This window comes from Paenirhizobium naphthalenivorans (assembly GCF_007992095.1).
GTDB classification, from domain to species: domain Bacteria; phylum Pseudomonadota; class Alphaproteobacteria; order Rhizobiales; family Rhizobiaceae; genus Allorhizobium; species Allorhizobium naphthalenivorans.
In genome coordinates this window covers 114333-169927 of sequence record NZ_BJZP01000007.1, presented here as the reverse complement: position 1 = coordinate 169927, position 55595 = coordinate 114333, and the positions used below count along the sequence as shown (strand labels likewise).

Genomic DNA, 55595 nt, shown 5'->3' with positions numbered 1-55595 from the left:
GGGCACGCCGGTCAGGATACGGTGAGCCTTCAGAGTAATAAGTTCTGGATCGCCGGGGCCAAGACCGAGTCCGTACAGTTTTCCAGTCATGCGGTCTCTCCTTTCGTCACCGACCAGATCGTCACTGGCATCAACGACTTCCAGCCGCAATAGCGGCCGACAGGTGCCGCCCGGGCGACGGAGAGGCGGATCAATTCGCCACCGAAAGCGCCGCGCAGGTCGGCAAGGCGAGCCTCTCCTTCAATCGTCACGACATTGGCCACCAGTTGGCCGCCGGGTGCCAGAGCCTCCCAGCAAGCTTCGAACACGCCTTCATTGGTGATGCCGCCACCGATGAAGACGACGTCCGGCGGCTCGAGACCTTCCAGTCCTTCGGGCGCGACATCTTCAATGATCTCCAGATCGGGCACACCGAGCGCATCGGCGTTGGCGCGGATCATCGCGGCACGCTCAGCCTTGCTCTCGATGGCGATGGCGCGGGTTCCCATGCCCGCGCGCATCCATTCGATAGCGATCGAACCGCAGCCCGCGCCGACGTCCCAGAGCAGCGCATCGGGAAAGGGCGAAAGCTGCGACAGGGTCACGGCCCGAATCTCGCGTTTGGTCAATTGACCATCATGGCGGAAGGCTTCATCCGGCAGACCGGGCACAGGCGAAAACAGCGGAGATTCCGAAGCGCAGTCGATCGCCAGTGTGTTGAAGTCGGAAATCGGCGGCTCGTTTTCGAGAAACTGCTGTGCCGTCATCGCGGTAATCCGTTCGGCCTCGCCGCCCATGTGCTCGAGAACCGTCAGCACCGACGCCCCAAAGCCGCGCTTGACCAGGAGCGCGGCGGCGGCCGTTACGGTCGAGGCGTCCGAGGTCAGCGCCAGGATGCGGGCGCGCGGCAGGAGATGGCGGTTAAGGTGGGTGAGCGGGCGACCATGCAGCGAGATCTGCACGACAGACTGCAGCGGCCAGCTGAGCCGGGCCGCGGCGAGCGAAAAGGCCGAGGGCGACGGCAGGATCAGCATCTCCTCTGCCGCCACATAGCGCCGTAGCGTAGCGCCGATGCCGAAATGCATCGGATCGCCGGTGGCGAGAATGGTCACGGGTGTGCCGCGCAGCTTCAGTACTTCACCAAGCGTCTGGCGAAAGCCCGCGCTCCAGGTGAGGATGCGCTTCAGCCCCGGCAGATGGCCGCCCTCCAGAACCGTATCGAGCCGCTCGCCAAGCACGATGGTCTCGGCCTGCCAGAGCAACGCCTGTGCCTGCGGCGTCAGGCTGGCTAGACCGTTGTCGCCGATGCCGATGATGGTGAGCCAAGGCTCTTCCGCATCTCTCTCAGTCATTGGTGCCGAGCCCTCCGGCAAGTGCGTTGACGGCAGCCGATGCCATGGCCGAGCCGCCGCGCCGGCCACGAACCACGATGTAGGGCACGCCGCGACTGTTTTCGATCAGGGCCTCCTTGCTCTCCGCGGCGCCGACGAAACCGACGGGAAAGCCGAGGATCAGTGCTGGCTTCGGCGCGCCTGTGTCCATCCGCTCGAACAGCCGGAAGAGCGCTGTCGGCGCATTCCCGATCGCCACAACGGCGCCGGCGAGCCGGTCGTCCCAGAAATCGACCTGCGCAGCCGAGCGGGTGTTGCCGATCTCGGTGGCTTTGGGGCGCACACGCTCGTCGTTCAGCAGGCACAGGACATCGTTTGCCGCCGGCAACAAACGCCGGATGATGCCGTGGCGCACCATCTCCACATCGCAGAGCACGGGCGCGCCACCAGCCAGCGCCAGAGCCCCAACCTCGAAGGCGCCCGCGGAAAAGGCGATGTCATAAGCCAGATCTGTCATGCCGCAGGCGTGGATCAACCGGATCGCCAGTTTCTCCATGCCGCCGTCGAAACGCGACAGTTCCGCTTCACCGCGGATCGTCGCGAAGGATTGCCGATAGATCTCGGCCGGATCACGAATGTAGTCGACACCGCCCACGCTCATCACTTCTTCTGCATGGACTTCGGGCCGAGCGGATGGTCGGCATGCGGGTACGGGGCATGATGATGGTCATGCCCATGATCATGCGGATGGCCGTGACCGTGGTCATGCTCGTGATGATCGTGCGCGCCATGGCCATGGTCGTGGTGATGGCCACAGCCGCAGTTCGGACCATGCTCATGGAGATGCGGTTTGCCGCTCGACGGTGCGTTCATCACAGCCTCGAGTTCGGCGTCGGGTGCCGCGTTCATCAAGTGGCCATACTTGCCGCCGAGCGTGGTGGAGGCGCCGTAGTCGAAGGCCGGTTCAAGGTCGTGCGGCTCGGCATGGCTGTGGACCGGCGTCCAGGGTAGACCATGCTCCTTGCAGAATTCGGGATCGCGGCAAGACGCATCGCAATCACCCTTGCACGGACAGTTCTCCAACCCGCCACCGATGCCCTCGACGTGATGGTGATGGCTTTCCTGCGGCTGGCCGATGTCGGCCTCGAAGCCCAGCACCTGTTCGCGGTACTTGCACATCTGGCAGTTCATCACCGCCGCGCCGTCGATGATCTCCTTGACCCGGTCCTGGAAGGCGTCGAGAACCAGCGGATGGTCGTTGAGGTAGCTCGCCTTGACGAACTGGATCTCCGGATGGCGCGCCGCCACCTCGTCGGTGTAACTGTAGATGCGTTTGACCAGCACGCCGGTGAAGAGGAAATACGGGAAGACGATGATGCGCTTGTAGCCGAGCTTGGCGGCATGGGTCAGGCCCGGCTCGACCAACGGGAAGGTCACGCCGGAATAACAGGTCTCACCCCAACCGAAACCCATCCCTTCCCACAGCATGCGCATGACCTTGGAGGCGTTGGAATTGGCATCCGGGTCGGACGAACCGCGGCCTACGACCATCAGCAACGTATCGTGCTTGTCGACGAAACCGAGTGTTTCGTTAGCCTCGTCCACGGCTTGCTGGATCCGCTCGCCGGCGGCGCGGATCATCTTCAGATCGATACCCAGCTCGCGGCCATAGTTGATGACCATACCCGGGTTCTGCGCCTGATAGGTGTTGAGCACGGAGGGAATGTCATTCTTGGCGTGGCCGGCGGCAAAGAGCATGCCGGGCACGGCGAGCACCCGGGTGACCCCTTTGGCACGCAGCTTGTCGAGGCCGGACGAGATCACCGGATTGCAGAATTCGAGATAGCCGTATTCGACCGGCATGTCGGGGTTTCGGGCGCGCAATGCCTCGGCGATAATGGCGAATTCGCGGGCCGCGTTCTGATTGCGACTGCCGTGGCCGCAGACCATGATTCCAAGTTTTTCAGTCATATTCAACAAGGCCTCCCTGCTTCGTGTTCTTGCATGTACGAAGCGCCGGAACCGCTTGAGATCGGTTCGCTAGCCTTGGGGACAGCTCCGGAATTGGCCCCCGACTTGGGTCGGCCGCACCGGACTATTTCCAGCCTGTCGAACAGGCGCCGTCGCACATTGGAAAGAGCTTTACCGAAGGCGACACATGCGGTCAAATCCGTTTGCGCCGGATCATGTGGCGGATGCGGCGAAGATCGCAGGCGCTCGGCCTTCCGCTTGCCGGGAATGTTGCCCCGCGCGCCGACATGGTGCAAGAGTGCGCCTCTTTCCGCATCCGCCGCACGGGGTCATCGTGGTTGAACTCGCCTTCCAGAGCCTGCTTCTGCTGTTTCTTGCCGCCTTCATTGCCGGCTTCATCGATTCGATTGCCGGCGGCGGCGGCCTCGTAACCATTCCCGCCATGCTGATCGCCGGTATTCCGCCGCTCCAGACGCTCGGCACGAACAAGCTGCAGTCAATGTTTGGCGCGGCCTCGGCGACGATGGCCTATGCCCGTAAGGGCCATGTGGACCTAAAGAGCCAATTGCCGATGGCCGCGTTCGCCGGGCTCGGCGGCGCGCTGGGCGCCCTGCTCGCGACCGTGGTTCCGGGTGACGTGCTGCGCGCGCTCATGCCCTTTCTGCTGGTGGCCATCGCCCTCTACTTCGCCCTCAAGCCCAATCTGGCGGATGTCGACCGGCATCAACGGATGACGCCCCTCCTGTTCGGCCTGACCTTTGTGCCGCTGATCGGCTTCTACGACGGCGTGTTCGGCCCCGGCACCGGCTCGTTCTTCATGCTGGCTTTCGTCTCGCTCGCCGGTTTCGGCATGCTGAAGGCAACGGCCCACACCAAGTTGCTGAACCTCTCCTCCAACCTCGGTGCCTTCCTCGTCTTTCTGGCGAGCGGCGTCGTCTTGTGGAAGGTCGGCCTTATGATGGGTCTTGGCCAATTTCTCGGCGCGCAGGCCGGCTCGAAGCTCGCGATGAAGAACGGCGCCAAGCTGATCAAGCCGCTCTTGATCGTCACCTGCGTCGCGCTTGCCACCAAGCTGTTGATGGACCCGAGCAATCCGGTCAGAGTGTGGATGGGGTTCTAGAGCACGCCCATTGAACGCGGAATCGCTTTGAGGATTCCCCTAGCTGCCGGATTCTGATTCCATCGCCCCAACTGTTGATTCGGTCGGAGGCAATATGACCCGAGCTTTCAGTAATGATCTGCGTAGCCGCGTTCTGGCTGCGTCACGCGATGGCATGTCGGCGCGATCAGCGGCGGCCCGATTTGGGATTGGCATTTCAACGGCCATCGCCTGGATCGCCAGCGCGCGGGCGGGTCAGTTGACGCCTGGGAAGCAGGGCCGACGCGGGGGCTCACGCCTCGATGCTCACGAGGACTTCATCATCGGCATGATCGAAGAGGAAAAGGATATCACGCTCAACGAGATGGTTCTGCGATTGCGTGAGGACAGAGCCGTATCGATCGGCCGCAGCGCGCTTGACGTCTGGCTGCGAAAGCGCGGCTGGACTTTCAAAAAAAGACCGCACATGCACTGGAGCAGGAGCGTCCTGACCTCCTGAAACGTCGTCAGGACTGGTTCGACGGCCAACTCGATCTCGATCCGGCGAGGCTCGTCTTCATCGATGAAACCGGTCTGAGCACGAAGATGTCTCGGCTTCGCGGACGGGCCCCTTGCGGAGATCGATGCCGCTCACCGGTCCCGCACGGCCATTGGAAGACGACCACCTTCACCGGAGCGCTCAGGCTATCCGGCATGACCGCGCCCATGGTCCTCGACGGTGCGATGAACGGCTCCGCATTCCAGGCCTATGTCGAACAGGTTCTCATTCCAACCTTGGCACCGGACGACATCGTCATCATGGACAATCTGCCCGCACACAAGGCGGAGGGCGTGCGGCGCGCAATTGAAGGCGCGGGATGCCGGTTACTCTACCTTCCGCCCTACAGCCCAGACTTCAACCCCATAGAGAAGGCATTTGCAAAGCTCAAGGCCGTCTTGCGCGCCAAAGCTGAGCGAACGGTCGAGGGTTTATGGAACACGGTCGGCCAGATCGTCACGCTGTTCGAACCGCAAGAATGCGCCAACTACTTCAAATCCTGCGGATATGACCCCGAGTAAAACGGACGTGCTCTAGAACACCGCCACGATAATTGCCCCGACACCGATCATCGCGACACCGCCCCAGGCCGCGAGACTGAGCTTCTCGCCGAGGAAGAGCGCGGCGAATATCGCGACCAGGACAATCGACAGTTTGTCGATTGGTGCGACGCGCGAGGCTTCTCCGAGTTTCAGGGCGCGATAGTAGGCGATCCAGGACGCGCCGGTGGCAAGGCCCGACAGGGCCAGGAAGATCCAGGTCTTGGCCGAAATCGTCGAAGGCGATTGCCATTGTCCGGTCGCGGCGACGATCCCGATGAGCACGACGAGGATCACCCCGGTACGGATCAGCGTCGCCAGGTCCGAATTGACACCGGCTACGCCGACCTTGCCGAAGATCGCGGTCAAAGCGGCGAAAACCGCCGAGAGAAAGGCCCAGAACTGCCAGCCTTGTACCATCAGAATTCGACCCCAGTCTGCGCCTTGATGCCGGAACGGAAGGGATGCTTGATCAGCTCCATTTCTGTCACGAGATCAGCAATCTCGATCAGCTCTTCCTTGGCGTTGCGACCGGTCAAGACGACATGCGTCATTTCCGGCTTCTCGCTCTCAAGGAAAGCCACCACGTCGGCGATGTCGATATAATCATAACGAATGGCAATGTTGATCTCGTCGAGCAAAACCATGGAATTGCTCGCATCGCGGATCAGTTCCTTGGCCTTCTCCCAGGCGGCCTTGGCCATGGCGATGTCGCGGGCCTTGTCCTGGGTCTCCCAGGTAAAGCCCTCGCCCATGGTGTGGAATTCGCACAGATCGGAGAAATGCTTGAGGATCAGGTCGCGCTCACCGGTTGACATGGCGCCCTTGATGAACTGCACGACGGCGCATTTCTTGCCGTGGGCGATGTGGCGGAAGATCATACCGAAGGCGGCGGACGACTTGCCCTTGCCCTTGCCGGTGTGGACGATGATCAGTCCCTTCTCGCCAGTCTTGGTCGCCATGATCTTCTCACGGGCGGCCTTCTTCTTCGCCATTTTTTCAGAGTGGCGGGCAAGATCCTCGGGTGAAGCGCCGGAAAGCTCGTCGGTCATGGTGTCATCCTCCAATTGTCGTTTCAGGCATCACCGCGGGCGAGCCGAGAGAGATCGAACATCGCCGAATTGCTGCGCGGCGTCCACAGCCCACGGTCGATCGCCTCGATCAGCCGCTCGGACATTTCCTTGAGCGCTGCCGGGTTCTTCTCCGCGATGAAATCGCGCACCCGCTCGTCCATGACGAAGGCTTGGTAGATCGCCTCGAAATGATGGTCACGCACAGCACCGGTGGTTGCCGAGAAGGCGAACATATAGTCGACGGTGGCGGCAATCTCGAAGGCGCCCTTGTAGCCGTGGCGCATCACGCCCTCGATCCATTTGGGGTTGACGACACGAGCCCGCACGACGCGGCCAATCTCTTCCTCCAGCGTGCGGATCACCGGCTTTTCCGGGCGTGAATGGTCGTTGTGGTAGACCGTCGGGCGGGCGCCGGCGATATGTTCGATCGCCGCAGTCATACCGCCCTCGAACTGGTAGTAGTCGTCGCTGTCGAGTAGATCGTGCTCGCGATTGTCCTGGTTCTGAACCACCGCCTGCACGGTCCGCAACCGCTCCTCGAACAGGCCGCGCTCGGCCTTGCCGTCTTCACCGGCGCCGTAGGCATAGCCGCCCCAGACGAGATAGGCTTCGGCGAGATCACTGCGGCGCTCCCAGCCCTTCTCGTCGATCAGCGCCTGAAGCCCGGCGCCGTATGCACCGGGCTTGGAGCCGAAGACGCGATAACCGGCACGGCGGGCGGCGGTCTTGTCGTCCAGCCCCGCAGCCACGAACCGCGCGGTCTCGGCACGGACACGGGCGGCGATCGGATTGTCGGCTTCGTCCTCATCGAGTCCGGCCACGGCACCGACAGCCTTGTCGTAAAGCGCGATCTGCTCCGGAAAGGCGTCACGGAAGAAGCCGGAGATGCGCAGCGTCACGTCGACGCGAGGCCGACCAAGGATGGCTTGCGGGATGATCTCGTAGCCGGTGACACGGCGCGAGACCATATCCCACAGGGGTTTCACTCCGATCAGCGCCAGCGCCTGAGCGATGTCATCGCCGCCGGTGCGCATATTGGATGTACCCCAGGCGGTCAGGCCGAACGAGGTCGGCCATTCGCCATGGTCCTGCACGTAGCGGGCGATCAGCAGTTCGGCGGATTTCTTGCCCAGCTCATAGGCGGCCGGGGTCGGCACGGCGCGGCTGTCGACCGAGTAAAAATTGCGGCCGGTCGGCAGGACATCGGGCCGCCCACGTGTCGGCGCACCCGACGGTCCGGGCGGCACGAAACGACCGTCGAGACCGGTGAGCAGTCCTTCGATTTCGGACGGGCCGGATCTGACGATCGACGGTTTTAGTCGCGTCTCGATCTCATCGAGTACGACCCGGGTTTGAGGCCAGTCTTCAGGGCAGGATGTGGTGCCATCCACAAGCTGCGTGGCAAGGAGCTCGATCCGCTCGACCGTGTCGCCTTTGGTCCGCCAGGGGGCATCCGTGAGATCGGCAAGGATGGCGGGCTTTGGACCGGTCCACGGATCGGACATGACGCAATCGAGGGGGTCGAATACGTCGACCTTTAACGAGAGCTCCACCTCTGGCCTGCCTGCCATCTCCCCCACAAGGGGGGAGAATACCATTGGCTTGCCTTGGCCTTCCAACGCTGCGTCAGGCGCAGGTGGAAGTCCCTCCCCCTTGTGGGGAGAGGTTGCGGAGGGGTTTTCTTTTCCCAGAACATCGACGGCGATCGCCCTTTGCAGGCTCTGGTCGCCGCCCTCGCCCAGACCGCGTGGCACCCGGGCAAGCGCCACCGTCAGATCAGTCAGCAGCCGGCCTTCCGGTGCCAGCCCGAAGATGTGCAGCCCATCGCGGATCTGCATTTCCTTCAGGTCGCAAAGATAGGCGTCGAGCTTTTCCAACGCGCTTTCCTCCGCTTCGCCCCTGGCGATGCCGGCATCCTGATCGAGGCCGATGTCAGCGATGAGTTCGAGGATCTGTTTCTTGAGAAGCTTCAAACGGCGCGGATCGCTGCCAGAGGCCTCGTAGTACTCATCGACCAGGGCTTCCAGATCCTTCAACGGTCCATAGCTTTCGGCGCGCGTCAGCGGTGGCGTCAGGTGATCGATGATGACGGCCGAGGTGCGGCGCTTGGCCTGCGTACCCTCACCCGGATCGTTGACGATGAAGGGATAGAGATGCGGCAGCGGGCCGAAGACCGCCTCCGGGTAGCAACACTCGGACAGCGCCAGCGCCTTGCCCGGCAGCCATTCGAGGTTGCCGTGCTTGCCCATGTGGATCACGGCATGGGCGCCGAACTCCTGCCGCAGAAAGGCGTAGAAGGCCAGATAACCGTGCGGCGGCACGAGGTCCGGCGAGTGATAGGTTTCCTTCGGGTCGATATTGTAGCCGCGCGCCGGCTGGATGCCGACAATGATATTGCCAAGGCGGGACAGCGGCAGGGCGAACCGACCATCGAGGAAGAACGCGTCTGTGGTCGGCGCGCCCCAGCGCACCGTGACCTCGGACTGAACCTTATCGGGAAGACTTTCAAAGAAGCTTATGTAATCGTTCAATGATATAAATTCGCGGACCTCGCGGTCATCGGCTGCCGCGTTCGTCGGGCCGGCCATCAGATGCGCCATCAGCGCGTCGCCATCGGCCGGCAGGCTGCCGATGGCATAGCCGGCAGCAGCCATCGCCCGAAGCACTTCGACGGTGCCCGCCGGCGTGTCGAGACCGACGCCATTGCCGAGACGGCCATCACGATTCGGGTAATTGGCCATGATCAGCGCCACCCGGCGCCCGTCCGCCGGAGTTGCCTTAAGCCGTGCCCAATTGGCGGCAAGCTCGGCAACGAAGGCGGCACGGCCGGTATCGGGCTCGTGGGTGACGATATTGGCCTCGACGCGAGTATCGAAGCGGGCGGCCGCCTTGAAGGAGACGGCGCGCGTCATGACACGACCATCGACCTCCGGCAGCGCTACGCTCATGGCAAGGTCACGGGCAACCAGCCCCTGGGAGGAAGATGCCCAGGCCTCGCGGGTCGAACTGGAGAATAACGCCTGCAGCACGACGGCGCCGCCCTCGTCCAGCACCGTCGACACCCGCTCGGCACCGGGAGCCGAAACGGCAAAACCAGTGGCATTGATTACCACGGCCGGCGGCGCCTCGGCGAAGATCGCCCGCAGCGTGTCGACAGAGACGGCATCCTTAAGGCTGGAGACGAAGACTGGCAGCGCGGCAAGTCCCTCGACTTTGAGTGCCTCGATCATCGTCTCGACCGGCTTCGTTTCGCCGCTCTGGACAAGGGCGCGGTAAAAACAGATGGCGACAGTTGAAGAGCCGGAGAGCGGTGCGGACAGGTGTTGCCGCCAGTCATCGAGTCCGATCGCGCCCCTGCCCGGCCACCAGATGCCGGCCCTGAGCAGCGGTGCGGCTGGTGACGGTTTTTCGCCATAACCGGTCAGGGCGCGGGCATAGTCGACAAAGGCCCGCGCGTTGGCATCGCCCCCTTCGATCAGATAGGCCCAGAGCGCACCAAGATCCTCGTCAGGCAGCGTCGAAAATTCGGCCAGTCCCTCATCGCGCTTGTCGTCTCCAGGAAGAACGGCGATCAAGGCGCCATTGCGGCGTGCTAGAGCGTGCAGGGCCTCCAGCGCGTAGTGAAAGTAACTCGCCCCGCCAAGCGCCCGGACCACGATCAACCTGGCATGCCGCGCGGTCCGTTCGACATAGGTGTCGACAGACATCGGATGCCTGAGGCTCATCAGGCTGGCCAGACGAAAGCTCGGACCTTCGCCTCGGGTGGCGACCGCTGAAGCAATTGCGGCCAATTCCGTATCGGCTGCCGAGAGGAAGAGGATATCCCCCGGCGTCTGGCCGAGATCGATCGCCTCCTCACCATCTGCAATCGAGCCTTTCTGGGCGAGCAGGAGATGCATGGATCAGGCAGCCGCCTGAACCGCTTCGACCACCGCGCCGAAATCCCATTCATGCAGGCCGATCACCACCAGACGGGTCTCGCGCTTTTCACCCGCGCTCCAGGGGCGGTCGAAATAGGTGTCAATCCGCGAGCCGACCGCCTGGATAACCAGACGCATCGGCTTTCCGGGCACGTCAATAAAGCCCTTGAGCCGCAGGACATCATGGGTTTCGATCACCGGTTTCAGGCGATCGACGAAAGCGAGCGGATCTGCGATCGCGCCAAGCTTCATCACGAAGCTCTCAAATTCATCGTGGTCATGATGGTGCTCATGGGCCTCGCCGCTCTCATGCAGCGCCTCGTGCTCCAGTTCGTGGTGCGACTTGCGGTTTTCGATGTCGCCCTCGGTACTTGCCCCCAGCCCAAGCAGCACAAACGCCGGCACGTCGCCATTCTTCGCCTCAATCAACGTCGGCTTGCGGTGAATGCGTTCGGCCACTTCTGCCCTCACCTTGGCTATACCTTCGGCGTCGAGCAGATCGGTCTTGTTGAGGACAATCAGGTCGGCGCAGGTAAGTTGGTCCTCGAACAATTCTTCAAGCGGGCTGTCGTGATCGAGGCCCTCGTCGAGCACGCGAGCGGCGTCCACCTTGTCATGGTCGTCGGCAAAACGGCCGGCGGCAACAGCCGCGCTGTCGACCACGGTGACGACGCCATCAACGGTGACGCGGGTGCGGATGTCCGGCCAGTTGAAGGCTGCGACCAGCGGCTGCGGCAAGGCAAGGCCGGAGGTCTCGATGACGATATGGTCGGGCTTCACGTCGCGTTCCAGCAAGCGCTGCATAGTGGGGATGAAATCGTCGGCAACGGTGCAGCAGATGCAGCCGTTGGTCAGTTCGATGATGTCGTCCTCGGTACAATTCTCCGCGCCACATCCCTTCAGCACGTCGCCGTCGACGCCGAGATCACCAAACTCGTTGATGATCAGCGCGATCTTCTTGCCGCCGGCGTTCATCAGCATGTTGCGGATGATGGTCGTCTTTCCGGCACCAAGAAAGCCAGTGATGACGGTCGCGGGGATCTTCTGTTGCAGCATGTTCAACCCTTCATTTTCAGCGGCAAGCCGGCCGCGACGAAATAGACTTCTGCGGCGCAGGCCGCGATCATTTGATGGAGGCGACCGGCGTGGTCGCGGAATTCGCGGGCCATCCTGTTCTCCGGCACAATTCCGAGCCCCACCTCGTTGGAAACAAGGATAACCCTGGCCTTGAGATTGGGCAGGAGTTCAGCGAGTTCGGCCGAGCGGGCCGCTAAATCCTGCGCCTCCAGCATCAGGTTGGTGGCCCAGAGCGTCAGGCAATCGACCAGCACGACGCGGGCCGGATCGTCGATCAGCCGGAGAAGGCCAACGAGATCGATCGGTTCCTCGTGGGTCGTCCAGCCGTCGCCGCGATCGGTGCGATGCCTGGCAATCCTGTCGCGCATCTCGTCATCAAAGGCGCGACCGGTCGCGACATAATGGCGCTCCAGCGCGCAACCGGCGGCCAGTCCTTCGGCAAAGCGCGACTTGCCCGAGCGAGCGCCGCCCAGCACGAGGATCAAGGAAGGATGTTTAACTGTCGTCATGCGGCGCCCAGCGAGAGCGGGCCGCAGACAGCGGAGAGGCAGGAAAACAGCCGCAGGGCCGCGCGATCGGGCGCAACCAAGCCGAACGGGCTTGCGGACACGAGGCCGGCGCAACGCCGCCGCAAAACATACGCGCATTCACGGGATCGGCAGATCCCGTTCTTCGATAATGTCGCCACGACAACCTCCGTGCTGGCAACCAGGGGAACCTCCCCTTCGCAAGGTGTGGGCTTGATGCCCGGCACGGTTGGCAGGTCTCCTGGCTCGCGGGTCGTGGCGCACAAAATGCGCCGGTGGATCTTCCTCGCCTTCCCGGAGTTGAATGCGGCGCGAAAGGGGGACGATTCGTAGAAGTTAGAGGCGTCCGGCCCTGGCTGATCGCGCAGCCCTCCAGTGGCTTTTCCGGCACCGTCCCCGCTTCGGATCGTCCGCACCACGCAAACAGCCATCCGTCACCAAAGTCGCTGCCGAACGGAAGACCCTCGCCGCTCTACAGTCGCGGGGTCGGCTGCGATTAGCAGTCCCGATCTGGATCCCTGCCGTCGCATTCCCTTTTTCTTTCCGCTCCACCAACCGGCAGATCGGAAACCATCCGTAACCTATGGAATAGGAGGAAGCCGAGTTCAAGTCAATCGAGGCAGGGGTTAGCCCGGCCTCGTTACAGCCATCGCCTCAGCGGCAGAAGGCGCCTGGCGGGCAACGCCCCGGACGGAAACGCGGCCGTGGATGACGATGATGCCGGCCGGCGGCAGCTCCGCCGATGATCGCGGCGCCAACGCCGAGATTACCGAGGGCGATCGCGGCATAGCGGGCCGAGTTGTCAAAACGCCCTTCAAGAACACGGTCAGGCCGGCGGCGAGCGCGAAGGCAGTGGCGGCCTATGCCGGCGGCTCGACGACGGTAGAGGTGCGGGCGCCGTCTTAGTCAGCCCGGCGATCCGGTTATTGGCAATCGCGACGAATTTACCCGTTGTGTAGGCCGCCAGATAGGCTTGGTAGTCCGCCTGGGCATTGCCGCTTGCAGCGGCCTGCCAGAGCGCCAACTCCTACTTCCAGCCCTGATCCGGCGCGGAAGGCCGCCGCCTCGGGCGGCGCGACCGGTTGCTATGTCTGCTGTGCCGAGACCTGCCCGCCGCCGATCGAAAGGCTGACCAAGCATGCAAGCTCCGTCCGTGTCAATTTTGTCATCATGTGAAACGCCCCCCAGCAATAAAGCCAGTAACGCCCCCTTCACGCAAATGCCGCAACCTCACATGCTCAAGTGTAATTGCAGTGACCCGAAAATTTAAAGTGATATACGAAAATTCAAACGGCCCGCCCGCTCTACCGTGAAACAACGCCGTAAATTACAAGCGCGCAATCAAGGCTACGCGCACGCTGTGAATACCTCTTGTCCGCTACGGACTCTTAGTCGGACGGCGGGCAGTTTTCGACGTTCGGGTCGCAAACCGGCTTCGGTTGCCCCAGCACGACCGCGGCGCTCGCGCCCTCTTCCACATTGGTCTCGACATTAGTGCCAGTCACTGCGGCGGGCGCCGGCAATGACGGCTCTGCCGTTTTCTCTACGACCGGTGCCACCGGAGCATGCGACGCGACGGGTGCCTCCCCCTGCGGCCCAAGCGCCGTTTTCATTCGGGTCGTCTGAGTGCGCGGCGCCCGAACCAGATGGCGGAAGGACGGCGATGCCAATGAGAAGGCAAAGCGCACGCGACTGGCGATTTCCTCGACAAGGCTCTCCTCAGCCATCAGCGGATCATCAGTCGGGTTGTTGACCGAGAAGCTTCCCGTCGCAACTGGATCACCGCTCTCGATCGATACGGCCGTCACAGAGAAGCGGGCGGTCCGCAGGCGTTGACGGGCGTTAAAGCCATAGCCCAGCTTGTCGATCCGGACCATGACGACAACGCGCTCGGCGCCTGCCGGCGGCCGCGTTGCGGTGATCGCCGCCGACACGCGACGATCGACCCCCGCGACGATCCGCTTGGGCACCGTCTGGTCGGCAATCACCGTCACGTCACGGACATTGTAGACGAGTGGCCGCGTGATCGGACGGCCATTGAGCAGACTGCAAGAGGCCAAGGCGCCGACCAGAAGCACGAAAAAGCCAAGCGTGAAAAAACGCGCGAGCATGAGGAAACCCGATGGATGATTCTATTTCACCAAGGGTCCCATTTTATGGTTAGCGAACCGTTAGCTCGCAGCCCGCAACGCCTCAAGCATGGCCGCCGCCGCCGAAATTTCGACAAAACGCTTGGCGCGCCGTGCCTCAGCCTCTGGATCCACGCCCCAATGCTCATCCGTCCAGTCTTCATCGAGATGAGCGAGCGCCCAGACCTCATCGACCGACAAATAACGATCCTTGAGGGCAAGGGTTAGCGTCGCCGACCCGGTCAGCGTCGTCACAACATGCAGACATGCGAGAGAAAGAGGTGAAAGATTCGGCTCCAAAGCCCGGGCGAAGGCGGCGGTCGCCTCCGAGGGCTGCTCTTGGTGGATGACGCCCTCAACCAGAATGAAGCGAGCGCCGTGTGTCTCTGCCATCCAGCCAAGCACCGGATCCCAGCGTTCACGTTGCCGCTCTACCAGTCGTTCCGGACCATCGGCCCGGTAGCACAGCATGTCGCTGCCGCTGTAGCGTACGATGTCTTCGAACACCGCCTCGGCCTGGTCGGCCACGGCATCGATCGCGGTATTGGCAAGCCGCGTCGCCGGCATACGTTCCGGATCGATCACCTCGACCTGCGCCCGCCATTCGGCGGCCACCAGTTCGGCTGCCGGGCGCGTCGGTAACACCAGCGGGTTCTTGCCCGGCGTTTTTACGCCCCGCCCGTCGAGCTTTACCGCGTACCCGTTGTCGTCCGCTTCGACCGTGACCGCCGTGTAGAAGCGCTTCGGCAGCGGCCGCTTCATCTGGATCTGGGCGCGGCGCACCGGATCCTCGTGGCTGTGCTCGGGCGTGAAGGAGCCAAAAATGTCGGAAAGCTCGTCGCGCATCAAAAGTCCTCAGTGTATAAAAGCAAGGATGTCTTCCGGACGGTCGACCACCGCATCGGCACCGGCCGCCCAGAGTTCCTCAGCATCGGCATAACCCCAGGACACACCAATCGCTGCGGCTCCTGCGGCCTTTGCCATCTGCATGTCATAAACCGCGTCGCCGACCACCACCGTGTCCGCCGGAACGAGGCCCGCCTGTTCACAGCATTCCGTCACCATGGCGGGATGCGGCTTCGACGGGCAATCGTCCGCCGTGCGGGAAACGAAGAAATGGGAGGTGAAACCATGGGTTTCAAGCACCCCGTCGAGGCCGCGGCGCGACTTGCCTGTGACGGCGCCGATCAGCACGTCGTCGCGCTCCACGAGTTTGCCGATCAATTCGCGAATACCGGGAAACAGCGGCTCCTGGAAACCGAGCTCACTGCGGACGCCGACGAAGATCTCTTTGTAGTAAGCCATCATCGCCACGGCTTCCGCGTCGGCATGCGGCTTGCCGTCAATACGGGCGATCGCGATGTCGAGCGTCAACCCGATGATCGCCTTGGTTTGCGCAACCGTCGGCTCGGCCTTGCCGAAATGACGGAAGGTCCGGACCATAACCTCGTGGATCAGAGCGACACTATCGACCAGCGTACCATCGCAATCGAAGAGAACCAGCTTCATTCGTCGTCGCCATCTCTGTCACCGTCGGATTGGTCGAGACCCAGCAGGTTCCAAGTCTGTACCATGTGCGGCGGCAGGGGCGCCGTCACCTGGAGCCGGCCGCCGTTCGGATGAGGGATGTCAATGCGGCGCGCATGCAGATGCAGCCGCTTCTGAACGCCACCCGGGAAGTCCCAATTGTGGTCGTCGATGAAATATTTTGGATCACCGATGATCGGATGGCCGATATGCAGTGCATGAACGCGTAGCTGATGGGTACGACCGGTATAGGGCTCCATTTCCAGCCAGGCGAGATTCTGCGCGGCGGTGTCGATGACGCGATAGTAGCTAACCGCGTGATCGGCGCCATCCTCGCCATGCCTGGCGACGCGCATGCGGTCGCCTTCGTCGGTCTGATCCTTGACCAGCCAGGTAGAGATCTTGTCGTCGTGCTTGCGCGGTACTCCCTTGACCAGCGCCCAATAGGTCTTGTGGGTATCGCGTTCGCGGAAGGCCGCGGTCAGCTTTTGGGCCGCGCCACGTGTGCGGGCAACCACCAGCACGCCGGACGTATCGCGGTCGAGCCGGTGCACCAGGCGCGGTTTCTCGCCCTTCTTGCTGGTCCAGGCCTCAAGCATCTTATCGATGTGGCGGGTCAGGCCCGAACCGCCCTGCACGGCCAGACCGGCAGGCTTGTTGAGCACGAACACCTTCTCATCCTCATGCAGCAGCATACGCGACAGCAGCTCGCCATCCTCGGAATGCTTCAGGTCATGCGAGCCGATCGGCCCGGTCTTGATCTTGAGGTCCACGTCCAACGGCGGGATACGCACCACCTGCCCCGGCTGCACGCGGGCATCAGTCTTCACCCGGCCACCATCGACACGCACCTGGCCGGAGCGCAGCAGTTTCTGCAACTGGCCGAAGCCGAGGCCTGGGAAATGCACCTTGAACCAACGGTCCAGACGCATGCCTGCCTCGTCGCCCTCAACGGTGATATGCTCAATGCCTGCCATAGCCAATCTTTCGGTCACTCCTGCGGAAAAACCCACAGATCTCATCTTAGGCAGGGCTTTAGAGCATTTCGGACTAAGATGGAAACAGGAAAACGACTCAGAGCAATGAACGCATCAGACCGATCCCGGCGATTACCGCGACAATCGAGGCGCCAATGCTGAGGAGCACATAGGTTGTCGCCGCAAGCGTCGCGCCCCGTTCAAGCAGGGTCACGGCATCGAGCGCAAAGGCGGAGAAGGTGGTAAACCCGCCAAGAAAACCGGTAATCAGCAAGAGCCGGAGTTCAGCGGAAGCCCCGAAACGCGCGACGACAAGCTCTGCGAGAAAACCGATGGCGAAGGAACCCGCCACGTTTACCGTCAGTGTGCCCCACGGGAAGGACGCGCCCATCAGGCGCAAGGCCCCAAGGCCGACAAGATAGCGGCAAACGGAGCCCAAAGCCCCACCAATAGCAACCAGCAGGATTTGGTTCATACCACCTCCCTTGCGACCCGGCCTTTCGACCGGGATGGGAAAGCCCACCGGAGCGAACCGGCGGGCCCATCGATCAGGCCTTGGCAGCCGCCAGGAAGTCCTTGGTGAAACCTTCGAGCGCAGCCCAGTCGGTGAACTCGTGGATGTGCTTGACGTCGGTAGAAGCCCCCTCGCGCTCGGCAAGCCGCTTGGCCATCCAGCGCTTGAAGAAATCGTATTCCGTATAGCGAAGAGCACCGGCGGCATGATGTACCATGCCCGGCGTCCAGCCGGTCTGCGCCATCAGCGCGTCAGGGAAATGCATGGCTTCCTCGCGCTCCTCGGCGAACTCGCTTTGAATGAAAAGCGACACAGATACGAAGGCGCTCGGCACCGTTTTCAGCCAATCCCGCTCGCGCTCGACAAAGTCTACGAAGGGCGTCGGATAGCGGCCGGCGTGGATCGGAGCACAGAGAATCGCCGCTTGCGGATGGTCGACACCATACTCGGCGCCAGTCACCACATTGAACAACACGGCCCGATCCCCGCCTTTTTCGACCTGGGCGGCGATCGTCTCGGCGATCTTTTTCGATTGTCCCTCGATGCTCACATAGCCAACGAGAATGATCATGCTTGCCTCCCCTCCACACCCCGCCGCCAGCTTGGCATTGGGGCCCAAACGTTATTGATCAAAACAATTTTGACCGACGCAATTTCAGCTGGAAAATGACAGATTGCACCGCAATTGCAAGGGTATCGGCAGCCCTCTGGCCGTCTGGCAGCAAAATAATTCATCGTTGAACAATGCCTCACCTATCCATAAGACTTTACTCAATTTGCAACCTTCGATTTAATAAAGCGGAGACGCGGTTGATGTAACATCCTCTGATTGATTAGCAAATTGGTGAAGCCAATGACACAGGTCGTCACAGTCTCTGCCACGACAGCCGCCTATGCGATGGAGCACGTGAAGCCGCAACAGCGGACATCACGCAGTTCGTTCTCGGACGAGAACACCCGCCTGCTCGCAGAGCAAGCAGCCACCAGCGAGGACTTTCAGCTCAGGGCTCTCCTCAACATCGTACAGCCACCAGCGCTCGCACTCTACTTCCTGACGGCCGGCCAAAAGAACCTAGCGCAGGCGAGCCTCAAGGACACGCTTGAGGCCTACAAGAATTCGGCAGCCTGACGCAAAGACCGAATGATCCTCCCGGACAGAAAGGGCCACGACCGCAACGCGATCGTGGCCCTTTCGCTTTGCCCGAAATCAGGTCCTATTTGCCGCTAGCCGGTCCAACCGGGAGCACCAGATCAACCGAACCAGCCTTTTCAAACGTCAGCTTGACCGCAACCTTGCCACCCTCGACGAAGGGCTCTTTGACCTGCATGAACATCATGTGCAGGCCACCCGGCTTCAGTTCGACGGTTTCACCGGCCGGAACAGGAATGCCGTCCTTCAGCGGGCGCATTTTCATGACATCGTCGACCATGACCATCTCGTGCAGCTCCATGTGGCCAGCGCTCGGCGATTCGGCAGCGATCAGCACGTCGTCAGTCGAACCGGCGTTCTTGATCTTGATGAAGCCGCCACCGACCGGCTGGTTCGGCAGCATGGCGCGGGTGAAGCCGGCCGTCAGTTCCAGATCACCGACCTTCACGGCCTCCATCGAACCCGGATTAGCGCCGGCCATGCCGGACCCGTCAATGGCGCCATGGCCCTGCATCTGGTTGCCATTCATCTGCGCGACAGCAGCAGTGGCAAAGAGGGCGACGAATGTGAGAGTTCTAAATACGTTCATTTTCGTTCTCCGGCGGCATCGTGCGTGATCTTTTTTCACGACGACGATCTTCCGCAATTTGCATGATTTCTATTAGAATCGAAGGCGTTAAATCAGGCAAATGCGGGGGGAGCACGGGCTCGCTGGCGAAGGATGAAACGGCGTTCACCGCCACTGCGCGCCTCTCCTAGCCGGTTTTCCAGCGAGGCGAACAGCCCCAGGAGCCAGGCACCGTCATCCGGCAGCGGCAGAACCGTCGATGAGGCAAGCGCACAGGCTTCGCAGAATTGATGCACCAGCGGATGCTTGATGGCCGCGTCGCTAATGCAGAGATCGGCAAAGGTGCCATCCGGCAGCCGAAGCGAGGCGCTCTCGTAAGCGGCTGCCATGACCTGCGGGGGCTTGTGGGCGAAGGCAAGAGACAGGATCGCGAACGCGCAAAGCACGCGCACAAGTCCGCTCCCAATCCACCTTACCTTAGACATCCAAGCCCTCCATTGTGGACGTTTCCATAACCGGTTTCGACCAAAGATCAAAGGCCGGTGCCAGCTATACTCAGAAAGTCTCATGCGAACAGACATACAAATCCTTGATCCTGGACAAACCGCGCGAGAACGGTGCCGACCGCCAGACCGGGCGATCTCTGCCCCAACGAAAGAATGAAGCGCCAGCGACAATTATTTGCTCGCTGACGACGCTTGCCTCTTGCCAAGCGGCAGCCCAGCCCGATAATTGCCGCATCCCTGCAGGGAGAAGCCGGTTCACTCCGGTGCCGAAGGAGCAACCGCCCCGGAAACTCTCAGGCAAAAGGACCGCAGGGCGTCGACTGAAACTCTGGAGAGAAACCTTCCGAAAGGAAGGGTGCGCCGAAGGGATAACAATCTCAGGCCAACGGACAGAGGGGGCTCAAGACACCGGCACATCCGTGCCACGACCTGAGCCGGCGCGCGAGCGCCAAAGACGGAGACGCCCCTTGGATCAGTCCGCCGAACTTCTCAAAACACCCCTTTACGACCTGCATCTCGAACTAGGCGCCCGTATGGTGCCATTCGCCGGCTATGACATGCCTGTGCAATACCCGGCCGGTGTGATGAAGGAACACCTCCATACCCGCGCCAAATGCGGCCTGTTCGACGTCTCGCACATGGGACAGGTAGAGCTCCGGGCCATGTCTGGCACGTTCGAGGATGCCGCCCTAGCGCTTGAAAGCCTCGTGCCGGTCGACATTCTCGGCCTGAAGCCCGGCCGCCAGCGCTACGGATTCTTCACCGATGACAACGGCGGCATCCTCGACGACCTGATGTTCGCCAATCGCGGCGACCATCTCTATGTCGTCGTCAACGCCGGCTGCAAACAGGCCGACATTGCCCACATGAAGAAGCACCTCTCCGAACGCGTCGAGGTCACATACCGCGACGACCGTGCGCTGTTGGCGCTTCAGGGGCCGCGCTCGGAGGTCGTGCTTGCGAGCCTCGGGGCCGACGTCGCCGCGATGAAGTTCATGGACGTGCGCGACGTCACCCTCTGCGGTGCACCGTGCATCGTCTCGCGCTCCGGTTATTCCGGCGAGGACGGCTTCGAGATTTCCGTGCCGGCGGACAAGGCGGAGGAACTGGCCAGAGCCCTGCTCGCCCATCCCGATTGCGAGCCGATCGGCCTTGGCGCCCGCGATTCGCTGCGGCTGGAGGCCGGGCTTTGCCTTTACGGCAATGACATCGATACCACGACGTCGCCGATCGAAGCGGGCCTCGAATGGGCGATCCAGAAGACCCGCCGCACCGGTGGCGCCCGCGAAGGCGGCTTCCCCGGCGCGGGACGCATCCTGTCAGAAATCGACACCGGCGCCTCCCGCCGCCGCATCGGCCTCAAGCCCGAGGGCAAGGCGCCGGTACGTGGTCATGCCAAGCTCTATGCAGATAATGAAGGCAGGACGGAACTCGGCGAAGTGACGTCCGGCGGCTTCGGCCCGAGTGTCGAGGGCCCCATCGCGATGGGCTATGTGCCCGCGAGCCATGCCGAACCCGGGACGCAGATCTTTGCCGAAGTGCGTGGCAAGTACCTGCCGGTCACTGTCGCCGCCATGCCCTTCGTCACCCCGACCTACAAGCGTTGAGATCACGGATGGCGGCATCGACAGATTTGACCCCACTGGCCTGACGGCCAATGCGGACCTTGCTGGCCGCCACCTGAGCCAAGACAATATCCATCGAGAGGAACATCACATGCTGAAATTTACCGCTGAACACGAATGGCTGAAGATCGAGGGCGATGTCGCGACCGTCGGTATCACCAACCACGCCGCCGAACAGCTGGGCGACCTGGTCTTCGTCGAACTGCCGGAAGTCGGCGCGACCTTCGACAAGGGCGCCGATGCTGCCACCGTCGAATCGGTCAAGGCGGCCTCGGAAGTCTACTGCCCACTCGACGGCGAGATCACGGAAATCAACCAAGCGATCGTCGACGATCCATCACTGGTCAATTCCGATCCGCAAGGCGCCGGCTGGTTCTTCAAGCTGAAGCTGAAGGTCGCCGCCGATGCCGCCGCCCTTCTCGACGAAGCCGCCTATAACGAGCTGATCGCATGACCACATCGACCGAATTCCAGTTCACCGACTACCAGCCCTACGACTTCGCCAATCGGCGCCACATCGGTCCCTCGCCGGCCGAAATGGACGATATGTTGAAGGTTATCGGCTATCAGAATCTCGACGCGCTGATCGACGCCACCGTCCCGTCGTCGATTCGCCAGCAGGTTCCCCTTACCTGGGGTGCCGCCATGACCGAGCGCGAAGCGCTCGACAAGCTGCGCGAGACCGCCAACAAGAACAAGGCGCTCGTTTCGCTGATCGGCCAAGGCTATTACGGCACCATCACGCCACCGGTCATCCAACGCAACATCCTGGAAAACCCCGCCTGGTACACAGCCTACACGCCCTACCAGCCGGAGATTTCGCAAGGCCGGCTTGAAGCGTTGCTCAACTTCCAGACCATGGTTTGCGACCTGACCGGGCTCGACGTGGCGAACGCCTCGCTGCTCGACGAGGCGACCGCCGCCGCCGAGGCCATGGCGCTTGCCGAACGCGTGTCGAAATCCAAGGCGAAAGCCTTCTTCGTCGATGAGGCCTGCCATCCGCAGACCATCGCAGTGATCCGAACCCGCGCCGAGCCGCTCGGCTGGACGGTGATCGTCGGCAACCCTTTCACCGATCTCGATCCGGTCGACGTGTTCGGCGCGATATTCCAGTATCCCGGCACCCATGGGCAGATCCATGACTTTTCCGGCCTGATCGCCCGCCTGCACCAGACCGGCGCAACCGCCACCGTTGCCGCCGACATCTTGGCGCTGACGCTGCTGAAGTCACCCGGCGACATGGGCGCCGACATCGCCATCGGCTCGACCCAGCGCTTCGGCGTTCCGGTCGGTTATGGCGGCCCGCATGCCGCCTATATGGCGGTCAAGGACGCCATCAAACGCTCCATGCCCGGTCGCCTCGTCGGCGTCTCCGTCGACGCCCGCGGCAACCGCGCCTACCGCCTATCGCTACAGACCCGCGAGCAGCATATCCGTCGAGAAAAGGCGACATCGAACATCTGCACCGCACAGGTTTTGCTCGCCGTCATGGCCTCGATGTATGCTGTCTTCCATGGCCCCAAGGGCATCAAGGCGATTGCCCAGCAGGTGCACCAGAAGGCGGTTCTGATGGCCAAGGGGCTGGAAAAGCTCGGCTATGCGATCGAGCAGGAAACCTTCTTCGACACCATCACCGTCGAGGTCGGCCATATGCAGGGCCTGGTTCTGCGCGCCGCCGTTGCCGAAGGTGTCAACCTGCGCAAGGTCGGCGAAACCCGCATCGGCATCAGCCTTGACGAGCGCACCCGGCCGGCAACGCTCGAGGCTGTCTGGCGCGCCTTCGGGGGCGCCTTTGCGGTCGCCGAATTCACGCCCGACTACCGCCTGCCCAAGGATCTCCTGCGCCAGACCGACTACCTGACGCATCCGATCTTCCACATGAACCGCGCCGAAAGCGAGATGACCCGCTATATCCGCCGGCTCTCCGACCGCGACCTCGCGCTCGACCGGGCGATGATCCCGCTCGGCTCGTGCACGATGAAACTCAACGCCACGGCCGAAATGCTACCGATCACCTGGCCGGAGTTCTCCGAGATCCATCCGTTTGCCCCCGCCGACCAGGCGCTCGGCTACAAGGAGATGATCGACGATCTTTCGGAGAAACTGTGCTCGGTTACCGGTTACGACGCGATTTCGATACAGCCGAATTCCGGCGCACAGGGTGAATATGCGGGGCTTCTGACCATCCGCAGCTACCACCTGTCGCGCGGTGATGCCCACCGCACCGTGTGCCTGATTCCGACCTCGGCGCATGGCACCAACCCGGCATCGGCGCATATGGCCGGCATGACGGTCGTGCCGGTCAAGGCACGCGACAATGGTGACGTCGATCTCGACGATTTCCGCGAGAAGGCGGAGAAATATGCCGATACCTTGTCCTGTTGCATGGTCACTTATCCATCCACGCATGGCGTGTTCGAGGAGACGGTGCGGCAAATCTGCGAGATCACCCATGCCCATGGCGGGCAGGTCTATCTCGACGGCGCCAATATGAACGCGATGGTCGGCCTTGCCCGCCCCGGCGACATCGGCTCCGACGTCTCCCACCTAAACCTGCACAAGACCTTCTGCATCCCGCATGGCGGCGGCGGTCCAGGTATGGGACCGATCGGTGTCAAGGCGCATCTGGCAGCCTTCCTGCCAGGCCATGTCGCAACCGATGGCCGTCCGGGCGCGGTTTCGGCGGCCCCCTATGGCTCGCCATCGATCCTGCCGATCAGCTGGTCCTATTGCCTGATGATGGGCGGAGAAGGGCTGACGCAGGCGACCAAGGTGGCGATCCTCAACGCCAATTATATAGCCGCCCGGCTGACCGGCGCCTATGACGTGCTCTACAAGTCAGAAGCCGGTCGCGTGGCGCATGAGTGCATCATTGATACCCGTCCGCTCGCCGAAAGCTCGGGCGTCTCCGTCGACGACGTCGCCAAGCGGCTGATCGACTGCGGCTTCCACGCTCCGACCATGAGCTGGCCGGTCGCTGGCACATTGATGATCGAGCCGACGGAGAGCGAGACAAAGGCCGAGATCGACCGTTTCTGCGAGGCCATGCTGGCGATCCGCGAGGAGGCCCGCGACATCGAGGAAGGCCGGATGGACAAGGCGAACAACCCGCTGAAGAACGCCCCACACACCGTGGAAGACCTCGTCGGCGAGTGGACCCGTCCCTACACGCGCGAGCAGGCCTGCTTCCCGCCCGGCGCCTTCCGGGTCGACAAGTACTGGTCCTCGGTCAACCGCGTCGACAATGTCTACGGCGACCGTAACCTGGTCTGCACCTGCCCGCCGATGAGCGAGTATGCCGAAGCCGCCGAATAGCGGCCTCGACTGCCCTCACATGCGACGAAGGCCCGCCCGCAAGGCGGGCTTTCTCGTTGCGGGTAGCGTGGGTCGCAAATCGGCCATCGGAACCGCCCAGGCTCTCGGTCACTGCCCTCTGGAACGCAATCGGCGTCGGCATCGGCACTCGGCGTGACCGTCTTCGACAATATCGGCCTGTGCATCTCGGCGGGCATCCCGATCGGTGTGGCGGGCTGGCTCGCTATGCCGCGAAAGTAGTCCGTAACGCCCCTCTCAGCCACCCCCTTGCGATCCTAATGTAATTTTCTATTTCTTTATTTAGTCTATTGCCTAATTGTTTCGTTTTCTATGTCGTCTTTGGCTGGGCAAGATGCGGCCAGGGCGTATCATTTCGGAACAAGGCCTGGAGGGCTGGACACGGTCCATGAACCTCGTCGCTTCAGGCTTCCCTAACGGGCGTCAGGTAAAGTGCTTCGATTGAATATGGGCATCGAGGCTGAACTATGGGAATTTCCGCGATCATGGGCATTGCCGTTTCCGGCATGCAGGCGCAGCCGACGCGGCTCTCAGCCACCGCCAACAATGTGGCGAATGCGCTGACGCCGGGCTATGACCGCACCGTGACGACGTTTTCGACGCGCCCGACCGGCGGGGTCTCCGCATCCGTTTCCACCTCAGGCGAAGACACCCTGCCCGACAGTTCCAATGTCGATCTTGCCAGCGAAATGCTCGACGCGATCGGCGCCGAACTCTCGTTCAAGGCCAATGCCTCCGTGTTCGAGACCGGCGCGGACATGTGGGACGTGCTGATGAGCATCAAGCGGGATTGAAGAACTCTCCATCGGCCTTCAAAGGCGAGGATTGCATCGACACGATGCTCTACCTTTTTCGGCGCCCCAGCACCGTGGTGCCCCTCGCCAAATTGCGTAAACGCAAGTCTCCGCACCCAAAATAGTCCAACGACACATGGTCACCCCGCCTATAAAAGGATCGCCAGCGCCGTCCTGGCATCCCTGAATTCCGTTGAATCAGGCGATAAATCGGGATTCTTGAAAGGGATTCTTATGCGCTTCAAATTGGTACTGACACTTGCAGTTACGCTCTCCACGCTCGGAGTTACAGGCGCGATGGCGCAGACCCAAGGGGATTGGGTTCTTGGCAACTACAAGGGCGCCGGCTACTGGTTCCCGGGCATTGCCGAAAAGGTCGGCAACGGCAAGGTTACCATTCGCTATGACGACGGTGACCGTGAAACGGTCGCCATTGGAGATGTGCGCCCGTATGACTGGATGATCGGGATGAAGGTCGAGTGCAATTTCAAGGGCCAGGGCGAATGGTATCCTGGCACGATCGCCTCTCTCGCAGGTGAAAAGATCGGCATCGCCTATGATGATGGCGACAAGGAAACGATGAAGACCGGCCGCTGCCGCTCGCGTTGAGTTCGTTCTTCAGCCGTGTCGGCGGCCCAATCCGCCGACACGGCTGAAAGATCAGATCCGGGGCTTAGCCGATCGGCCTTCGAAGATACCTTCCGAGCCGTGGTCGTCCCGCACAAAAGCGCCCGGACAGCCGTTACGCGACCAGCGCCCTCACCCCCATCACGATTGCCACTAGGCCGAAGCCGATCAGCACCACGCCGGAGATCCGCGACACCCAGAGGGCGAAGCTCTCCGGCAGGCGGTGATGCAGCAGCGCCACCGTGCCGCTGAGGAATATCCACCAGAGCATCGAGCCGGCGAAGACGCCGGCGACGAGCGCGGCCGCCGACCAGCCATCGCCCTGCGATGCCAGGCCCAGCCCGGCAAAGATAGCAGCAAAGGACAGGATGGTCGCCGGGTTGGTGATGGTCAGCAGGAAGGTCGCGCCGGTGGTGCTCAGCAGGTCGCGTGCGCCCACCTTGGCGGCCACGACCGGCGGCTTCGGCTGAAAGCTCTTCCAGCCGAGCCACAGCAGGAAGGCGCCGCCAAGCAGTTGCAGCGGCAAAGAGATCGTGTCGAGCAGGGTCGCGAAGGCGGCAAAACCAGCGGCAGCCATCAGCGCATAGGCGCCGTCGGCAAGCGCCGTGCCGAGGCCACCGGCGACACCGGCCCAGAAGCCGCGCTCCAGCGTACGAGAAATGCACAGCGCGCCGATCGGTCCGAGAGGCGCGGCAATGGCGAGGCCAAGCAGGATGCCCTTGCCGAGAAGAAACAGGCTCATCGTTCAAACCTCCGCCAGGGTGAAGCCGCGCTCGACGGCAGTCGAGAGCACGATCATGGTTTCGCTGCGGGAGAGAAAGCGCCGGGCCTTCAGTTCGGCGAGGAAGGTCTCGAGCCCAGCAAGATCACGGACACGCACCTTGAGCAGATAAGACCAACCTCCCGTTACATGATGACATTCCGCAACGGAAGGATGGTCGGCGGCGAAAGCCTTGAAGGCCTCCTCGCCCGCATCGTAGTCGAGCCCGACCAGCACAAAGGCAGTGACGGCCAGTCCCAACAATGCATGGTCAGCGTCCACGGTGAAGCGCTTGATGACACCTGAGGCGGCCAACCTGCGAATACGCTCGTTGACGGCCGAGGCAGATAAGCCCACTGCCTCACCAATATCGGCAAGCGAACGGCGGGCGTCTTCGGCCAGCAGAGCGGCTATTTTCTTGTCCGTTATGTCCATTTCCGCAACATATGCGGAAAATACCAATATTTCAAATGTTTTTATTGGTATTATTGTTCTAAACCGCATTTATTCCGGCGAACGATGATCTCGCCGCAAAAACAAAAGGCCCAGTCGCGGACCGGGCCTTTTGTTCTACAAAAAAGTCTGTCTCACACGTCAGCCAGCGACAGTCGCTTGCTGTTTCTGGCGAGCAAGCTCCGCCAGATCGGCGGCTTTCAACTCGACCGATTCACCACAGCCGCATGCCGAGGTCTGGTTGGGGTTGGTGAAAGTGAAGCCGGAACGCAGCGTCGTCGTCTCGAAATCCATCTGAGTGCCGAGCAGATAGAGCACGGCGGCTGGATCGACCCACACGCTTGCTCCATCGCGCTCGATCAGGTCGTCCTTGGGGTTCGGTTCACTCACCAGGTCGATGGTATACTCCATCCCGGCGCAGCCGCCCTTCTTGATCCCGACGCGAATGCCCCTGGCATCCGGTGCGGAATTCTCGACGATCGCGCGGACGCGGGCGGCTGCCGCATCCGTCATGGTCATCACCTGAAAGCCCATTTCGTTTCTCCCATCGCCACCGGGTTCAAGGTCCGGGGCTCTGCTTGGTCAACCGAATGTAGTGGCCAACCTGGCTTCTATCAATACCAGCCGATGGCGACTTGCGCTTCTTCGGACATGCGGTCCGGCGTCCACGGCGGGTCAAAGGTCATTTCCACCTCGACGCCGGAGATGCCTTCGACCGCGCTAACGGCATTCTGCACCCAACCCGGCATTTCGCCGGCAACCGGGCAACCAGGCGCTGTCAGGGTCATCACGATCTTGACCATCCGGTCATCATCGACGTCAATCTTGTAGATCAACCCGAGTTCGAAGATATCGGCCGGGATCTCTGGATCATAGACGGTCTTCAGCGCCGCGACGATGTCGTCGGAGATGCGCGCAAGTTCGTCCTGCGGAATGGACGACTGGACGATGCCCTCGCGGACGTCCGGTTTCGGTTCGCTTTCGTTGACGCTCATAGACGTTTCCTCACGCGAAGAAGGTGCGGGCATGGTCGAGCGCGTCTGCGAGCGCATCGACCTCCGCACGGGTGTTGTAGAGACCGAAGGAGGCCCGGCAGGTCGACGTGACGCCGAAACGGGCAAGCAGCGGCTGGGCGCAATGGGTGCCAGCGCGCACCGCGACGCCACGACGATCGATCAGCATCGACACGTCATGGGCATGGATGCCGGCAAGCTCGAAGGAGAAAATCGCTCCCTTACCTGGCGCATTGCCGATAATCTTCAGCGAATTGATCGCCGAGAGCCGCTCATGGGCGTAGGCCCGCAAGTCCTCCTCATGCGCGGCGATCGCCACGCGGCCGAGGCTGTCCATATAGTCGAGCGCATAACCAAGACCAATCGCCTGGACGATCGGCGGGGTGCCGGCCTCAAACCGATGCGGCGGGTCGTTGTAGGTCACGGCATCTTCCGTCACCTCAACGATCATTTCGCCGCCGCCCATGAAGGGCTGCATGTCCCTCAGCCGGTCCATCTTGCCATAAAGCACGCCGATACCCGACGGCCCGTAGAGCTTATGGCCGGTGATCGCGTACCAGTCGCAATCCAGGTCCTGAACATCGACCGGCATGTGCACGGCGCCCTGACTGCCGTCGACCATGACCGGAATGCCGCGCTCATGGGCGATGCGGCAGACGTCCTTGATCGGCACGACTGTGCCGAGCGCATTGGACATATGGGTGATGGCGACGAGCTTGGTGCGCTCCGTCAGGCATTTCTCGAAGGCCTCAAGGTCGAAGGCGCCGTCGTCGGTCACCGGCGCCCAGACGAGCTTGGCACCCTTGCGCTCGCGCAAAAAATGCCAGGGCACGATATTAGAGTGGTGCTCCATGATCGACAGGACGATCTCGTCGCCCTCGCCGATATGGGTCATGCCCCAGCCATAGGCGACCGTGTTGATCGCCTCGGTCGAGGACTTGGTGAAGACCAGTTCGTCGACCGAGCCGGCATTGAGGAAACGGCGGACCTTTTCGCGCGCGGCTTCATAGGCGTCAGTCGCGGCGTTGGACAGGAAATGCAGGCCGCGATGGACGTTCGCATATTCGTTGGAATAGGCGTGGCTGATGGCGTCGATCACTTGTCTCGGCTTCTGCGCCGAGGCGGCATTGTCGAGATAGACGAGCGGTTTGCCATAGACTTCGCGCGACAGGATCGGGAAGTCGCGGCGCACCGCTTCGACATCATAGCCTGCCCGTGTGGATGGATGATCAACCATGGCGTTCAAGCCAGTTGGAAATGATCCCTTCCAAGGCGGTGACCAGCGCCTCATCCTCCAGCTCCTCGACGATCTCGGCGACGAAGCCGTTGATCAGGAGGGCGCGCGCCGTCTTCTCCGGGATCCCGCGCGACATCAGATAATAGAGGTGGGTCTTCAGGATGTCGGCAACCGTCGCGCCATGGGCGCATTGCACGTCGTCGGCGAAGATCTCAAGCTCCGGCTTGACCGAGAATTCGGCGTCGTCCGACATCAGCAAAGTGTTGCAGGCCATCCGCGCATCGGTCTTCTGCGCATCGGGCGCGACCCGGATCATGCCCTGGAACACGCCCTTGGCGCGGTCGAATACGACATTGCGGATGATTTCCGTCGAGGTCGTATTGGGCACGTCATGGCCGAGCGTCATGGTCACGTCCGTATGGCTCTCGCCGCCGAGCAGATTGACAGCCCTGAGCTGGAAGTCCGAGCCTTCGCCAACGGTGCGCAGGTGGATCTCCTGACGCACCAGCTTGCCGCCGGCATTGACGATGAACAGGCGGAACTTGGCATCCGTACCAAGCTCGACCTTGATCTGGCCGAAATGGGTATCTTCCAGCCCTTCGGTCTGAAGGATGATCCAGGTGACTTCGGCGCCGTCCTCGATCTTCAGGTCGGCAATGCTGGAGACGAGCGCGACGCCTGCCCCGTTGGCAAGGTGACGTTCGATGACCGTCGTACGGCTCTTGACGCCGAACACGGCCGGATAACGCATATGTACCGCACCGGCGCCGTGAATGCTCTGCAATTCGATCGGCGCCTGAAGGTCCGTGTCGGCGGCAACGGCAAGCACGATTCCGTCTTGAACGAAGCTGCCGTTCAGCCGTCCGATCGCGTCGTCGGCATCACGGGCCTTGAGCCCTGCCGCAGCAGAACCGCTCGTCAGTTGCTCGCGGTAGCCTGAAGCTTCAACGCCGTCAGGCATCGCGGCCAGTTCCGCGCTGCCGTGCAGCAGGGACAGCACGGTCGCACCGGCAACGATGGGGGCCTCCGCCTTGGCGGAGGCCGAGGGGTCAAAGGCGGGCACAGCGCGAAGAAGCGCCTTGAGGTCGGTATAGTGCCAGGATTCGATTCGACGGGTCGGCAGACCGCCCCGCTTCAGATCGTCGAACAGCAGGTCACGCGCGGCCAGCACCTCGCCGTTGCCGGGCAGCCCGCCGATCTGGCTCGTGTAAGCCTCGATCAGCTGGCTTTCGGCCACTGTCAGCCGGTTAGCAGCTTGGATTGTCATCGTCGGAACTCCTTTCCGGCCCGATCAGGCCGCTTCCCCGATGATGTCGGCATAGCCATTGGCTTCCAGCTCCAGCGCCAGGCTCTTGTCGCCGGTCTTGACGATCTGGCCCTTGTAGAGGACGTGGACGGTGTCCGGGACGATATAGTCGAGCAGGCGCTGATAGTGGGTGATGACGATCACTGCGCGATCCGGCGACTTCAGCGCATTGACGCCGTCGGCGACGATCTTCAACGCATCGATGTCGAGGCCGCTGTCGGTTTCGTCGAGAACGCAGAGCTTGGGCTCAAGCAATGCCATCTGCAGGATCTCGGCACGCTTCTTCTCGCCACCGGAGAAGCCGACGTTCAGCGGGCGCTTGAGCATGTCCGGGTTGATCTGCAGCTTGGCCGAGGCGTCCTTGACGCGCCGGATGAATTCCGGGGTCGTCAGCTCGGCTTCGCCGCGGGCCTTGCGCTGCTCGTTCATCGCGACCTTGAGGAACTGCATGGTGGCGACACCGGGGATTTCGACCGGATACTGGAAGGCCAGGAAAATGCCCTTGGCGGCGCGCTCGGCCGGATTGAGATCGAGAATACTCTCGCCGTTGTAGAGGATGTCGCCTTCGGTCACCTCATAGTCATCGCGGCCTGACAGGATGTAGGACAACGTCGACTTGCCCGAGCCGTTCGGTCCCATGATGGCGCAGATCTCGCCCGGCTGTACCGTCAGATTCAAGCCGCGGATGATCTCGGTGCCGTCTTCGGCGATGCGGGCGTGCAGATTCTTGATTTCAAGCATGGTCAAATCCTTCCGGACGAATAAACAGAGGCGCAAAGCGCTTAGAAACGGGTTATGCCGAGGTCGGCGACCGATCAGCCGACCGAGCCCTCGAGGCTGATGTTGATCAGCTTCTGTGCCTCGACGGCGAATTCCATTGGCAACTCCTGGATGACATCGCGAACGAAGCCGTTGACGATCAGGGCGATGGCTTCCTCTTCGGGAATGCCACGCTGCATCGCGTAGAACTTCTGGTCCTCGGAGATCTTCGAGGTCGTCGCCTCATGTTCGACCTTGCCGGTCGAGTTCTTCACCTCGATGTAGGGCACCGTGTGGGCACCGCACTTGTCGCCGATCAGCAAGCTGTCGCAATTGGTGAAATTGCGGGCGTTTGATGCCTTGCGGTGCATCGACACCTGGCCGCGATAGGTGTTCTGCGATACGCCAGCCGAGATGCCCTTGGAGATGATGCGGCTTGACGTATTCTTGCCGAGGTGGATCATCTTGGTGCCGCTGTCGATCTGCTGATGGCCGTTCGACACGGCAATCGAGTAGAACTCGCCACGACTGTCGTCGCCGCGTAGGATGCAGGACGGATATTTCCAAGTGATCGCCGAACCGGTCTCAACCTGAGTCCAGGAGATCTTCGAGCGGTCGCCGCGGCAGTCGCCCCGCTTGGTGACAAAATTGTAGATGCCGCCCTTGCCGTCCTTATCGCCCGGATACCAGTTCTGGACGGTCGAATACTTGATCTCGGCATCATCGAGCGCGACGAGCTCGACCACGGCCGCATGCAGCTGGTTTTCGTCACGCTGTGGCGCCGTGCAACCCTCGAGGTAGGACACGTAAGCGCCTTCCTCGGCGACGATCAGTGTGCGCTCGAACTGGCCGGTGTTCTTCTCGTTGATGCGGAAATAGGTCGACAGTTCCATCGGGCAACGCACGCCCTTCGGCACGTAGACGAAGGAACCGTCAGTGAAGACGGCGCAATTGAGCGTCGCATAGTAATTGTCCGTGACCGGCACGACCGAGCCAAGGTATTTCTGCACCAGTTCCGGATGTTCGCGGATTGCCTCTGAGATCGACATGAAGATCACGCCGGCCTTCTTCAGCTCCTCCTTGAAGGTGGTGACGACAGAAACCGAATCGAACACCGCGTCCACGGCGATCTTGGAGGTCTGCACGCCGGCCAGAAGTTCCTGTTCGCGCAGCGGAATGCCGAGCTTTTCATAGACCTTCAACAGTTCTGGATCGACGTCATCGATCGAGGTCGGGCCCGCAGTGCTCTTCGGCGCGGCGTAATAATAGATGTCGTTGAAGTCGATCTTCGGATAATCGACGCGTGCCCAGGTCGGCTCCTCCATGGTGAGCCAGCGCTGGTAAGCGGCAAGCCGCCACTGGAGCATCCACTCCGGCTCGTCCTTTTTTGCGGAAATGAAGCGGATGATGTCCTCCGACAGCCCCTTAGGAGCCTTGTCGACCTCGATCATCGTCTCGAAACCGTATTTGTACTGGTCGACATCGATCTGGCGGACCTGATCGATTGTTTCCTGCACCGCAGCCATTCTCGTTCTCCAATCTCGCCGGGTCCAAGGTCCGGCAGCTTGTCAACGTTGAGGGCGCAAACCCTCCCTTATATAAGTGCCAGAGGCGTGTTTTTCATCCTCGCGGCAAGGGAAAAAATGGATTTTGCCAATTTTTCCCGGCCTTTCATGCGGCCTCGCCGGAGAGTTTCCGGCGCGCCGCAATCCGTGCGAATATCTCGACCACCCGGTCGATCTCCTCGACCGTCGTCGACGGTCCGAGCGACATGCGCAAGGCCCCCGTCTTGGCGTCCTGCCCCATGGCAGTGAGCACATGGCTCGCACCAACCTTACCCGACGAACAGGCAGCACCGGCGGAGAGCGCTACCCCTTCCAGATCAAAAGCGATCTGGCCGGTTTCCGCCTTCAGTCCCGGCAGGGTGAAGAAACTCGTATTGGCAACGCGCACCACGTCCGCGCCATGCACAACGAGGTCACCAGCCGCCTGTCGCATGCCCGCTTCAAGACGATCACGCAAGACGCCGATTGCCGCATTGCGCTCCTCAAGCCCTTGCCGGGCAAAGGCCGCAGCGGCGCCGAAACCAGCAATCGCCGCGACGTTCTCGGTGCCGCCCCGATGCCCCTTCTCCTGGCCTCCCCCACGGATCAACGGCGCGGGCATCAGGGTCTCGCCACGCGCGACCAGAGCACCAGCCCCTTTCGGCCCGCCGATCTTGTGAGCTGAGAGGAGCAAAAAGTCGGCTCTGTTCTCCTCGACGGCAAGCGTCATGCGCCCCGCCGCCTGCACCGCGTCGACGACGAGCAGGCCGCCATGCGCATGGACAATCGTCGCGACGTCACGAATCGGCTGGATCACGCCGGTCTCATTGTTGACCGCCATCACCGCCACAAGCGGCAGGCCGGTCGTCGCGTCGTGCGCGCCGAGCAACCGTTCGAGCGCCTCCAGATCAACAAGCCCGGCTTCGGTGACCTGGATCTCGCTCACCTGATCGGCGGCAAAGCGACCGCCTTGACGGACGGCGGGATGTTCGATCGCAGAGACATAAAGATGACCGATAGAAAGCTGCGCCTTGCCCATTCGGTAGACCGGCGACAACACGAGATTGGCCGCCTCGGTGGCAGTGGCGGTGAACACGACATTCGCCGGGGATACGCCGACCAACAGCGCCACATCGCGTCGCGCGGCCTCGATCAACCCTCGGGCGGCACGCCCCTCCGCATGAACCGAGGACGGATTGCCAACGAGCGTCAAGGCATCCAGCATGGCGTCGCGCACCGACCCCAAAAGGGGTGCAGTGGCGTTCCAATCGAGATAGATGCGCTTCTTGACCATTTCGCTCGCACAGCGCCACTGGCAACCAGCAAGCGCATTTTCCTTGAAATTTCCGTCGTGCTTGTCCTATGACACGTTCGACCTTGGATGGACAGCCGATCCAGTTTCGAACAGTTCTAAACTGGGTTTTATGAATGTTGACTGCCTTCGTCAAGTCAACTGGCAGCAATGCTTGTCCAGGAACCAGAAAATTTTGCACGGACCGGAGTCTCAATGCCTGAAGTGATTTTCAACGGCCCGGCGGGCCGCCTCGAGGGACGGTACCAGCCGTCCAAGGAGAAAAGCGCGCCGATCGCGATCATCCTGCATCCGCATCCGCAGTTCGGCGGCACGATGAACAATCAGATCGTCTACCAGCTCTTCTATATGTTCCAGAAGCGCGGGTTCACGACGCTGCGTTTCAATTTCCGCGGCATCGGTCGCAGCCAGGGCGAGTTCGACCATGGCGCCGGCGAGCTTTCGGACGCGGCATCGGCGCTCGACTGGGTGCAGAGCCTGCATCCCGATTCGAAGAGCTGCTGGGTTGCCGGCTACAACTTCGGCGCCTGGATCGGTATGCAGCTTTTGATGCGCCGTCCGGAAATCGAGGGATTCATCTCGATTGCACCGCAGCCCAACACCTATGACTTCTCCTTCCTCGCCCCCTGCCCGTCGTCCGGCCTGATCATCCATGGCGACGCCGACAAGGTTGCCCCGGAAAAGGATGTCCAGGGGCTGGTCGACAAGCTAAAGACGCAGAAGGGCATTCTGATCACACAGAAGACGATACCGGGCGCAAACCACTTCTTCTCCAGCCATACCGAGACGCTGATGGCCGAGTGCGAGGACTATCTCGACCGCCGGCTGGAAGGCGAATTGGTACCAGAACCGGCGGCCAAGCGGATCCGCTGAGCAAGACCACCACAATCGAGATCGAGACGCCGGCCTTTAGGTCGGCGTTTTTGTTTGCGCTAAGACCAATCCAGACCGACAGCGCGATAGCGGACATTGACAAAGGAGACTAGATTGTTCTGACTTGAACAGTTGCAAGGCTTAACAACCCGTCAGTCCGCGCACGATGCCCGAAACATTTTCCTTCAATGCGATCGGCTTTGCCGGTGGCGGCAACCGTTGCTACTGGCAGAGTGGCTTCTTTGAGGCGCTCAACGCGCGCCTCCCGCAAAGCCCGTCCTATTACGTAACGGTCTCGGCCGGCGCCTATCACTGCGCGATGATCCTGGCCGGAGTCGGAAGTCGGGTACGGAGTGCGGCCTTTTCCTTTGCCAAACGTAACGTACCCGACATCAACTGGTCGGCGCTACGGCAAGGGCGCTCGCCGCTCGTGGTCGGCAACCTCTTCAGAGAGTTTCTCACCCAACAGTTTGGCGAAGAGGAACTGAGGGCGATCAAGGCAGCCCCGCCGATGCTGATCCAGCTTTCGACGCCGCCTAGATGGATGCCCGGCGGGCTTGCGGCGCTTGGCTCGATCGCCGCTTATCAGATCGAGAAGCGCCTGACCGACGGCGCTCATTCCAAGGCCGGCCGCTATCTCGGCCTGACACCCGCCTGGGTTTCTACCCATGACCTGGCGACGCCCGCCGAACTCGTCGACGCGCTGATGGCAACCTCGTCAGTCCCACCGTTCATGCCAATCGGGCGTATCTCGGGCCGTGCTCAGCTCGATGGTGGACTGGTCGACAATCCACCGACGCTGAAACTCACGGAAACGGAAACGGCCGGTGGCAAGACGCTGCTGCTCACCACCCGCCACGGTCGGCTACCGCCAGCATCGGCGGGGCGAACCGTGGTCGGCCCCAGCGAGGACATCACGGTCAACAAGTTCGCGATCAGCGACGAGGCCGGCTTGCGCCACGCCTTCGAAACGGGCCTGCGAGACGGCGAGGTGTTCGCCGGAAGGCTGCCCTTCCTACTCTCGTCAGCTCGTCAACGGCCATTGAACATGGCATCTTGTGCGGCGCAGGATGGCAAGCGCAGATTCTAGCTTTTGAACGGTGACTAAAGACTCTATTCCCTTTTCTCATTTTCGTCTGCCTGGACAATGTGGAACGTTTTCAATCCGATCATGAGGCCCTTCAAAAGGCGCAGCGCCGCGCGCCTTCTCAAAAGGGGCAAAGCCATCTATCTCGCCGGGGACTCCTTTCCGGCCGATCTGCACATCGAAGCAGCCATCGAGGCCAGGCTGCCGTCGTTGTTCGGCGTTTGGCGAAGCCAGACCGCCCTCAATGAACGGCATGGCGCGGGCCAGTTCACGATGAAAATCCCTGAACGGCTAGACATCTTGCGACGCGAACTGCCGGATATTTCTCCGGCATGGCCAAACGTCCTTGTCGGCAGATCCTCCGGTTCGCGCGTGGCGACGCTCTTTGCTTGCGAACATCCGGTTTGCGCGGTCGTCTGTCTGGGCTATCCATTCAAACACCCGAACCGTGAACCAGAGCCCATCCGTTACGAACATCTCCGTCATATCGCCGTGCCGACGCTGATCCTTCAAGGGAGATCGGATGCCTATGGAAGCTTCGAGCAAGCCGGAACCTATCCCGCCTCCGCCAATGTCACGATCATGCCGGTCGACACCGATCACGAATTCCGGTTGGACGAGAACCAGTGGGATGCCGTCGCCGGACGGATCGCGCACTTCCTGCGCAACCTCTGACGCCGACGGAGCCATGAAGATCATGGCGCCCGGCAGAGGAGACCACCGCTTACCGGCCTGCTGACACCTGTCGTCCCCGGAAAGGTCAACGGAAGGCGCTTGAGCGAGCGTACGGCGAGATAGGCCCAGGCCTCCGCCTCCATGGCGTCTCCGTCAAAACCGGCCTCTTCCGCCTTCAGGACGGTCGCGCCGTGGCGGGCGGCGATGTCGGCCAGATCGGCCATGATGGTGCGATTGAGCCGCCCGCCACCGCCGACGATGTAGGTTTGAGGTGGATGCGGCAGATGGCCGGCGGAACGCTGAATGGCCGCCGCGGTGACATAGGCCAGCGTGCGCGCGCCATCGTGCAGCCCCGCCTCATCCAAGGCGGGCGGGCGAAAATCATTGCGGTCGAGGGACCGGCGCTGATCGGCGGTGAAGAAGGGATGGTCGAGATAGCGCTCGGCGAGCGGCACCAGCATGGATCCTTCCGACGCGATCACGCCACCCTGATCGAAGGGCACACCGGCATTGACCTCCACCCACTGGTCGATCAGCGCATTGCCCGGCCCGCTGTCGAAGGCGAGGATCCGGCCCTCGGCGTCGATGTAGGTGAGATTGGAAATGCCGCCGATATTGACGAAGCAAACCGGCCAGGCGGCCGCTTCAAGGGAGGCCGCAAGCGCTGCATGATAGGCTGGCACGAGTGGCGCACCCTGCCCGCCGTGGATCATGTCGTTGGCCCGCATATCATAAACCACGTCGATGCCGGTCTCCCGGGCAAGCAGTGCGCCATCGCCGATCTGCACGGTCAGCGCCTGGTCGGGCCGGTGCATAACCGTCTGGCCATGGAAACCGATGACGTCGATGTCGCCCGGCCCCAGGCCATGTGCCTCAAGGAACACCTTGACCGCCTCCGCATGACGAAGCGTCAGCTCCCGCTCCAGTGCGGCAAGCGAAGCCGGACGCTGCGATCGCTCGGTGATCGCCTGCGCGTCGGCCAGCCCCTTCTTCAGCTTGTCGCGGAATGCCGGCTCATAGGGCACAGAGAGAAAGGGGCCCCGCTCGACAAGCGTTTCGCCGTCAGTCGTCAGCATGGCGACATCGATGCCGTCCATAGACGTGCCGCTCATCAGGCCGATCGCCCGCATCCTGCCTCCCACAATCTCTCTCCGTCGCTTCGAATGAATGTCATCAGCGTTATTCATGGCTGAAACGGGTGCACATTTCAAAAAAGAATGCTAAAGCCGCCGGCAAATTCCCGTTAGCGATATTCTCCAGAAAGCCTGAAGGTCATGACGAAGTTCAAGTCCGATTTCCTCCGTACCATGCAAGAGCGCGGCTTCATTCATCAGATTTCCGATGAAAGCGGCCTCGACGACCTGCTCGCCAAGGAAACTGTGACCGCTTATATCGGCTTTGACCCAACGGCGCCGTCGCTGCATGCCGGCTCGCTGATTCAGATCATGATGCTGCATTGGTTCCAGGCGACCGGTCACCGGCCGATCTCGCTGATGGGTGGCGGCACCGGCATGGTCGGCGACCCCTCGTTCAAGGAGGAGGCGCGCCAGTTGATGACCGTCGACAAAATCGAAGACAATATCGCCTCGATCAAGCGCGTCTTCGCCAACTACCTGAACTACGAGAAGGGGCCGAAAGACGGAGCCCTGATGATCAACAATGCCGAATGGCTGCGTTCACTCAATTATCTCGAATTCCTGCGTGACGTCGGCCGGCATTTCTCGGTCAACCGCATGCTGTCCTTCGACAGCGTCAAGACGCGTCTTGATCGCGAGCAGTCGCTGTCCTTCCTCGAATTCAACTACATGATCCTGCAGGCCTACGACTTCGTCGAACTTGCCAAGCGTTACGACTGCCGTCTGCAGATGGGGGGCTCTGACCAGTGGGGCAACATCATCAACGGCATCGACCTTGGCCATCGCATGGGCACGCAGCAACTCTACGCGCTGACATCGCCGCTCCTGACCACATCTTCAGGCGCCAAGATGGGCAAGTCGGCAACGGGTGCCGTCTGGCTGAACGCCGAAATGCTCTCGGCCTATGACTTCTGGCAGTACTGGCGCAATACCGAGGACGCCGACGTTCCGCGCTTCCTCAAACTCTATACGACGTTGCCGATGGAAGAGATCGGCCGCCTTGCGAACCTTGGTGGCTCCGAGATCAACGAAGTGAAGAAGATCCTCGCAACCGAGGTGACCGCTATCCTTCACGGGCGCGAAGCCGCGGACCTTGCCGCGGAGACGGCCCGTAAGACCTTCGAGGAGGGCGGGCTTTCCGAGAACCTGCCAACGATCGAGCTTCCCGCTGCCGAACTTGAGGCAGGAATCGGCCTTCTGTCGCTGATCGTCCGCGCCGGTCTTGCCAGTTCAAACGGCGAGGCGCGCCGCCATGTCCAGGGCGGAGCGGTGAAGATCAATGATGCCGCGGTCAACGACGAGCGCATGACGATCGGCACGGGCGAAATGACCGGCGACGGCGTCGTCAAGCTGTCACTCGGCAAGAAGAAGCACATCCTGGTGCGCGCACTCTGATATTCATGGCGCCGGGCGTCGTTGCGCCCGGCCTCCGCCGACGGCCTTGACAGGCCAAGGCACAGGTCTGCCGACGCAGAAAAAATCGCATCTTCCCCAAAAAGATTCTCGCCCCTTCCGGCCCGATCCGGCGGCAGGGCAGAGCAATCGCGCCGCCTGCCGGTGTTTCGCAATGCTGCCGATTGGCGCCGCGTGACAGCACCCTGCAATGCGGACTGCCGGGACTCATCCTGCAACCTACCGAGGTAAATTCAATTTACCCGTTCTACATCAATAACTTATCGTGAATTTAAATGCGATTTCGGACGGAAAGTTCGCATCGATTTGTTAAAATTCGATCTAATTTCTATTCAAATCAAAATAAAACACAAATCGAATTTTATACTTGTTTTATTCTTGTTTTATGCCGTTTTGACTAAACTTAACCTCTGTTTTTACTTCGCTATTTTGCAAGCAATCAAAACATCCGTGCCATTGTCTCCTCAACACGGGGAGACGACCAATGACAATAAAAAGAACTCTGGGTATTGGACTCTTGACCATCGCAATGAGCGGCGCACTGGCGCTTCCGGCGGCGGCGGTGCCGGCCAGCATGCGCATCGTGGGCAAGGCCAATCCGCCGATCGGCCACTATGAATTCTGCAAGACCTATCACGATGAATGCGTCCCAACCGGCGGTGACACTGGACCGGCGGTCCTGACCCAGGACAGCTGGAAAAGCCTGCTCGACGTGAACTACACCGTCAACAGCTCGATCACGCCACTGACCGACCAGGACATTTATGGCGTAGAGGAACGCTGGGCCTATCCCCGGACCGTCGGCGACTGCGAAGACTTCGCCCTATTGAAGCGTAAAATGCTGATCGATCGCGGCTTCTCCGCATCAGACCTGCTGATCACCGTCGTCCTGCAACCAAGTGGCGAAGGCCATGCAGTCCTGACAGTTCGCACCGACCACGGCGACTTCATCCTCGACAACATGCGCAACAAGGTCATGCTGTGGTCTGAGACCGAGTATACTTACCTCAAGCGCCAGTCGGCCGACGATCCGGGCCGCTGGGTGAAGCTTCAGGACGGCCGCGCAACTGCGGTCGGTAGCGTCCAGACAAACTAACAGGGCTGCCGCACAATCGCGGCCGCCGCTGTGCCCTTGGCCCGGTCCGCCCCCCCGCACACCCCGTCCCCGACCGGAGCCAACGAGCCGGTCCCGCCTCAACCGGGACCGGCTCTTTTTTGTCCCAAGCGCCTCGAAGCTTGGCGCCTGCCTATTGCGCCCACAGCATTAACCGCCCGTTTACCATAATCACGGACTGTCGCCACCAGGGTCGGATTCGCCCGGCTCGGCCGCAGGCGTGACCGACGAGCGCATCCATGCTGGCGTAGGCGAGAATGAATGCATAGGACAGATGCCGTGACAGAACCGGTGCGCGATGCCCCCCTAATCTCCAATCGCTTCCTCGCGGCACTCACGGCGGTCATCGCGACGCTTGCCCTACTCTCGCTCGGAATAAGCCTGTTCGGAAAGCGCATAGGCGAGCAATGGGCACTGGCTGACCATAGTGACAGCCATGACGCGCTCGACATCACGATCGGCATCGACCGCTTGCGCCTCGCCGCCAACACGATCCGCTTCGAGGAACAACGCCAGAGCGGAACATCGGAACGCGTCGATCTTGCCCTGCTCTGGCCGGAGATGACTGGTTACACACGGGAGAACCGCCGCCGCTTCGATGATGTGTCGATTGCCGGAACGCTCGTTTTTTTGCAGTTGTCACAGAGCACCATGTCGCGCGACATGTCGGGCCGTGTCGAACCAATCTACGCTCACCTTTTCGAAGGCGCGACGGAAAGCGGCCCGCACGGACTGGCGCTTCACCGATTCCGCCACGGTACCGGCTATGACGATGAAGTCCTGCTAACGGCAAAACGGCCAGGCAAACCGGATTATGCGGTTCGCTGCCTTCTACCGACGCACGATAGCGCCGCAAGCAGCAACGACTGCCAGCGCGACATCCACCTCGGTCGCGACCTGACCGTGCTTTACCGCTTCTCCAGCACGCTCCTTGCCGACTGGGAGAAAATTGACACCGCGGTAGAGACCTATGTCGGCAGCCAGATCGTCACAGGACCGGCGTCGCGGACGCCTCAAAAGCGCGCAAATACAGCAAGGAATAATTCATTATAAACCACTTGGTAAGGCTGTTTCCCTACTCTTGTTCACAGTGGTCGCGTGGGGGTGCGCCCGATCCGAAATTACAGCATGTGAAGAGTCTCGCGGTGAACATTACATTCCGACGCCTTAACCTAGCCTCACCAATGCGCCAGTTCGCCTGTGCTGCGCTGGTTCTGTTGGCTGCCCTGGGAATGAACGCCTCGGCAGCCACGGCCGCGCCGACCTATGGCGGTATCGTGGTCGACGCCAAAACCGGCAAGGTCCTTTACAGCGAGAACGCCGACAGCCTGCGCTATCCGGCGTCGCTTACCAAGATGATGACACTTTACCTGACCTTTGAGGCGCTCGAATCCGGTAGGATCAGCCTGAATAGCAAGGTGCCGATCTCCGCCCATGCGGCATCTGAACCGCCCTCCAAGCTTGGCGTCGGCGCCGGCCGTTCGGTGACCGTCGAACAGGCGATCCTCTCGCTCGTGACCCGCTCTGCCAATGACGTCGCCACGGCACTTGGTGAATTCCTCGGCGGATCGGAAGCGCGCTTTGCCCAGATGATGACGTCGAAGGCCAGGAGCCTCGGCATGACCAAGACCACCTATCGCAATGCCAACGGCCTGCCGAATACCGCGCAGATGACGACCGCGCGCGATCAGGCGCGCCTTGGAATCGCCCTGCGCCAGCATTTCCCGCAGTATTACGGCTACTTCTCGACCCGCAGCTTCAAGTTCGGCAACCAAGTGATCGGCAACCACAATCGGCTGCTCGGCGCCGTGCGCGGCGTCGACGGCATCAAGACCGGCTATACCCGTGCGGCCGGTTTCAATCTGGTTACGTCCGCCCAGGCCGACGGACGGTCGATCGTCGGCGTCGTCATGGGCGCGCCCTCGGGCGGCAACCGCAATGCCCGGATGACCAAGCTCGTGCAGGCCTACCTGCCGAAGGCATCGCGTGGCGGCAGCGGCGACCTGATCGCAAAGATGAACACTTCCGTCGCTCCGGCCATTGCGTCCGCCGCAGAGGAGGCACCGGAAGTCGCACTCTCGGCGCCGAACCTGCCGTCAAGCGGCCCACTACCGGAAACCCGCTATGACATAGCACCTGTTGCCTATGCAGCACCGGCCAACGACAATGCGGCCGCCGCCGCCATCGATTCTGCTCGGATTACGGCTTCGCGTCCGCTTGCGGCCGAAATTCCGGTCCCGCAGCCGGCACCGGCCTACATGCCCGATCGTCAGGCCGAGGCTGCGACTGTGTCCGCTCCGGCAAAAGAGGTGGCATCGGCATCGGCTGACATCGACGAAACCACAACGGCTTCGACCCAGCCGACTTCCGGTTGGGTGGTGCAGATCGGCACCTCGCCAGATCGCCAGCAGGCCATGGGTCTTCTGCGCCAGGCGCAGGACAAAGGCGGCAAGGTATTGCGTTCCGCCACCCCCTTTACCGTCGCCTACAATGCCGGCTCGGCAAAAGTCTACCGCGCTCGATTCGGCGGCTTTGACGACCAGAAAACGGCCGTCAACGCGTGCAAGGCGCTGAAGAAGAAAGGCATCGGCTGCTGGGCGTCCGCCCAGTAAGCCCATCTCCCACCTCGAAATTTGTAATGCGTACGAGGTAATTGCAATGACATCGAACGAGAAACACTTCGAACTGGCTCCGACCCAGGACAACAGCGGCAAGGACGGCGCCTATGGGCTGCATCCGCTGCACGAAGCGGCCTATCGGATCGCCGACCTCGGCCTCAATCGCAAGCGTGGTTCGCGCACAAAGGATCTGATCGGCCTGCTGTTGTGCCATGGTGCGCGCGCCTGGCGGTATTCTCAGCCGGACGCCAATATCCACCTCCATGTGTCTTCGCACGGCGGCCGCTTCCCGGTCATGCTGCGCTTGCGCTGATCCATTCCGAGGACCCGCCATGCCGCTCTACTCTCTTGGCAATTTTGCTCCGAAGGTTCCGGCCGATGACCAATATTGGATCGCGCCGGACGCCCATGTCATCGGGCAGGTCGAGATCGGTGTGGATGTCGGTGTGTGGTTTGGTGCGGTGTTGCGTGGCGACAATGAGCCGATCATAATCGGCGAACGCACGAATATCCAGGAAGGCGCGATGGTGCATACTGATCCGCGCTTTCCGGTTGTGATCGGCACGGGTTGCACCATCGGTCATCACGCGATCATCCATGGCTGCACGATCGGTGACAACTCGCTGATCGGCATGGGCGCGACGATCCTGAACGGCGCCAAGATCGGTAGAAACTGCCTGGTTGGCGCCAATGCGCTGGTGACCGAAAACAAGGAATTTCCCGACAATTCGCTGATCGTCGGCTCGCCCGCCCGCGTGGTCCGTAGCCTCGATGAGGCCGCGACAGCCGGTCTGCGGCTCTCCGCGGAGAACTATGTCCGCAACTGGCAGCGGTTTGCCCGCGACCTCAGGAAGATCTGACGACGACGCTATCTCAGGGCGATCCGGCAGAGAAGCCTCACGCGCAGTTGGCGCAGAGCCCACGGATCTCGATCGTCGTCTTCTCGGCCTTGAAACGCCTGGTCCTCGCCCAATCGGCTAGCCGATGGTCGATGGCGTGGTCATGAAACTCCTCGACATGACCACATTTGTGGCAGATGGCGAATGCTACCGTGCCATGGGCGCAGCAATCGCTCTGCGGATGGGCGCAGGCGACGAAGGAATTGATGCTTTCCAGCCGATGCACCAGACCGAACTCGACCAACTTGTCGAGCGCGCGATAGACCTGGAGCGGAGCCCGAAAACCCTTGTCACGCAGAACATCAAGGATGCCGTAGGCTGAGAGCGGCGCATTCGACGCCGACAGCGCCTCGAACACCAGCGACTGGTTCTTGGTCAGGTGCGGTTGGGTCATGTCAACCTCGTGAGGAGTTTTCATCCCGCCGGAGACGCGGTGCCGGCAAGAGACTGAACAGGAACAGGATCAGGGCCGCGACGACGATCGAAGGGCCGGACGGTGTGTCATAGGTGAGCGATCCGAACAGGCCGAGCACGACCGCCACGGCGCCGATCAGCGAGGCAAGAACCGCCATGACCTCAGGCGTTGTGGAAAAGCGCCGGGCCGCGGCGGCCGGGATGATTAGCAGGGACGTGATCAGCATGATGCCGACGATCTTCATGGCGATGGCGATGACAAGCGCCATCAACAGCATGAAGGCGAGCCGCGCACGCTCGGGGTGAAGGCCCTCGGCCTCGGCAAGCTCGGCATTGACTGTGGCAGCGAGCAGCGGTCGCCACAGCCAGGCGATCAGCGCGAGCACAACAACCCCACCGCCCCAGATGATGGCGATGTCGGTCGTTGTCACCGCAAGGATGTCGCCGAACAGGAAGGCGATCAGATCGATCCGCACCCAGGACATGAAGGCGACCAGCACAAGGCCGATCGCCAGCGTCGAATGGCTGAGAATGCCGAGCAGCGCATCGGCCGAGAGCGCCTGTCGTTTTTGCAGGAGAAGCAGAAGCAACGAGACACATGCGGCGACAAGGAAAACGCTGACCATCAGGTTCAGGGAGAAAAGCAGCGAGAGCGCGACGCCGAGCAGGGCCGAATGAGCCATGGTGTCGCCGAAATAAGCCATGCGACGCCAAATGACGAAGCAGCCGAGCGGTCCGGTGGTGAGGGCCAGACCGACGCCGGCGAAGATAGCCCGCAGGAAAAAATCATCAAACATCGGAAGCCTCCTTCGCGGGCGTGGCGCTCTTTGGCAGGCCATCGGTTTGTACCTGCCCTCCTACGGAATGCTGATGCGCATGATCAAGGGTACCGTGTTCATGGGCGTGATTGCCATCTGCATCGGTGGCGTGGGCGTGCGCTCCATCGGGCTCATGACTATGGCGGCCCGCGGGATCGCCCGCAAGATCAAGGGAATGGCCCTCAGCGCCATGGCCATGGTCGCTATGCGCATGGCCAGCATGGTCGTCCTCATGGTGGTGCCCGTCACCGACGTGACAATGCTCGGTAATGGTACCATCCTCGTGGCGCACGCGGCCATCTGGCAGATGGGTATGGTCGTGGTGATGGCTGTAGACGGCAAGCGTGCGTCCGGCAGCCGCGCCGAACAGACGCATATATTCAGGGCTCTGGCTGACGGCATCGGGTGTGCCGCGGCAGCAAACATGGCCGTTGAGGCAGATAACCGTGTCCGTTTCGGCCATGACCACATGGAGATCGTGCGAAATCAGCAGGATACCGCAACCGGTGGAATTTCGGATCGACGTGATGAGGTCATAGAGGGCAATTTCGCCGGCGAAGTCGACCCCCTGCACCGGCTCGTCGAGCACAAGCAGATCGGGCTTGCGGGCGATGGCGCGGGCGAGCAGCGCACGCTGGAACTCGCCGCCGGACAGATGCTGAACCTCGGCGCCGGCCAGATGGGAGATGCCGACTGCATCGAGGGCCGCGACGATCTCCTCGTCATTCAACCGCACGGTGAGCGTCATCAACCGCTTGACGGTAAGCGGCATGGTCCAGTCGACGCTCAGTTTCTGCGGCACGTAGGCGACGCGCAAGCCGGGCTTGCGCTCCACCCTGCCCTCGTCAGGTGAAAGCACGCCGATCGCCATCTTGGCACTCGTTGATTTTCCCGAGCCGTTAGGACCGATCAGGGTGACAATCTCGCCGCGACTGACGGAGAAGTCGACGCCGCGAACAAGCCAGCGGCCATTGCGCCTGACACCGGCATCGGCCAGCGTGACGAGCGGAGTTTCGGAATTGGATTTCAGTGAGGTCATGTCCGCGCCGGAAATTTGCTGTTGCATGATGCTATGGCACACGTTATAGCATTACGCAATTAATGTAATAGTATTACATTACACAAACAAGACGGAGAAAATATCCATGACGCTTTCCCGACTCGGCCTCGCCGCCTCGACCGCCGCCCTTTTCCTTTTGCCGACGCTGGCGCTTGCCGCGCCGCAGGTCGTCGTTTCGATCAAGCCCATCCATTCGCTTGTCGCAGCGGTTATGCAGGGCGTCGGCGAGCCGTCGCTGATCGTCGAGGGCGCCGCCTCCCCCCACACCTACAGCCTGAAGCCCTCCAACGCCAAGGCGCTACAGCAGGCAGATGTCGTGTTCTGGACCGGGCCCGGGCTCGAGGTTTTCCTCGCGAAGCCGCTTGAAGCACTTGCCGGCAAAGCGACGATCACCGAACTCGACAAGGCGCCGGGCGTGGAAACGTTGAAATTTCGCGTTGGAGGACCGTTCGAGGCCGATGATGACGGCGACCAGGATACGCCCGGCGGTATTGACCCGCATATCTGGCTCAACCCGATGAACGCCAAGGCGATGGTCGGCGAAATCGAGCGCGTGCTGGTCGCCGCCGATCCCGAAAATGCTATGCACTATCAGGAGAACGGGGCTGTGCTGATCAAGTCTCTCGATGCTCTCGACAAGGAGATCGTGGCCAAGCTCGCGCCGGTGAAAGACAAACCTTTTGTCGTCTTCCACGATGCCTATCAGTATTTCGAGCATCGCTACGGGGTGGCGGTCGCGGGTTCGGTCGTGGTCGAACCGGAAGCCATGCCGGGAGCGGAACGGATCTCCGAAATCCATGCCAAGATCGAAAAACTCGGTGCGACCTGCATCTTCGCCGAACCGGAATTCGAATCGAAGCTGATCAAGGTGGTCATTGAAGGCACCCAGACGAAGACCGGTGTACTCGATCCGCTGGGCGCGGCACTCAAGGACGGCCCCGAACTCTATCCGGAACTGATCCGCAACCTCGCCACCTCGCTCAGCGATTGCCTGTCTAAGTGAGATATTGAGATTTCCTGAAGGCGGACTTAACGGTCCGCCTTTTTCAGCCCCTTGGATGTTATAGTATTACAAACGTAGAAAGGTTTGTTCGATGGACAAGCTTCCCGTCACCGTGCTTTCCGGTTTTCTCGGAGCCGGAAAGACTACGCTTCTCAACCACGTGCTCTCCAACCGCAGCGGGCTCAAGGTCGCGGTCATCGTCAATGACATGAGCGAGGTCAACATCGACGCAGCGTTGGTGCGCGGTGGCGAGGCGGCCCTTTCGCGCACCGACGAACAACTGGTCGAGATGAGCAATGGCTGTATCTGCTGCACACTGCGTGACGACCTGCTGAAAGGCGTACGCGATCTCGCGGCGCAAAACCGTTTCGACTATCTGCTGATCGAAGCAACCGGGATTGCCGAACCGCTGCCGATCGCCACAACCTTCGACTTCCGCGACGAGGATGGTTTCAGTCTCTCGGACATTGCCCGCCTCGATACCATGGTGACGGTGGTCGACGCCGCCAATCTGCTGGCCGACTATTCCTCCGTCGATTTCCTCTCAGATCGCGGCGAGACGGCCGGAGCGGGCGACAACCGGACGCTGGTCGACCTTTTAGTCGAGCAGATCGAATTCGCCGACGTGATCGTCCTCAACAAGATCGGCATCGCGACGCCGGAGCAGCGCGACGCGGCGTTGAAGATCATCAGCGGCCTCAATCCCGACGCCCGGCTGATCGAGGCGGATTTCGGGCAGATTGCGCCGCGCGACGTTCTCGGTACCGGCCTGTTCGACATCGAGAAAGCCGAAACCCATCCACTCTGGTTCAAGGAACTCAACGGTTTCAACGACCATGTGCCCGAAACCGAGGAATATGGCATTCGCTCCTTCGTCTATCGGGCCCGACAGCCCTTCGACCCGGTGAAATTCCAGGCCTATATCAATCGCGCCTGGCCGGGTGTCATCCGCGCCAAGGGGTTCTTCTGGCTGGCGACCCGGCCCGACTACGTGGGCGAGCTCAGCCAGGCGGGCGCCATCGTCCGTACCGGCCGCATGGGCCGCTGGTGGTCGGCCGTACCGCGCCAACGCTGGCCCGACGATCCCGGTTTCCTTAAGGTCATGGAGCCCTATCTCGACCCTATCTGGGGTGACCGGCGTCAGGAGATCGTCTTCATCGGCGCCGATCCGATGGACGAGTCCTCGATCTCGACTGCGCTCGACGCCTGCCTCGTACCGGCCGCCAGCTTCGCGCCGGCCGCATGGTCCGGACTGAAGGACACGTTTGCGCCCTGGCAATGACCTTCCGGCAAGGCCCGCCCGCACTGCCGGCTGGCCTTGCCCATTTAGCCCGGCACAAGTTCCGCGCGCTAGCATCAGGCCGATTGTTGCCAATGGCGCGGAGCATGCACTTGTCCTTTGACGACCGGCTGGCGGAAGCCGAAGCCACATTCCGGGCGGAACGCTATTCCGAGGTTCTCGAGCAGTTGGCAAGGCTGATGCCGGAATCTGCCGACCACCGCGCCGCCCAATTGCTTGGCGAGGCCTTGCTGAAACTCGACATGATCGGCGAAGCCGCCGAGGCCTTCGAGCATGCCGGCCTCAGGCGTCCGCCGGAACCCTATCCGCTGCTCTCCCGGGCGGCGCGCCTCTATCTCGACGCGGGCCGCGACGACAGGGCGCTGGCGTTGGCCATGCAGTTGCACCGTCATCAACCAACCGACCCTGCCCCAGCTTTCATTCTCGCATCCATCGGTCTGAAAACCGGCAACAAGGCTCTGGTCGACGCGGTAAAGAATCAGTTGGTCGACAGTGATGATGCCGAACACCTGAAACTTGCCGTGCGATTGATCGGCGAAGATCTACGCAACGAGAAGAACCTCGTCCTGTTTTCCAAGCTCCGGGTGCTTCACCCAGACGATCCGTTCATCCGCATGACGTTGATCGGCTTTGCCCGGGAATTCTGCGATTACCCAATACTGCTACGCGAGGAAGCTCTGCTCCGCGCAGAGATCGCCGCGGGCGATACGCGCGCGCTTGCCGCCGAGACACCACATTACAATCTGATGTGGTGCGCAGATGAGGTGCAGAACCGCCTGGCCGCCAATGTCGCCGGTCTTGTCCCTTTCCCCGCTGATGCGCCCGCTCGCCGTCGCGCCATACCCCACACCTGGGGCGGAAAGATCCGCATCGGTTATCTGTCCAACGATTTCTGGGCCGACCATGCGACGATGCGGCTGATGCGCAGCGTGCTTGCCGCCCATGACCGAGCCCACTTCGACATCACCCTCTATTGTCATACACCGGAGCGCTTCATCGGCGCGGATGACGCTGCACGGGTGCAATGGGGTCGGATCGCGCGGATCGAGGCCGTGGACGACATCGAGGCGGTGGCTGCGATCCAGCGCGACGGCATCGACATCCTCGTCGACCTCAAAGGGCATACCGGGGGCTCACGCTCCCGCCTGATGAACGCACCGGTCGCGCCGGTGCATGTTGCCTGGCTCGGCTTTCCCGGAACAGGTGCCGGCATAGATTGCGACTACGTGATCGGCGACCGCTTCGTCCTGCCGGAGACGTCCAAGCCACACTACCACGAGAAATTCTGCCGCATGCCGGAGAGCTACCAGCCGAACGATCCGTGGACGCGACAAATCCCCACCCCCTCCGAGCGGCGCGCCTATGGTCTGCCACCAGATCGCTTCGTCTTCTCCGCCTTCAACAGCCAGCGCAAGAATTCACCGGAGGGTCTCGCCCTTTGGGCCAAGGTATTGGTCGCCAATCCGCAGGCTCTGCTCTGGCTGATGGTCGACGGCACCCACGCACGCAACGCGACGGCCGACTTCCTGCGCCGCGCTGGCGTACGCTCGGACCAGTTCATTTTCGCGCCCAAGATGCCCTACAGCAACCACTTGGCGCGGATTCCGGCCGCCGATCTCGGGCTCGACAGCTTTCCCTACAACGGCCACACGACGACATCGGACATGCTGTGGGCGGGTTTGCCGGTCGTTACCCGAAAGGGCAGCAACTTCGCCTCGCGCGTTTCGGAAAGCCTGCTGAACGCCATCGGCCTGCCGGAACTGGTGGCTGCCGATGACGACGACTTCGTCAGACTTTGCACAGTGCTGGCTTCGGACAGAAACCACGTTGCGGTCCTGAAACAAGCGATTGCCGACAATCGCTTCGTCGCACCACTGTTCGACGCGGAGCGCTTCTGCCGTCACCTCGAACAGGCCTATACGCATATGGTGGAGCGGGCAAAGGCTGGCCTGGCGCCTGAACATTTCGACGTTCCAGGACTTCCACCGCGCGAAGTACCGTTCAGAACGCTGTAATAAAGCAGCGGGCGTGTTTAGCGTATCTCTGCACGCTAACCCGCCCGCCCGGTTTTGCTGGAGTCTCCCTAGAGAACGCCGCGGCGGGTCAGCAAATCGAGCACGATGGATGCCCCCTCTTCGCCGGCTGGCCGTTCGGTCTGAAGGCGCTGCCATGCCAGATCATATCCCTCGAGCATGGCGCGGCGCTGCAGGCTATCGCTGGATAGCCGCTCGGCCCAACGCACCAGGCTTGCAGGGCGGACGACATCATTGACGTATTCCGGCACCACTGCATAATCGGCGATCAGATTGGGCAGCGCACCCGTCCAGGTCTTGATCCGGCTGCTTAAAAGACGGATCAGCCAGTCGGTCTTATAGGCCGAGACCACAGGAACCGTCGCCAGCGCCAGTTCGAGAATGACCGTGCCGGAGGCGGCCATCGCCGCGTCGGCCTCGGCGAACGCCTGCCACTTGGCATCGTCGCCGAGCAAGATCTCAGGCTTGTCGGGCCAATCGGCGATGATCGCGCGCACGCGCTGTTCCTGGCGCGGAACGGTGGGCAGAAGGAAACGCGTCGGGCCGTTGCGAGCCACGAACTCGCGCACCGCGCCGCCGAATACCGGAAGCAACAAGGACACTTCCGCACCGCGCGAACCAGGTAACAACACAATGGTGTGCGGCTCTCCCGGCATCCTCGGTGCGCGCTCATTGCGCAGGTGGCGCGTCTCGACCAGTCTGGCGTGCGTGGTCAGCCGATGCCCGACAAAATGGGTTGGCGGACCACCAAGATCGCGCATCACCTGCGGCTCGAACGGCAAGACGGCGAGCACCTCGTCGACATAAGCCATCATGGCCTTGGCGCGGTACTCCTTCCAAGCCCAGACGCTCGGGCATACATAGTCGACCACCGGTAGATCGGGCAGCGCTTGGCGCACCTTTTTCGCCACGCGATGGGTGAAATCGGGACTGTCGACAATCAGCAGCAGATCAGGCTTGGCTTTGACGATCGCCTTCGCCGTCAACCCGATCAACCGGATGAAGCGCGGCAGGCGCGACAGAACCTGCGTGATGCCCATGACCGAAAGCTCGGAGAAGTCGAATAGAGACGTGAGGCCCTGTCGCTCAAGCGCATCGCCACCAACGCCGAAGAGTTCGATCGGGCCACTATGGCGCACCTTCAGCGCGGCGACCAGATCAGCGCCCAGCAGGTCTCCCGACACTTCACCGGCTATCACAGCGACCTTCAAGGGCTTGCCAGTCATTCCCTGCCTCCCGTCAAGCCGCGGTCAATGCCGATGACGAACAGGCCGGCGTCGTTGGCGGCCTTGATCACCGCCTCGCGCTCGATCACCAATGCGCGGCCAGCCTCGACCGCCACGCCGGCCAGACCGGCCTTGCGGGCATTGTCGATGGTCGAGCGACCGATCGACGGCAGGTCGGCACGCAGGTCCTGCTGCGGCTTGCAGAGTTTGACGAGCACGCCCTTGCGCCGCTGCGAAATGCGTTTTTCAGCGCGCAGATGAGCAACACGTTCCAGCATGGAATCGGTCCCCTCGACGCCCTCAAGCGCGACGATACGGCCGCCAACGCTCACCGCGCCCTGGCCAACATCAAGCCGGCCGAGCGCTTCGGCAGCTTCGGCGCCGCGTTCGATGTCACGCCAGTCGTCCGCCGTCGGCTGGATCGCGCCGATGGCGCCTGTCTCCGCCAGCAGGTCCGGCGCGATCTCGTGCGCACCGATCACCCGACACCCCTGCGCCTCAATCAGACCGATCACCATTTTCAGCACGACGTCGTCGCCGCCTGCCAGCAGGGTTTTGACCGCCATCGGCAGTTTCAGCAGCGATTTCAGATTGACCCGCATCTCGCCGAAGGCGGGCCGGCGCTTGACGCCGCCCGACAGCACCACACGATCGATGCCCTGGGTCTTCAGTAGTGCCGAAAGGCCGGCCATGTCGCCAACCCCGATCACGGCCGTGTCAAAGCCCTGCCACTGCTGGTCGGCTTCGTCCCGCAGCCTGAGGATAAAAGGATTCTCGCCCGCCAGGCGCGCCGCTTCGGCAACATAGAGAGGCAGGAAGCCACCGCCGGCGACGATAGCCAGACGGCCTTGCTGAGCCCCTGACGGTGCCATGACGATCAACTCTTGCCGCGAAACGGCGACGACAGCGCGCGATCGCTTTCGGCTGCGATGAAATCAAGGATTTCCAGGACCGGCGGACAATCGAGATATTGGTCACGAAGGGCGGCAGCGTTGACTCGGGCAGAGCCCTCCCCCTCGAAGATCTGCTTGTAGGCGCGGCGCACCTCATGGATCACCGACCGCGCGATGCCGGCGCGCGTCATGCCGACCACGTTCAAGCCACCAAGCAAGCCCGGATTGCCGTTCAGCATGCCGTAGGGAATGACATCATAGCTCACGGCCGAAAGACCGCCAATAAACGCCTGACGACCGATGCGGGTAAACTGGTGTACGGCCGCACCGCCACCGAGAATGACCCGGTCCTCAACCTTCACATGGCCCGCCAGCATGACATTGTTCGACAGGATGATGTTGCTGCCGAGTTGACAGTCATGCGCTACGTGCGAATTGGCAAGGAAGAGATTGTTGTCACCGACCACCGTCTTCCCACCACCTTCGGCGGTTCCGGTGTTCATCGTCACGCCTTCGCGCATGGTGCAATTATCACCAATCGTCAGCGTGGTTTCCTCGCCGGCGTGGTGAATGCTCTGCGGGTCGGCCCCGATTACCGCATTCGGGAATATCCTGGCGTTACCGCCAATCGTCGTCCGGCCGGTCACCACCGCATGCGGCAGCAATTCACAACAGTCGCCGAGCGTCACATGTGGGCCGACATAGCAGAAAGGACCGATCTTGGCATTTTCACCGATCACGGCACCATCTTCAACGACCGCCATGGGGTGAATGATGGCGCCTTGCCCGATCTTGCTCATTTCGCGTCCTTGCGCATGATCATCGCGCCGATATCAGCCTCTGCGGCAAGCGCCCCGTCAACCTTGGCGTCGCAATGGAATTTCCAGATATTGCCGCGCTGCTTCTGCTTGACCACATGGAATTCGACGCGATCACCGGGAACGACGGGCTTGCGGAAACGCGCGTTATCGATGGTCATGAAGTAGACGAGATTGCCACCCTCACCCTGCTTGCGCGCACAGATCGCGCCCGCCGTCTGCGCCATGCCCTCGATCAAAAGTACGCCGGGCATAATTGGCGATTCGGGAAAATGGCCTGTGAAATGCGGCTCGTTGGCGGTGACATTCTTGATGCCGATCGCCGAATCGTCACCATCGATCTCGATGATCCGGTCGACCAGCAGGAAAGGATAGCGATGAGGTAAGAGCTTCATGATCTCAAGGATATCGGCCGACCCAAGCTCGGTCTTTACCTGATCAGTCATTCTTCCCCCCTTTATGCTTGCGGCTCTCGGCTTGGCTTAGCGACGCCGCCACATCCTTTAGAAAATCCTTCAACGGGCGCGCCGGCACGCCACCGTAACGCTCGCCCGGTGGAACGTCGGCGAGAACCCCGCTCATCGCTGCGATCTGCGCGCCATCGCCGATCGTGATATGGCCGTTGACGCCCGACGCGCCACCGATCATTACGCCGTCGCCAACCTTCGTGCTGCCGGCTATGCCAACCTGAGCGACAATACCGCAGTGCCGGCCGATGCGCACGTTGTGGCCGATCTGCACGAGATTGTCGATCTTCGTCCCCTCGCCGATCACCGTATCGTCCATCGTGCCACGATCAATCGTCGTGTTGGCGCCGATTTCGACATGATCCTGAATGATGACGCGGCCAACCTGGACAATCTTTAGCATGCCGCGCGGGCCTGGCGCATAGCCGAAACCGTCCTGACCAATACGCGCGCCATTATGAATTATGACATTGTTGCCAATGAGAGCCGACTGGACGGTCGCGCCGCCAGCAATGGTGCAGCCACGCCCGATCTTCACACCTGCTCCGATCACCGCACCGGGCCCGATGCGACAGCCCTCACCGATCTCGGCATCAGCGCCAATCACAGCCATCGGTTCGACCAGCACATCCGCTTCCAGCCGTGCCGAAGGGTCGACGAAGGCAGCGGGCGAAACGCCGGACATCGCCGGCGAAATGGCAACCGGACGCATGGCAGACGGAAAGAGCAATGCTCCCGCGAAGGCAAAAGCCGTGGCAGGCGATGACGTCAGGAGAACGGGAATATGGGCAGGAATGATCGGAGCGAGCGCCTTGTCGCACAAGATGGCCGAAGCCTCACAAGTGTCCAACTCTTGTTTGCTACGACGCGATAGAATGTAGCAGATATCACCCTGCTTCGCTCTATAGACAGGGGCAACCGAACGGATCAACCGCTCGGACGCACCAATATCGTGAAGTTCCGCCCCGATCTGCGTCGCAAGCGACGCTAGAGAGATCCCCTCACGGGGCGGAAAGAAATGATTATGCTCCATCAGCCAAAGCCCCAGAACGTTACCAACCAGCAGCTCTGGACTGCAGACCTTAGAACGAGCTCGCCATGCTAAAGCGGAAGTTCTGAACCTTGTCGAAGTCTTCCTTGACAACCGGAACCGCGTAGTCGAAGCGCAACGGCCCGAACGGCGACAGCCAAAGGATACCCGCACCGAGCGACGCACGCATAGACATGTCCGTTCCGACGACACCGGCGCTATTGCTTACGTCGTTACCGTAAAGCGTGCCGGCATCAGCAAAAAACGAGCCACGGATGTTAAGATCCTGCGGCAAGGCCGGCAGCGGGAAATTCACTTCCGCCGACGCGGTGAAATAGGTCGTGCCACCGAGCGGATCACCATTCAAACGCGGACCGATACCGTTGGTCTCAAAGCCGCGCAGGTCCTTGCCACCGATCTGGAACTGATCGAAGACATTGAGATTATCGCCCGTCGAGACGACATGGCCGGCACCGGCACTGAGCGAACCGACAAGGTCCAACTCATCCGAAAGTGTCTGGAAATAACGA

The 55595-nt window shown here is 61.6% G+C and carries 56 protein-coding genes, 1 pseudogene and 3 riboswitches (2 of these 60 cut by a window edge); of the genes and pseudogenes, 21 read left to right on the top strand and 36 right to left on the bottom strand.

Features of this window, described 5'->3' with window-relative positions; genetic code table 11:
- The 4 genes in view from cobI to RNA01_RS09635 are tightly spaced (each overlapping or abutting the next) and all read right to left on the bottom strand, a layout consistent with a single transcriptional unit that may run on beyond the window.
- Positions 1-90, bottom strand: partial view of a precorrin-2 C(20)-methyltransferase gene (gene cobI / locus RNA01_RS09650; protein ID WP_147179845.1) — the beginning only. 639 nt of this gene lie to the left of the window's left edge; only the first 90 of its 729 coding nucleotides appear in the window; it begins with the start codon at positions 88-90; its stop codon lies beyond the left edge, outside the window.
- The gene (gene cbiE / locus RNA01_RS09645; RefSeq protein WP_147179844.1) at positions 87-1331 is read right to left on the bottom strand and encodes a precorrin-6y C5,15-methyltransferase (decarboxylating) subunit CbiE; all 1245 of its coding nucleotides are present in this window, start codon (positions 1329-1331) and stop codon (positions 87-89) included. The genes cobI and cbiE overlap by 4 nt, the downstream gene beginning before the upstream one ends.
- Positions 1324-1971 carry a precorrin-8X methylmutase gene (locus tag RNA01_RS09640; RefSeq protein WP_147179842.1) on the bottom strand — a complete coding sequence of 216 codons (648 nt, stop codon included), beginning with the start codon at positions 1969-1971 and terminating at the stop codon, positions 1324-1326. The genes cbiE and RNA01_RS09640 overlap by 8 nt, the downstream gene beginning before the upstream one ends.
- Positions 1971-3281: a sirohydrochlorin chelatase gene (locus RNA01_RS09635; protein ID WP_147179839.1), complete on the bottom strand. Its 1311-nt coding sequence runs from the start codon at positions 3279-3281 to the stop codon at positions 1971-1973. The genes RNA01_RS09640 and RNA01_RS09635 overlap by 1 nt, the downstream gene beginning before the upstream one ends.
- A 334-nt stretch (positions 3282-3615) precedes the next feature.
- Here RNA01_RS09635 and RNA01_RS09630 point away from each other — a divergent pair, with 334 nt between their 5' ends.
- Positions 3616-4401: a TSUP family transporter gene (locus RNA01_RS09630; protein WP_147179837.1), complete on the top strand. Its 786-nt coding sequence runs from the start codon at positions 3616-3618 to the stop codon at positions 4399-4401.
- A gap of 94 nt (positions 4402-4495) precedes the next feature.
- Positions 4496-5439 (top strand): IS630 family transposase gene (locus RNA01_RS09625; RefSeq protein ID WP_235916543.1). Its coding sequence is split into 2 segments (ribosomal slippage): positions 4496-4820 and positions 4820-5439, totalling 945 coding nucleotides; the frame shifts between segments, so codons are not numbered across the junction.
- A 12-nt stretch (positions 5440-5451) separates the two neighbouring features.
- On the opposite strand, the gene RNA01_RS09620 is transcribed toward RNA01_RS09625, so the two are convergent.
- From RNA01_RS09620 to cobU, 5 genes are read right to left on the bottom strand one after another with little or no spacing between them, the layout of a single operon-like run.
- Positions 5452-5877, bottom strand: coding sequence for an EamA family transporter (locus tag RNA01_RS09620; protein ID WP_147179834.1), 426 nt, complete (start codon positions 5875-5877; stop codon positions 5452-5454).
- On the bottom strand, positions 5877-6509 hold the full coding sequence (gene cobO, locus RNA01_RS09615) for a cob(I)yrinic acid a,c-diamide adenosyltransferase (protein ID WP_147179831.1): 633 nt from the start codon (positions 6507-6509) through the stop codon (positions 5877-5879). Before cobO ends, RNA01_RS09620 begins: the two co-directional genes overlap by 1 nt.
- A 23-nt stretch (positions 6510-6532) precedes the next feature.
- Positions 6533-10429, bottom strand: coding sequence for a cobaltochelatase subunit CobN (gene cobN / locus RNA01_RS09610; protein WP_147179828.1), 3897 nt, complete (start codon positions 10427-10429; stop codon positions 6533-6535).
- Positions 10430-10432: 3 nt separating this feature from the next.
- The gene (cobW, locus tag RNA01_RS09605) at positions 10433-11506 is read right to left on the bottom strand and encodes a cobalamin biosynthesis protein CobW (RefSeq protein WP_147179825.1); all 1074 of its coding nucleotides are present in this window, start codon (positions 11504-11506) and stop codon (positions 10433-10435) included.
- 2 nt (positions 11507-11508) lie between these two features.
- Entirely contained in the window at positions 11509-12036 is a 528-nt protein-coding gene (gene cobU, locus RNA01_RS09600) for a bifunctional adenosylcobinamide kinase/adenosylcobinamide-phosphate guanylyltransferase (RefSeq protein ID WP_147179822.1), read from the bottom strand.
- Positions 12037-12268: 232 nt separating this feature from the next.
- A riboswitch (cobalamin riboswitch) is annotated at positions 12269-12644 on the bottom strand.
- Positions 12645-12762: 118 nt separating this feature from the next.
- On the opposite strand from cobU, the gene RNA01_RS09595 reads away from it, so the two are divergent.
- Positions 12763-12960: a hypothetical protein gene (locus RNA01_RS09595; RefSeq protein ID WP_147179818.1), complete on the top strand. Its 198-nt coding sequence runs from the start codon at positions 12763-12765 to the stop codon at positions 12958-12960.
- Positions 12961-13442: 482 nt separating this feature from the next.
- On the opposite strand, the gene RNA01_RS09590 is transcribed toward RNA01_RS09595, so the two are convergent.
- The 6 genes from RNA01_RS09590 to RNA01_RS09565 form a co-directional block, all read right to left on the bottom strand.
- Positions 13443-14165, bottom strand: coding sequence for a hypothetical protein (locus RNA01_RS09590; RefSeq protein WP_147179816.1), 723 nt, complete (start codon positions 14163-14165; stop codon positions 13443-13445).
- Positions 14166-14225: 60 nt separating this feature from the next.
- Positions 14226-15029, bottom strand: a complete 804-nt coding sequence (locus tag RNA01_RS09585; protein WP_147179814.1) for an ATP12 family chaperone protein — start codon at positions 15027-15029, stop codon at positions 14226-14228.
- Positions 15030-15038: 9 nt separating this feature from the next.
- Positions 15039-15692, bottom strand: a complete 654-nt coding sequence (locus RNA01_RS09580) for an HAD-IA family hydrolase (RefSeq protein WP_147179812.1) — start codon at positions 15690-15692, stop codon at positions 15039-15041.
- The gene (locus RNA01_RS09575) at positions 15689-16687 is read right to left on the bottom strand and encodes an RluA family pseudouridine synthase (RefSeq protein ID WP_147179810.1); all 999 of its coding nucleotides are present in this window, start codon (positions 16685-16687) and stop codon (positions 15689-15691) included. The genes RNA01_RS09580 and RNA01_RS09575 overlap by 4 nt, the downstream gene beginning before the upstream one ends.
- Before the next feature lie 97 nt (positions 16688-16784).
- Complete coding sequence (gene crcB / locus RNA01_RS09570; RefSeq protein ID WP_147179808.1) at positions 16785-17162, bottom strand: fluoride efflux transporter CrcB; 378 nt, start codon at positions 17160-17162, stop codon at positions 16785-16787.
- A 73-nt stretch (positions 17163-17235) separates the two neighbouring features.
- Positions 17236-17772 carry a flavodoxin domain-containing protein gene (locus RNA01_RS09565; protein WP_147179806.1) on the bottom strand — a complete coding sequence of 179 codons (537 nt, stop codon included), beginning with the start codon at positions 17770-17772 and terminating at the stop codon, positions 17236-17238.
- 282 nt (positions 17773-18054) lie between these two features.
- Between RNA01_RS09565 and RNA01_RS09560 the strand changes: the two genes are divergently transcribed.
- The gene (locus tag RNA01_RS09560; protein ID WP_147179805.1) at positions 18055-18330 is read left to right on the top strand and encodes a hypothetical protein; all 276 of its coding nucleotides are present in this window, start codon (positions 18055-18057) and stop codon (positions 18328-18330) included.
- A gap of 85 nt (positions 18331-18415) precedes the next feature.
- On the opposite strand, the pseudogene RNA01_RS09555 reads toward RNA01_RS09560, so the two are convergent.
- Together RNA01_RS09555 and RNA01_RS09550 are read right to left on the bottom strand one after the other, a co-directional pair.
- A pseudogene (locus tag RNA01_RS09555) lies at positions 18416-18799 on the bottom strand (copper chaperone PCu(A)C); the annotation flags it as partial.
- Positions 18800-19032: 233 nt separating this feature from the next.
- Positions 19033-19404 (bottom strand): hypothetical protein, encoded by a 372-nt coding sequence (locus RNA01_RS09550; RefSeq protein WP_147179801.1) that lies wholly within the window; start codon positions 19402-19404, stop codon positions 19033-19035.
- Between the two features lie 251 nt (positions 19405-19655).
- A riboswitch (glycine riboswitch) is annotated at positions 19656-19744 on the top strand.
- 1 nt (position 19745) lies between these two features.
- A riboswitch (glycine riboswitch) is annotated at positions 19746-19828 on the top strand.
- 64 nt (positions 19829-19892) lie between these two features.
- Between RNA01_RS09550 and gcvT the strand changes: the two genes are divergently transcribed.
- The 5 genes from gcvT (at position 19893) to RNA01_RS09525 (ending at position 25786) form a co-directional block, all read left to right on the top strand.
- Positions 19893-21032, top strand: coding sequence for a glycine cleavage system aminomethyltransferase GcvT (gcvT, locus tag RNA01_RS09545; protein ID WP_147179800.1), 1140 nt, complete (start codon positions 19893-19895; stop codon positions 21030-21032).
- 109 nt (positions 21033-21141) lie between these two features.
- On the top strand, positions 21142-21504 hold the full coding sequence (gcvH, locus tag RNA01_RS09540; RefSeq protein WP_147179798.1) for a glycine cleavage system protein GcvH: 363 nt from the start codon (positions 21142-21144) through the stop codon (positions 21502-21504).
- The gene (gene gcvP / locus RNA01_RS09535; RefSeq protein WP_147179796.1) at positions 21501-24365 is read left to right on the top strand and encodes an aminomethyl-transferring glycine dehydrogenase; all 2865 of its coding nucleotides are present in this window, start codon (positions 21501-21503) and stop codon (positions 24363-24365) included. Before gcvH ends, gcvP begins: the two co-directional genes overlap by 4 nt.
- A gap of 485 nt (positions 24366-24850) precedes the next feature.
- Positions 24851-25177, top strand: coding sequence for a flagellar basal body protein (locus RNA01_RS09530; protein WP_147179794.1), 327 nt, complete (start codon positions 24851-24853; stop codon positions 25175-25177).
- A gap of 234 nt (positions 25178-25411) precedes the next feature.
- The gene (locus RNA01_RS09525) at positions 25412-25786 is read left to right on the top strand and encodes a tudor domain-containing protein (RefSeq protein WP_147179792.1); all 375 of its coding nucleotides are present in this window, start codon (positions 25412-25414) and stop codon (positions 25784-25786) included.
- 133 nt (positions 25787-25919) lie between these two features.
- Here RNA01_RS09525 and RNA01_RS09520 read toward each other — a convergent pair whose 3' ends face one another.
- The 9 genes from RNA01_RS09520 to RNA01_RS09480 form a co-directional block, all read right to left on the bottom strand.
- Complete coding sequence (locus RNA01_RS09520) at positions 25920-26546, bottom strand: LysE family translocator (RefSeq protein WP_147179790.1); 627 nt, start codon at positions 26544-26546, stop codon at positions 25920-25922.
- 3 nt (positions 26547-26549) lie between these two features.
- The gene (locus tag RNA01_RS09515; protein ID WP_147179789.1) at positions 26550-26999 is read right to left on the bottom strand and encodes an Lrp/AsnC family transcriptional regulator; all 450 of its coding nucleotides are present in this window, start codon (positions 26997-26999) and stop codon (positions 26550-26552) included.
- Between the two features lie 159 nt (positions 27000-27158).
- Positions 27159-27551: a Fe-S cluster assembly scaffold SufA gene (gene sufA / locus RNA01_RS09510; RefSeq protein WP_147179786.1), complete on the bottom strand. Its 393-nt coding sequence runs from the start codon at positions 27549-27551 to the stop codon at positions 27159-27161.
- 80 nt (positions 27552-27631) lie between these two features.
- Positions 27632-28012 (bottom strand): SUF system Fe-S cluster assembly protein, encoded by a 381-nt coding sequence (locus RNA01_RS09505; protein WP_147179784.1) that lies wholly within the window; start codon positions 28010-28012, stop codon positions 27632-27634.
- 10 nt (positions 28013-28022) lie between these two features.
- On the bottom strand, positions 28023-29267 hold the full coding sequence (locus RNA01_RS09500; protein ID WP_147179783.1) for a cysteine desulfurase: 1245 nt from the start codon (positions 29265-29267) through the stop codon (positions 28023-28025).
- Entirely contained in the window at positions 29260-30534 is a 1275-nt protein-coding gene (gene sufD, locus RNA01_RS09495; protein WP_147179781.1) for a Fe-S cluster assembly protein SufD, read from the bottom strand. The genes RNA01_RS09500 and sufD overlap by 8 nt, the downstream gene beginning before the upstream one ends.
- Positions 30535-30558: 24 nt before the next feature.
- Complete coding sequence (gene sufC, locus RNA01_RS09490) at positions 30559-31314, bottom strand: Fe-S cluster assembly ATPase SufC (protein WP_147179779.1); 756 nt, start codon at positions 31312-31314, stop codon at positions 30559-30561.
- 74 nt (positions 31315-31388) lie between these two features.
- Positions 31389-32858, bottom strand: a complete 1470-nt coding sequence (sufB, locus tag RNA01_RS09485; protein ID WP_147179777.1) for a Fe-S cluster assembly protein SufB — start codon at positions 32856-32858, stop codon at positions 31389-31391.
- A gap of 145 nt (positions 32859-33003) precedes the next feature.
- Positions 33004-34170 (bottom strand): cysteine desulfurase family protein, encoded by a 1167-nt coding sequence (locus RNA01_RS09480; protein ID WP_147179775.1) that lies wholly within the window; start codon positions 34168-34170, stop codon positions 33004-33006.
- A 213-nt stretch (positions 34171-34383) separates the two neighbouring features.
- Here RNA01_RS09480 and RNA01_RS09475 point away from each other — a divergent pair, with 213 nt between their 5' ends.
- The 3 genes from RNA01_RS09475 to RNA01_RS09465 all read left to right on the top strand — a co-directional run bounded on the left by RNA01_RS09475 (position 34384) and on the right by RNA01_RS09465 (position 36823).
- On the top strand, positions 34384-35061 hold the full coding sequence (locus RNA01_RS09475; protein WP_147179773.1) for an alpha/beta hydrolase: 678 nt from the start codon (positions 34384-34386) through the stop codon (positions 35059-35061).
- A 166-nt stretch (positions 35062-35227) separates the two neighbouring features.
- Positions 35228-36151, top strand: coding sequence for a patatin-like phospholipase family protein (locus RNA01_RS09470; protein WP_147179771.1), 924 nt, complete (start codon positions 35228-35230; stop codon positions 36149-36151).
- A gap of 81 nt (positions 36152-36232) precedes the next feature.
- Positions 36233-36823: an alpha/beta family hydrolase gene (locus RNA01_RS09465; protein WP_147179769.1), complete on the top strand. Its 591-nt coding sequence runs from the start codon at positions 36233-36235 to the stop codon at positions 36821-36823.
- A 20-nt stretch (positions 36824-36843) separates the two neighbouring features.
- Here the strand turns inward: RNA01_RS09465 and RNA01_RS09460 are convergent, their stop codons facing one another.
- On the bottom strand, positions 36844-37965 hold the full coding sequence (locus tag RNA01_RS09460) for an anhydro-N-acetylmuramic acid kinase (RefSeq protein WP_210245752.1): 1122 nt from the start codon (positions 37963-37965) through the stop codon (positions 36844-36846).
- Positions 37966-38097: 132 nt separating this feature from the next.
- On the opposite strand from RNA01_RS09460, the gene tyrS reads away from it, so the two are divergent.
- The 6 genes from tyrS (at position 38098) to RNA01_RS09430 (ending at position 43964) form a co-directional block, all read left to right on the top strand.
- Positions 38098-39354 carry a tyrosine--tRNA ligase gene (tyrS, locus tag RNA01_RS09455; protein ID WP_147179765.1) on the top strand — a complete coding sequence of 419 codons (1257 nt, stop codon included), beginning with the start codon at positions 38098-38100 and terminating at the stop codon, positions 39352-39354.
- Between the two features lie 547 nt (positions 39355-39901).
- The gene (locus RNA01_RS09450) at positions 39902-40468 is read left to right on the top strand and encodes a transglutaminase-like cysteine peptidase (RefSeq protein ID WP_235916551.1); all 567 of its coding nucleotides are present in this window, start codon (positions 39902-39904) and stop codon (positions 40466-40468) included.
- A 279-nt stretch (positions 40469-40747) separates the two neighbouring features.
- Positions 40748-41539, top strand: coding sequence for a hypothetical protein (locus RNA01_RS09445; protein WP_147179762.1), 792 nt, complete (start codon positions 40748-40750; stop codon positions 41537-41539).
- 131 nt (positions 41540-41670) lie between these two features.
- Positions 41671-43098: a D-alanyl-D-alanine carboxypeptidase gene (locus RNA01_RS09440; protein WP_147179981.1), complete on the top strand. Its 1428-nt coding sequence runs from the start codon at positions 41671-41673 to the stop codon at positions 43096-43098.
- 46 nt (positions 43099-43144) lie between these two features.
- Positions 43145-43417: a hypothetical protein gene (locus RNA01_RS09435; RefSeq protein WP_147179760.1), complete on the top strand. Its 273-nt coding sequence runs from the start codon at positions 43145-43147 to the stop codon at positions 43415-43417.
- A gap of 19 nt (positions 43418-43436) precedes the next feature.
- Positions 43437-43964, top strand: coding sequence for a gamma carbonic anhydrase family protein (locus tag RNA01_RS09430; protein ID WP_147179758.1), 528 nt, complete (start codon positions 43437-43439; stop codon positions 43962-43964).
- Between the two features lie 37 nt (positions 43965-44001).
- Here the strand turns inward: RNA01_RS09430 and RNA01_RS09425 are convergent, their stop codons facing one another.
- From RNA01_RS09425 to RNA01_RS09415, 3 genes are read right to left on the bottom strand one after another with little or no spacing between them, the layout of a single operon-like run.
- A complete protein-coding gene (locus RNA01_RS09425) occupies positions 44002-44397 on the bottom strand; it encodes a Fur family transcriptional regulator (RefSeq protein WP_147179756.1) in 396 nt (131 codons plus the stop codon).
- Between the two features lies 1 nt (position 44398).
- Positions 44399-45214, bottom strand: a complete 816-nt coding sequence (gene znuB, locus RNA01_RS09420) for a zinc ABC transporter permease subunit ZnuB (protein ID WP_147179754.1) — start codon at positions 45212-45214, stop codon at positions 44399-44401.
- Complete coding sequence (locus RNA01_RS09415; protein ID WP_147179752.1) at positions 45207-46274, bottom strand: ATP-binding cassette domain-containing protein; 1068 nt, start codon at positions 46272-46274, stop codon at positions 45207-45209. Before RNA01_RS09415 ends, znuB begins: the two co-directional genes overlap by 8 nt.
- 106 nt (positions 46275-46380) lie before the next feature.
- Between RNA01_RS09415 and RNA01_RS09410 the strand changes: the two genes are divergently transcribed.
- The 3 genes from RNA01_RS09410 (at position 46381) to RNA01_RS09400 (ending at position 50613) form a co-directional block, all read left to right on the top strand.
- On the top strand, positions 46381-47298 hold the full coding sequence (locus RNA01_RS09410) for a zinc ABC transporter substrate-binding protein (RefSeq protein ID WP_147179751.1): 918 nt from the start codon (positions 46381-46383) through the stop codon (positions 47296-47298).
- 91 nt (positions 47299-47389) lie between these two features.
- A complete protein-coding gene (locus tag RNA01_RS09405) occupies positions 47390-48580 on the top strand; it encodes a GTP-binding protein (RefSeq protein ID WP_147179749.1) in 1191 nt (396 codons plus the stop codon).
- Between the two features lie 104 nt (positions 48581-48684).
- Positions 48685-50613: an O-linked N-acetylglucosamine transferase, SPINDLY family protein gene (locus RNA01_RS09400; RefSeq protein ID WP_170253406.1), complete on the top strand. Its 1929-nt coding sequence runs from the start codon at positions 48685-48687 to the stop codon at positions 50611-50613.
- 68 nt (positions 50614-50681) lie between these two features.
- On the opposite strand, the gene lpxB is transcribed toward RNA01_RS09400, so the two are convergent.
- The 6 genes in view from lpxB to bamA are tightly spaced (at most 49 nt apart) and all read right to left on the bottom strand, a layout consistent with a single transcriptional unit that may run on beyond the window.
- Positions 50682-51857 (bottom strand): lipid-A-disaccharide synthase, encoded by a 1176-nt coding sequence (lpxB, locus tag RNA01_RS09395; protein ID WP_147179745.1) that lies wholly within the window; start codon positions 51855-51857, stop codon positions 50682-50684.
- Positions 51854-52729, bottom strand: coding sequence for an LpxI family protein (locus tag RNA01_RS09390; protein ID WP_147179743.1), 876 nt, complete (start codon positions 52727-52729; stop codon positions 51854-51856). Before RNA01_RS09390 ends, lpxB begins: the two co-directional genes overlap by 4 nt.
- A 5-nt stretch (positions 52730-52734) precedes the next feature.
- Positions 52735-53550 carry an acyl-ACP--UDP-N-acetylglucosamine O-acyltransferase gene (gene lpxA / locus RNA01_RS09385; RefSeq protein WP_147179741.1) on the bottom strand — a complete coding sequence of 272 codons (816 nt, stop codon included), beginning with the start codon at positions 53548-53550 and terminating at the stop codon, positions 52735-52737.
- Entirely contained in the window at positions 53547-54014 is a 468-nt protein-coding gene (gene fabZ, locus RNA01_RS09380; RefSeq protein ID WP_147179739.1) for a 3-hydroxyacyl-ACP dehydratase FabZ, read from the bottom strand. The genes lpxA and fabZ overlap by 4 nt, the downstream gene beginning before the upstream one ends.
- Positions 54007-55068: a UDP-3-O-(3-hydroxymyristoyl)glucosamine N-acyltransferase gene (gene lpxD, locus RNA01_RS09375; protein ID WP_147179737.1), complete on the bottom strand. Its 1062-nt coding sequence runs from the start codon at positions 55066-55068 to the stop codon at positions 54007-54009. Before lpxD ends, fabZ begins: the two co-directional genes overlap by 8 nt.
- 49 nt (positions 55069-55117) lie before the next feature.
- Positions 55118-55595: the final stretch of an outer membrane protein assembly factor BamA gene (gene bamA, locus RNA01_RS09370; protein WP_147179735.1), read on the bottom strand. It continues 1877 nt past the right edge of the window; only the last 478 of its 2355 coding nucleotides appear in the window; its start codon lies beyond the right edge, outside the window — the gene reads right to left on this strand; the stop codon is at positions 55118-55120.

Excerpts from the sequence above, each read along its gene's own strand:
- RNA01_RS09520 (WP_147179790.1), bottom strand. The coding sequence starts at position 26,546 with ATGAGCCTGTTTCTTCTCGGCAAGGGCATCCTGCTTGGCCTCGCCATT.
- RNA01_RS09425 (WP_147179756.1), bottom strand. The coding sequence starts at position 44,397 with ATGACCCAACCGCACCTGACCAAGAACCAGTCGCTGGTGTTCGAGGCG.
- RNA01_RS09400 (WP_170253406.1), top strand. The coding sequence starts at position 48,685 with ATGCACTTGTCCTTTGACGACCGGCTGGCGGAAGCCGAAGCCACATTC.
- RNA01_RS09585 (WP_147179814.1), bottom strand. The coding sequence starts at position 15,029 with ATGCGCGACGAGCTTTCCGACATTTTTGGCTCCTTCACGCCCGAGCAC.
- sufA (WP_147179786.1), bottom strand. The coding sequence starts at position 27,551 with ATGGGCTTTCAGGTGATGACCATGACGGATGCGGCAGCCGCCCGCGTC.
- sufD (WP_147179781.1), bottom strand. The coding sequence starts at position 30,534 with ATGACAATCCAAGCTGCTAACCGGCTGACAGTGGCCGAAAGCCAGCTG.
- RNA01_RS09470 (WP_147179771.1), top strand. The coding sequence starts at position 35,228 with ATGCCCGAAACATTTTCCTTCAATGCGATCGGCTTTGCCGGTGGCGGC.
- RNA01_RS09530 (WP_147179794.1), top strand. The coding sequence starts at position 24,851 with ATGGGAATTTCCGCGATCATGGGCATTGCCGTTTCCGGCATGCAGGCG.
- RNA01_RS09505 (WP_147179784.1), bottom strand. The coding sequence starts at position 28,012 with ATGAGCGTCAACGAAAGCGAACCGAAACCGGACGTCCGCGAGGGCATC.
- RNA01_RS09525 (WP_147179792.1), top strand. The coding sequence starts at position 25,412 with ATGCGCTTCAAATTGGTACTGACACTTGCAGTTACGCTCTCCACGCTC.
- RNA01_RS09405 (WP_147179749.1), top strand. The coding sequence starts at position 47,390 with ATGGACAAGCTTCCCGTCACCGTGCTTTCCGGTTTTCTCGGAGCCGGA.
- RNA01_RS09500 (WP_147179783.1), bottom strand. The coding sequence starts at position 29,267 with ATGGTTGATCATCCATCCACACGGGCAGGCTATGATGTCGAAGCGGTG.
- RNA01_RS09475 (WP_147179773.1), top strand. The coding sequence starts at position 34,384 with ATGCCTGAAGTGATTTTCAACGGCCCGGCGGGCCGCCTCGAGGGACGG.
- RNA01_RS09415 (WP_147179752.1), bottom strand. The coding sequence starts at position 46,274 with ATGACCTCACTGAAATCCAATTCCGAAACTCCGCTCGTCACGCTGGCC.
- cobO (WP_147179831.1), bottom strand. The coding sequence starts at position 6,509 with ATGACCGACGAGCTTTCCGGCGCTTCACCCGAGGATCTTGCCCGCCAC.
- RNA01_RS09560 (WP_147179805.1), top strand. The coding sequence starts at position 18,055 with ATGACACAGGTCGTCACAGTCTCTGCCACGACAGCCGCCTATGCGATG.
- gcvH (WP_147179798.1), top strand. The coding sequence starts at position 21,142 with ATGCTGAAATTTACCGCTGAACACGAATGGCTGAAGATCGAGGGCGAT.
- RNA01_RS09565 (WP_147179806.1), bottom strand. The coding sequence starts at position 17,772 with ATGATCATTCTCGTTGGCTATGTGAGCATCGAGGGACAATCGAAAAAG.
- RNA01_RS09640 (WP_147179842.1), bottom strand. The coding sequence starts at position 1,971 with ATGAGCGTGGGCGGTGTCGACTACATTCGTGATCCGGCCGAGATCTAT.
- lpxB (WP_147179745.1), bottom strand. The coding sequence starts at position 51,857 with ATGACTGGCAAGCCCTTGAAGGTCGCTGTGATAGCCGGTGAAGTGTCG.
- cbiE (WP_147179844.1), bottom strand. The coding sequence starts at position 1,331 with ATGACTGAGAGAGATGCGGAAGAGCCTTGGCTCACCATCATCGGCATC.
- RNA01_RS09620 (WP_147179834.1), bottom strand. The coding sequence starts at position 5,877 with ATGGTACAAGGCTGGCAGTTCTGGGCCTTTCTCTCGGCGGTTTTCGCC.
- RNA01_RS09465 (WP_147179769.1), top strand. The coding sequence starts at position 36,233 with ATGAGGCCCTTCAAAAGGCGCAGCGCCGCGCGCCTTCTCAAAAGGGGC.
- RNA01_RS09410 (WP_147179751.1), top strand. The coding sequence starts at position 46,381 with ATGACGCTTTCCCGACTCGGCCTCGCCGCCTCGACCGCCGCCCTTTTC.
- sufC (WP_147179779.1), bottom strand. The coding sequence starts at position 31,314 with ATGCTTGAAATCAAGAATCTGCACGCCCGCATCGCCGAAGACGGCACC.
- znuB (WP_147179754.1), bottom strand. The coding sequence starts at position 45,214 with ATGTTTGATGATTTTTTCCTGCGGGCTATCTTCGCCGGCGTCGGTCTG.
- RNA01_RS09450 (WP_235916551.1), top strand. The coding sequence starts at position 39,902 with ATGAGCGGCGCACTGGCGCTTCCGGCGGCGGCGGTGCCGGCCAGCATG.
- RNA01_RS09580 (WP_147179812.1), bottom strand. The coding sequence starts at position 15,692 with ATGAAGCTGGTTCTCTTCGATTGCGATGGTACGCTGGTCGATAGTGTC.
- RNA01_RS09515 (WP_147179789.1), bottom strand. The coding sequence starts at position 26,999 with ATGGACATAACGGACAAGAAAATAGCCGCTCTGCTGGCCGAAGACGCC.
- RNA01_RS09550 (WP_147179801.1), bottom strand. The coding sequence starts at position 19,404 with ATGTCTAAGGTAAGGTGGATTGGGAGCGGACTTGTGCGCGTGCTTTGC.
- lpxA (WP_147179741.1), bottom strand. The coding sequence starts at position 53,550 with ATGAGCAAGATCGGGCAAGGCGCCATCATTCACCCCATGGCGGTCGTT.
- RNA01_RS09480 (WP_147179775.1), bottom strand. The coding sequence starts at position 34,170 with ATGGTCAAGAAGCGCATCTATCTCGATTGGAACGCCACTGCACCCCTT.
- RNA01_RS09430 (WP_147179758.1), top strand. The coding sequence starts at position 43,437 with ATGCCGCTCTACTCTCTTGGCAATTTTGCTCCGAAGGTTCCGGCCGAT.
- RNA01_RS09435 (WP_147179760.1), top strand. The coding sequence starts at position 43,145 with ATGACATCGAACGAGAAACACTTCGAACTGGCTCCGACCCAGGACAAC.
- crcB (WP_147179808.1), bottom strand. The coding sequence starts at position 17,162 with ATGAACCAAATCCTGCTGGTTGCTATTGGTGGGGCTTTGGGCTCCGTT.
- RNA01_RS09590 (WP_147179816.1), bottom strand. The coding sequence starts at position 14,165 with ATGCTCGCGCGTTTTTTCACGCTTGGCTTTTTCGTGCTTCTGGTCGGC.
- cobW (WP_147179825.1), bottom strand. The coding sequence starts at position 11,506 with ATGCTGCAACAGAAGATCCCCGCGACCGTCATCACTGGCTTTCTTGGT.
- RNA01_RS09575 (WP_147179810.1), bottom strand. The coding sequence starts at position 16,687 with ATGGCAGGCATTGAGCATATCACCGTTGAGGGCGACGAGGCAGGCATG.
- RNA01_RS09595 (WP_147179818.1), top strand. The coding sequence starts at position 12,763 with ATGACGATGATGCCGGCCGGCGGCAGCTCCGCCGATGATCGCGGCGCC.
- RNA01_RS09635 (WP_147179839.1), bottom strand. The coding sequence starts at position 3,281 with ATGACTGAAAAACTTGGAATCATGGTCTGCGGCCACGGCAGTCGCAAT.
- fabZ (WP_147179739.1), bottom strand. The coding sequence starts at position 54,014 with ATGACTGATCAGGTAAAGACCGAGCTTGGGTCGGCCGATATCCTTGAG.
- tyrS (WP_147179765.1), top strand. The coding sequence starts at position 38,098 with ATGACGAAGTTCAAGTCCGATTTCCTCCGTACCATGCAAGAGCGCGGC.
- RNA01_RS09440 (WP_147179981.1), top strand. The coding sequence starts at position 41,671 with ATGCGCCAGTTCGCCTGTGCTGCGCTGGTTCTGTTGGCTGCCCTGGGA.
- RNA01_RS09445 (WP_147179762.1), top strand. The coding sequence starts at position 40,748 with ATGCATAGGACAGATGCCGTGACAGAACCGGTGCGCGATGCCCCCCTA.
- lpxD (WP_147179737.1), bottom strand. The coding sequence starts at position 55,068 with ATGGAGCATAATCATTTCTTTCCGCCCCGTGAGGGGATCTCTCTAGCG.
- cobU (WP_147179822.1), bottom strand. The coding sequence starts at position 12,036 with ATGACGACAGTTAAACATCCTTCCTTGATCCTCGTGCTGGGCGGCGCT.
- sufB (WP_147179777.1), bottom strand. The coding sequence starts at position 32,858 with ATGGCTGCGGTGCAGGAAACAATCGATCAGGTCCGCCAGATCGATGTC.
- gcvP (WP_147179796.1), top strand. The coding sequence starts at position 21,501 with ATGACCACATCGACCGAATTCCAGTTCACCGACTACCAGCCCTACGAC.
- cobN (WP_147179828.1), bottom strand. The coding sequence starts at position 10,429 with ATGCATCTCCTGCTCGCCCAGAAAGGCTCGATTGCAGATGGTGAGGAG.
- RNA01_RS09390 (WP_147179743.1), bottom strand. The coding sequence starts at position 52,729 with ATGGCACCGTCAGGGGCTCAGCAAGGCCGTCTGGCTATCGTCGCCGGC.